Genomic DNA, 57,671 nt, shown 5'->3' with positions numbered 1-57,671 from the left:
GACGGCGGGATCGGCCGCTCTTCTGGCGCGAGCGAACGGGGCTCCGCTCAAAACCATTGATCTCTTCTCACAACCGGAATGGTCGGCGCTCGTGCGCACGCCGGAATCGCCGATTCGACGGGTTGAGGATCTGGCAGGCCGGTCCGTCGCGGCGACGCTGGGGACGGACCCCTATTTTCTGTTGGTTCAGGCCCTCAAAGCTGCCGGCATGAGCACGGATGACGTCACGATCGTGAACTTGCAGCATGCCGACGGTCGGGCCGCGCTCGATACCCATCAAGTCGATGCGTGGTCAGGGCTCGACCCGATCATGGCGACCGCAGAAGACGAAGGCGGTGACGTCTTGTTCTACCGGAACCTGGAGTTCAACACGTGGGGCTTCCTCAACGCCCGGGAAGAGTTCCTGCAACAGAATCCGGAGGGTGCCCAGCTCGTCGTCGACGTTTATGCGTACGCCAGAGAGTGGGCACTGAAGAATCCGAGCGAGGCAACACGATTATTCGCCGAAGAAGCAGCAGTTTCCGGTGGGGTCGCTGAGAGAGTCTGGCAACGCACGCATTTGGACATCGATCCTGTGCCGGGCGAAGCTCAGCTCAAAGTACTCCGGAATGTTGCACCCATCCTCGTGGATTCCGGAGACGTCTCGGACCGCAAGGACGTCGACGACGCCGTGGCCAACATCATCGACAAGCACTACGCCGAGGCAGCGGATGCGCGTTGCGCGGCCACACGGATTGAGGGGAAGTAGAGCATGAAATTCCTTCCGAGAAATCGTTGGGCCGTAGGCGCCCTGGGCTTGGTCCTGCCGTTGATCATGTTGCTGGTGTGGCATCTACTCTCCTCGACCGGTGTTTTCTCACCGATTCAGCTTCCGACGCCATCGGCCGTGGTCGATGCCGGGGTCGAGTTGGTTCAGCGCCACGAGCTGTGGCAACACGTGGGGATCTCGACGCAACGGGTAATCCTGGGGTTCCTCATCGGAAGCGCCCTCGGGCTGGTGATTGGTGCGTTGATCGGTCTCTCACACTGGACGAACGTCTTGGCCGGTCCGACCGTGGGAGCGGTGCGAGCCGTGCCGTCTCTTGCCTGGGTCCCCTTGATGCTGCTCTGGGTCGGCGTGGGCGAGAACTCAAAGGTCATTCTCGTCGCGATCGGCGCGTTCTTTCCCGTCTACACCACAGTCGCCGGTTCGCTGAAACACGTCGACCGCCAGCTGATCGAGGCCGCCCGCTCATTCGGGATCACTGGCCTACGACTTTTCACAACGGTTCAGCTTCCGGCGGTCATGCCGTCCGTGGTCTCCGGTCTCCGACTCGCCCTGGCCCAGGCATGGCTTTTCCTGGTGGCTGCAGAACTCGTAGGAGCTTCGATGGGCCTGGGCTTCCTGCTGACCGATTCGCAGAGCAACGGCCGAACCGACCGCCTGATTCTGGCGATCATTCTCTTGGCAATACTGGGCAAAATCACCGACGCCCTGGTAGGAATCTTTGAACGATGGACCCAACGCCGATGGGGCACCGCCCCGGCAGACGCGTAAAGGATCCGCAACGGATAGGAACGATCATGACTCTTCCGACAAATTTTGTCTTCTCGGACCCCCACAATCCGACTCCGAATCCCGCCACGATCTCCGACGCCGCCCGCGTTGATTTCTGGGAAAAACAGGCAGGGCGCCTGTCCTGGGCCGAACCCTGGCACACCGCACACCGGTTCGAGAAGCCGCGGCCCATAGGCACTGACCAGGACGGAGCACCGGAGTTCAGCGTGCCCGAGATCGCCTGGTTCGAAGGCGGCAGACTGAACGCGGCCTATAACTGCGTAGACCGGCACGTCGAGGCGGGACGCGGCCAGCACATTGCCCTGTACTTCGAGGGCGAGCCCGGGGACCGGGAGGTCTACACCTACGCTCGGTTGCAGACGGAAGTCTCCCGTGCCGCGAATGCTCTGCTCGATCTCGGAGTCGAGAAAGGCGATCGCGTTGTGATCTATCTTCCGGTCATTCCGGAGACCGTCATCATCACACTCGCCTGTGCTCGGATCGGGGCCGTGCATTCGCTCGTATTCGGCGGCTTCTCCGCCGAAGCACTCAAATTCCGTGTCGAAGACACCGGTGCCAAGGTTCTGGTGACCACGGACGGTCAGAACCGAAGGGGCAAGGTCGTTCCCGTGAAGCAGAACGCCGACGAGGCCTGCGCGGGAGACAACTCCATCGAACACGTCGTGGTGGTCCGTCGGACCTCGCGTCCTGGCCGCAAGACGCCCGCGGGTGTTCCGCTCTCCCCGTCCGACAAAGGCTTCCGTTCCAAGGACGAGCAAGCTGTGCCGTGGACGACGGGACGCGATGTGTGGTGGCACGACCTCATCGAGAGCGCATCCGATGTGCACGAGCCGGAATTCTTCGATGCCGAAACCCCTCTGTTCATCATCTACACCTCCGGAACAACCGGCCGCCCGAAGGGACTTGTCCACACGACGGGCGGCTACCTCACCCAGACGGCATACACTCATGCCCTGTTATTCGATCTCCTCCCCGAAACTCTGGACGAGGACGGAGAAGTCCGTCCGGATGAGCTTTCCGCGGAGAATGACGCGGGCAAAGTCGATTCCACGGTTCACTGGTGCACGGCCGATCTCGCCTGGGTCACGGCCCACACTTACGAGATCTATGGTCCGCTCCTCAACGGGGTATCCGAGGTGATCTACGAGGGGACGCCCAATACCCCGCATTTCGGTCGCCACTTCGAAATCATCGAACGATACGGCGTCACGAATTACTACACCGCCCCGACCCTCATCCGTTCCTTGATGGGCGCTTTTCCGCAGGGCCTTCCCGCGAGCTATAACCTCGCGTCCGTGCGGCTTCTGGGATCAGTCGGTGAGTCCATCAATCCGGAAGCCTGGCGATGGCTGCGCGACAACGTGGGCGCCGGTGAGGTTCCGTTCATCGATACATGGTGGCAGTCCGAGACCGGCGCGACCGTGTGTTCTCCGAGACCTCACGATCCGCAGTTCGCACCTGCCGGTTCGTTCTCGGACGATGCACCGCACACGCGGGTCAAACCAGGTTGCGCAACCCGGGCGGTTCCGGGGATTTCGACGCGGGTTGTGGACGAGTCCGGACAGGACATCGAGCCGTCGACTCAGGGATTCATCGTGGTGGACAAAATCGGTCCCTCGATGGCGCGCACCGTGTGGGGCAACCCTCAGCGGTACTTGGATTCGTACTGGAAACACTACGGCGACCGCGGTTGGTTCCTCGCCGGGGACGGCGCCAAGGTCGACGACGAAGGCGACACCTACATCCTCGGCCGGATCGACGACGTCATCAACATCTCCGGGCACAGACTCTCGACCATCGAGATCGAGTCGGCTCTGGTGACCCACGAAGCCGTCGTCGAAGCAGGTGTCTGCCCCGTCGAGGACGAGCTCACGGGGCACGCCGCCATCGCATTCGTGACCGTCGCCGGCGATCGGCCCCCGAATGAGAGTGAGCTCCGGGAGGCCCTGAGGGACCATGTGACCCGGGAGATCGGCCCCATCGCCAAGCCGAAGGACGTCATCGTGGTCAAGGACATCCCCAAGACCAGGTCGGGCAAGATCACCCGGCGCCTTCTCGGGGAGCTGTACCAGGGGCGGAAATTGGGAGATCGGTCTTCGCTTCAGAATGAGGAAGCGTTGGACCACATCGCCGAGGTGCTTACGCGACGCCAAACAGGCGAAGGGCCGCGCAGGTAGCCATCCCGAGGATCACGCAGATGAGAAGGGGAACTTTGACGATTGCGGCGATGATCCCGGCCGAAGTCCCGATGATGCGCGCCGGCCCGGCGACGTCCTGCCCCTCGAAGACCATGGTGGTCGCGGCGACTGCGCAGATCAGGACCACGGTGGCCCGGTCCATCCAGAGGCGAGCGGGCGTGGGTTCTTCGGTGTCCTCCTCCGTTCCGGACATCGAACCGATTCTCACGCCCACATAGCGCAGGATGTAGGTTCCGATGACCAGACCGGCCAAGGCGATCACAAAGGGAAGGGTGCTCATACTTCGCCTCCTTCGGCACTCGTGCGAGATGGGCGGATGTGGCCTTTGGCCCAGATGAATCCGGCCGCCGGAATCAGGATCACGAGCGACGCGACGGCTCCGAGCCCCAGGGGCAACACAGGAGTAGCCGAGATCGCGAGTATCGCTCCTCCGCCAGCGATGATTGCGACAAGCGGATTCTTGAGGTCCTGAACCACGAGGCAGAACAGAATGATGGGAAAGGCAGCGTCCAGGCCGAGGGCATCGGCGTCGACCACGGAACCGAGCAATTGGCCGAGTGCGGCGCCGCCTACCCATGCGGGAAACAGAAGTATGGCCATGACGACGAAATGCTGCCAACGGGCTTGACGGCCCCTCACCGATCGGGCAAAGGCGACGGTTTCGTCGTTGACCATGTGAGATGCCAGGAGTCGGCGCCAACCTCGGGGCACATACTCCCCCGCGCTGAGACCGAATGCGAAATTGCGGGAGTTGACCAAAAGCCCTCCCAATACCGCGAAGATCGGGGCTCCTCCCGCAGCGATCACGCCGACGAAAGTCAGCTCCGCCGCGCCACTGGTTGCCAAAGCCGCCAAGAGAACGGTTTGCCAGATCGCGAATCCCGAGGATTGCGACAGCGCACCGTAGGAAAGCCCCACCGCACCGAGGGTCAGGAAGATCGCCATCGCATTGCGACGCTGGGTCGGCGCCACGGTATCAGAGAATAACCGCGAGACCGTTCTATAAATCGAACGCATGGTTATTATGGTGCATCCTTGCCTAAACGTTCGTCAAGAAATACGAACGTCCAATATATTGATGATATGAACTTCGACGTCGAACTCCCCGACTCACGCGACACCGATGGGCCCGAGGAACCGGATGCGCAAAAACTGCGCATGGCGCAGGCACTCCAACGAGAGAGAGCCAGGCACGGTCTCAGCCTGAGCGAGGCGGCCAAGCGGGCCGGCGTCAGCAAGTCGACGCTCTCTCAGCTAGAGGCCGGATCGGGGAACCCCAGCGTCGAAACCATGTGGGCGCTGGCCACCTCGTACGGGGTGCAGCTGGCACAACTGCTCGACCCTCCCCGCGGCCGCATCTCCCTCGTGAGACTCCAGAATCTGCCTCAACTCCCCTCCTCGAATGCGAGCTATTCGGCCGCGCTTCTTTCCGCAGGCCAAGTGGGAGTGAGGCGCGATGTCTACCTCATCAGCGCCGAACCCGGCCGGGCCCGGGAATCCAGCCCCCACCCCACGGGAACCGTCGAACATATCGTGCTGGCAGCAGGAAGGGCACGGGCGGTTTGCGACGGAGAGGAAGCCGTGCTCAATCCGGGTGACTTCCTGACGTTCGCGGGCGACGTCGAACACAGTTTCGAGGCACTCGAGCCGGGCACGCGTGCGGTTTACGTCATCGACAGTTGATCGCTGTCCCTTCGCCAGTAATGACGTTCGCTACTGTTTGAGGACGGTGCCACTGCAAGCCGACGTCACCGCCGTGAACGGCCGCTGCTCACGTGCGCAACGACGCCCGCCGCACAATAAGCTCATCAACTGAGCCCTGCCCCGGCGAGCAAGTTCGAATCTTCCCGGGGCTGAATTCCCGGACAACACAAAGCCCGCATCCGAAACCGGATACGGGCCTTTGGCGGTTCGGGGAACGAATCTCAGAAATCTTCGGAATCGACGAACTGATTGCCGTCCCAATGGTGTTCCCGCTCTTGGCCGTCTTCTGAATACGTCATGGTCGGTTCCCCAGAGGGGTCGATATGCAACGATGCATTTTTGAAGGGGTTGGTCCCGCTGGGCATCGAATCATAGGAGTTGTATCCCTGATCGGTCGGGGTGAGTACCGTTACCCCGCCGTTGTAGCTGAGGTAAACGTTGCCATATTTGTCCACATTGGATCCGTTTTCGAGATTCCACACATCTGAGTTGGCCTGATCAACCGGTCTGGCGCCGAACCACAGAAGCTTTTGATTCGGATCCTCCACGTAGCCGACGGCCTTGTCATGTTGGTACAGGGCATAAGCGGCATTCCCTGCCGGCGAGCCGTTGTCGTCGGCGCGCTTGTTCCAGTACGGGATCACTGTCATCGGGCCGAACGCAGGATGTTGAACCTCAATGGTTCCGCCTTTTATGCAGGAACTCGCGCAAGGATCATCGATGACTTCCAATTGCCGGTGCTGGCCCGTGGATCCACTCGACGGGCTTGCCTCACCCGATGCGGAGCCCTCCGACGGCTCCGGCGAAGAGGTGTTCGTCTCAGCGGGCAGGCTGGCCACGCTGGAATCACTGGTTGCTCCTGTGCAGCCCGAAAGGATCGGCACGGAGAGAGAAACCAACAGCATGCCGACACCAGCGGTCCTGTATTTCGACGGAGCCACTGTCCCACATCCCTAAATCCATAACCGACCAGTGATAACGCTTATATTGAGAATTTCAAGCAGTTACCGGTAAGTCAACGGGTTTACCCCAGATTCGGCAGGAATCCACTGTCTGAGACGCCCCGGAATGGAATTCTAATAACCGAGTTTTGCGTTCTCCAGAACAGGGAGCGATTTTTCTGCTTGCTCGACCACGCCCAGATCCAGTTCGAGGACCTGCAATTCTTCTGCCTCGCCGAACGAGGCAATAACGTGACCGAAAGGGTCTGAGACGATGCTGTGTCCGACACCGGTCGGAGCCTTGGGATTGACGTTGACACCGGAGACCTTCGGGTCGGCCTGATCCACCGCGACGACGATCGTGTTGCTGTCCAGGGCGCGGGCACGAGCCAGGGTTTCCCATTGCTCCACCTTGCCGCTTCCGGCGGCCCATGACGCGGCCACCAAGGAAACCTGTGCGCCCTTGCGAGACAATTCGGCAAACAGCTTGGGGAACCGGATGTCGTAGCACAGGGACAAACCCACCGAGACTCCGCCGATGTTGACCACGAGTAAATCATTTCCAGGTGCCACGTCGTTGGACTCCGTGAAGCCGAACGCGTCGTAGAGGTGAATCTTGGCGTAATCGAGTCTCTCGCCCGAAGGCGTGTACACGGCCAGGATGTTTTGTACTTTGCCGTCCTCGGCAGGAGCGAATTCGCCAGTCACCAGGGAGATCTCTTGTTCCGCGGCGAGCCACTGCATTTCGGTCTTCCACATCTCGGCATGTTCGGTCGCTGCCGCGAAGAGGTCACTGCCGAAAGCAGTCATGGTAGCTTCCGGGAAGACGACGAGTTCCGCGCCTTCTTCGCGAGCGCGGCGCGTGCAATCCTGCACCTTGCTCAGGTTTTCGCTGACAATCTCGCTGCTGTTGATCTGCGCGATAGCAATTTTCATGCTGGCTCCTTACGGATAACGTCCTGCCTTCGAGCTTACGGCCAACGCCGACGAGGGGGCGCGCCTGGTGTAAGCAGCAATCTGTTTCTGCGCGTGCGCACAGGCGGTGACTGCTCCTTAGTCCAACAAGCTGCGCAGGATGTGCGCGGCGCCGTCGTCGTAAACCGACGAGGTGACCTCGGAGGCGACGTCGATGACTTCCTCCGGCGCCTGTCCCATGGCGACGCCGCGAGCGGCCCATTCGAGCATCTCGATGTCATTCCGGCCGTCGCCCATCGCAATGGTATGGGCAGGGTCGACGCCGAGATTCTTACGGATCTGTTCGAGGGCAGATGCCTTGGAAACTCCGTGAGCCGCAATATCCAGCCAGGGAGTCCAGCCCACCGAGTAGGTCACACCGTGCAGGCCTACTTCGTCGATGATTTCGGCGAAGGAGTCGATGTCCGTTTCGGACGAGAAAACCACCACGCGGACGGCTTCCATGTCGAGGATTTCCTCGAGGGAAACGGTCTGCGCCTCCATGCCGAAGCTCCGGTCCTGGAAGTGGGCTGTCGAGAAGAACGACCCATCAGCGGCCTCGAGAGCAAATTTTGCGCCGGGCAGTTTTTCGTGGAGAGCGGCGAGCGCCTTGGCCGGCCTGAAGGTCACGGCGTCGACGATTTTATAACCGTCCACGTGTTGCTTGCCGATTTCGAGTGTCACGCCGCCGTTGGAGCTGACCGCGTAGCCGGACTCGATGTCGGCGAGTTCCACGATCGGCAAGGTCGCACCCTTCGAACGGCCGGTCGAGACCACGATGTGGTGCCCTTCCTGGGCAACGGATCGAACGGCTTCCTTGACGTCTTCTGACATGTGACCGTCGTGGTCCACGAGGGTTCCGTCGACGTCGAGGGCCACCAGGTATTTCACCCCTGCTTCTTTGTGCCAGCGCACCTGCACCGGCGGGTGAATTGTTTCTTGAGTCATTATTTCCATACTTTCATCTGATCCACCCGTTATAACGGGTATGCACCGATTCAGCGAATTCGCGATGAATCGGCGGTTACGAATTCTCGTTAAATTGGGACGCCGCCCGACCTAGCCCAGGTTTCACCCCTGAGGAGCGACACGACGGGCAAGTTCGGACGGCGGCCGATTGCTGGACTATTTCTGCCCAACCACTGGGATGACCTCGAGCCCGCCCATATAGGGGCGCAGTGCTTCGGGGATGCGGACCGATCCGTCCTTCTGCTGGTGAGTTTCCAAGATCGCGACCAACCAACGCGTTGTAGCCAGCGTGCCATTGAGGGTAGCGACCGTCCGGGTTCCGCCCTTTTTCGTCTTGCCGTTGGCGGAGACCACGTCCGGCTTGCGCTCTCGAATGTTCAGCCGCCGGGCCTGGAACGTCGTGCAATTCGAGGTCGAGGTCAATTCACGGTATGTGCCTTGGGTGGGAATCCACGCCTCGCAATCGAACTTCCTCGCTGCCGAAGAACCCAAATCGCCGGCCGCAGTATCGATCACACGATAGGACAGGCCGCACTTGCCCAGCATTTCCTCTTCCCAGGCCAGCATTTTCTCGTGCATGCCTTCCGCTTCTTCTACGGGGCAGTACACAAACATTTCTGCTTTGTTGAACTGGTGTACGCGAATGATGCCGCGGGTATCCTTGCCGGCGGATCCGGCCTCACGTCTGTAACACGTGGACCACCCGAGATATTTCCGGGGTCCGCCGTCGAAATCGATGATCTCGTCCGCGTGGTAACCGGCGATCGCGACCTCGGATGTTCCCACGAGGTAAAGATCGTCCCGCTCGAGCCGGTAGATCTCGTCGTCGTGCTTGACGTTGAAACCAGTCCCAGCCATAGTCTCGGGACGGACGAGGGTCGGGGTAGTCAGCATCGTGAAGCCGGCCTTGGTGGCTTGGTCCAGTGCCATCCACAGCAAAGCCTGTTCGAGGCGAGCGACCGCACCTTTCAAGAAGTAAAAACGCGCACCGGAGACTTTGGCTCCTCTGGCCATATCGATGCCGTCGAGGAGCTCCCCGATCTCAAGATGATCCCGCGGTTCGAAGCCTTCGGAAGCGAAATCCCGGGGCTCGCCAACCGTTTTCAAGGTGACGAAGTCGTCCTCGCCACCGGTGGGGACGCCGTCGATGATGAGGTTCTCCATGCGGGAGAGGAGTTCGTCCTGAGCTGCCTGGGCTTCGTTCAAGGCATTTTCCGCGGCTTTGACCTTCTGTGAGAGCTCTTTGACCTCGGCCAGCAGGGCATTTTTCTCCTCGCCAGTGGCCTGGGAGACCTTTTTGCCGAAAGACTTCTGTTCCGCTCGCAGTGATTCGAAATCACTAATCGACTGCCGACGATTGGCGTCAGCTTCGAGGATGTGGTCCACGAGCTCGACGTCGGATTGGCGGGCACGCTGAGAAGCCCGAAACAGGTCTGGATTTTCGCGCAGAAGATTAATGTCGATCACGCCCCTTAACCTACCGCAACGCTCGCGAGGTTCCCACGTCGGATACATCGCTGTGGATAACGGTGACCCGAATTGGACACCCGATACGGTAGGCCCATGACGGAATTCGACACCATCCCAACGCCTCCAACCGACTTGACCGCGCCTACGCTTACGGGCACGTCGGTCCAGCTTGAACAGCTTTCCCTCGATCATTGCGAGGATCTTCAGGACGCAACCCGCGACGGCGAACTGTGGAACCTTTGGTACACCTCGGTTCCCCGACCGGAAGGCGTCGAATCAGAGATCCGCCGGCGTCTGGAGCTCCAGCGAAACTGGGCCATGATCCCTTTCGCAGCCCGTCGTCTCGCCGACGGCAAAATCACTGGCATGACAAGCTATTACGATCTTGACTGGAGCGCGCCGAGGGTCGATATCGGATACACCTGGAATGCCGCGTCGACGCAACGGACCGGGATGAACATCGAGTCGAAGAAACTCCTGCTCACCTATGCCTTCGAAACCCTCAAGTGCATCAGCGTGCGCTTCGAAACCCATAAACTGAACCGACAGTCCCGACGAGCGATCGAGGATTTGGGAGCGCAACTGGACGGCGTGCTGCGCAACGATCGGCGTATGGAGGATGGTTCGATCCGGGATACCTGCAGTTATTCGATCGTGCGCGACGAGTGGCCCGCGGTCCGTAATCAGTTGGCTCACCGGATGAATCGCGCTCAGGACCGGTAACCTGGAAATTATGCGACCTTCCGGAAAAGCCCTAGGTGTGGTGGGCTTCCTGAGCCTGGCCGCCGCCGCTGCCGCCAGCGTCGTCACGTCGTGGCGAGGGCGGCCCCCTGTACTGACCCAGCCCGTGCCGTGGCGCCCCCGTCTCGAACCGGGGAGCCCACGTCAGGTCGGTGTCGTGTACAACCCGGTGAAGTCGCTCGCACACTTCTCGTGCGATGCTCTGGCACACGCAACTCGTAAAATCGATTGGCCGGAACCGAAGTTCTACGAGACGACGACGGAAGATCCCGGCCGCGGTATGGCCGAACAGGCAGTGGCCGACGGCTGTGATCTCGTCATTGCTATGGGTGGGGACGGCACGGTCCGCCAGGTGGCTGGCGTCCTGGAGGGCACCACGACGGGGATGGGAATCGTCCCGCTGGGCACTGGCAATCTGCTCGCACGCAACCTGGAAATGAGCATCTCGGATCTGCATTCCTGCATCGATACGGCACTCCATGGCAGGCCCCGACGCATCGACATGATCGGTCTCCGAGCGACGCGGCAGGACGGGATCCATGAAGAGCTGTCGTACCTGGTCATGGGCGGGGCGGGCTTCGACGCCCAAATCATGACGGACACCAAGGACGATCTAAAGTCGAGATTGGGGTGGTTGGCCTACGTCGAGGCCGGTCTGCGCAATTTGGTTTCCGTCAGACGTCCGGTTGCCATCCAGATCGACGACGATGAACCGATCCGCAGGAGGATTCGTGCAGTACTCGTCGCCAATTGCGGGGAAATCACGGCCGGTCTTCATCTGGCCGCGGACTCCACGGCGGACGACGGTCTCCTCGAAGTCATCTTGCTGACCCCTCGCAACCTGGTCGGGTGGGTATCCTTGACCAGACAGGTCGTGACGCGGAAAAGAAACGGCCTTCCGGTCATCGAGCATCTTCACGGGAAGAAAGTCGTACTGGACTTCGGAGGCAGTCCGCAACCGGTAGAGGTCGATGGCGACCTGATCGGAACCTATGGTCGCCTGGTGGCCGAGGTCCGGCCGGCAGTCCTTGCCGTCAACACCTACCCGGAGAACATCACACCGTTCCGCAGTTTGGCGAACCTCAGGAAGACAAGCGCTCTGGGACAGTCCCGTTTGAACTGGCGGCGGTTCGTCAACCCGTCGGTGAGTTAGTCACTTTATTCTGGGCGAGACCGAACAGAAGACGCGGCTTCCGCCTCTTGCCTTCGGGCCGACAGCGCTTCGAGGAAAACATGCCTTTCCCAAAAGATGCCGGAGATGGTCATACCGAGGCCGACAACGAGGAGGGGGACGGAGGCAAGCATCATGATGGGCGAAGCAATCTTGGCTCCGCTGTCCGCGTCCGTATCCTGGCCCAGAGCGAGCGCCCAAATGCCGACCCCGTAAGCTCCCACGAAGATGCCCAGGACAAGCATGATGATGCCAGCCTGCAACCAACCGGTAACTCGCATGTGGTTTCCCCTTCTATTCTTCGACCTTAAGTGTTCAGTATCCACCGGAACGGGTCAAACGCCCACGGATTCCCTCGACAGCAACCCTGCGGGCGGCATCACGTCACCGCGGCACTTCAGAGGTTGTCCACCCACTTGTCTGCCCGGGAAAAAGCCTCGTCGGAATGATGCGAATCGAGAAGGGGTTCCTTCCGATCGGCGCGAGGATAGGAACCCAGAAACTTCACACCCGGTGATACCCGGTGCAGGCCACGCAGGGCGTTGCGCATTCTCAGGTTTTCCAAGTGACCTTCGGCATCGATGGAGAAGAAGTACGAGCCCAATGACTGCCCCGTCGGCCGTGACTCAATGCGTGAAAGATTCACCCCTCGCACCGCGAACTGTTCCAAAAGGTCCATCAGAGCGCCCGCGCGGTCCTCGGGGAGCGGGATGACCAGGGTGGTCTTGTCCGCCCCGGTGGGCTCAGGGGTCGGCAGACCGTCGTGGGCCGAGGTCACCAGAATGAATCGAGTGATCGCATTGGCGTTGTCACCAATATCTGTTGCGAGCAAGTTCAGTTCCGGATGCTGTTCGGCGACGATCGGGGAGCATACCGCCGCCTCATACCCTGGGTTGTCTTCATCGAGGAATGCGACCGCCGCCGCGGCCGTGGAGCTCGCGGGCACGTAATCCGCATTGGGCAGCGCTTCACCCATCCATTTCCGGACCTGTGCCCAAGCATGGGAATGCGTCGACACCACTCGGACCTCGTCGAGCGTCAGTCCTGGGGCACCGACGAGGATGAAACGGATGGGGACCAGCACCTCCCGAACGATGCGCAGGTCTTCCCCGTCCGCAATGGCATCAAGGGTTGCCGTGACACCGCCCTCTACGGAGTTTTCAATCGGAACCATCGCCGCATCGACCTTGCCCTCGCGGACCATGGCCAGGGCGGCCGGAACGGACGTGGCCGGTATGCGTTCGGCGGTGTCCGAACCAGGGACAGAAAGCAGTGCGGCCTCAGAGAACGTGCCCTCGGGGCCGAGATATGTGTACTTCATGTGTGAACGCCTGACTACCGAACCTGCGGTGTCTGGCCGTTCTCGGAGACCATGGGTTTCTCGGCGTCCTGCCATGCACCCATGCCACCGACCACGTTGAACGCATCGAATCCGTACTGATTAAGGTAGGCAGTCGCGCGCAGCGAACGGCCTCCGCTCCGACAGATGACGTAGACGTCCTCGTCCAGGGGAACCTCGCCATATCGTTCCGGAACTTGGTCCAGCGGAAGATGCTGAGCCCCTTGGATGTGTCCTTCTTCCCATTCATAGTCCTCGCGGACATCGAGGATCTTGGCGCCCTCGGGGATTTCCTCGACCTTCACGTTGGGAACGTTCTCGTCCATGGTTTCTCCTCACTCGAGGCGGCATCCGCCCGTATTCGCTTCTTCCTTATCTAACTTACCGTGCACGTCGGAAGGCTCACGAAGAAATCCACAACCGTCCCAGATCGCGGAAACGCGACCAGTTGTCCCAAGATTCGGGACGATATGCGGCATAAGCTTGCCAAGTTCATGACCACGGGTGTTATGTGTGGGATCAAGCTACATAAAATTTCAAAACAGAGGAATTGGTCATGGAGACAACACCTTGGATGGGACGCGACGAGGGTCCGGGAGCAATCCACACCCGTTGGCACCACATGGTGTACGCCGGGAAGGTGCAGAAGGAAGACGATCCCAAAGGTCTGGCGATCTTCGGTTTCGCCTCCCATGAGGGCACCGTACGCAACCAGGGGCGCCCGGGCGCGGCCAAAGGGCCATTCCACATTCGGCATGCGCTGGCTCAGCTGGCCTTTCATGGAGGACAAATCGTCCACGATCGCGGTGACGTCGCCGTGGACGGACACAACATGGAAGAAGCTCAGGCTGAGGCCGGGGAACAGCTCGGCCGCATCATCCCGGAGCACAGCCTGACAGTCGTCCTGGGCGGCGGACACGAGACCACCTATGCGGCATATCAGGGGCTTGTTGCGTCCGGATCTCTCGACGAGGTGAAAAAGTGGGGCGTCATGAGCCTCGATTCCCATTTCGCGATTCGCAATACCCCCCAGCCCACGGCGGTCACTGCGCTGCGCCAAATCATCACGGAGGAGAAGAAGTCCGAGCGCGAGTTCCACTACAGCGTTCTCGGAGTCAGCGAGGCGGATAACGTACGCGCGCAATTCGAGCACGCCCAGGATCTCAACGTCTCCTATCTGAAGGATGACCAGTGCGCGGAATGCCGCCTGCAGAACGTCCTCGATTTCGTCGACCAGCAGCTGGCAGACCTGGATGTGGTCTATCTCAGTGTTGATCTCGACGTTCTTCCCGGATACCAGGCGCCTGGAGTCAGCGCGCCGTCCGCCCTCGGCGTCCCGATGATCGTCGTCCAAGAAGTGGTCCAACGCGTCGCCGCGAGCGGCAAGATGGCCATGATGGACATCGTCGGTCTCAATCCTGAATACGATCTCGATGAACGCACCGCCCGCGCGGCCGCACGCCTGATCGACGGCTCGACCCGCGCTGCCTTCAATCGGCCCGCCGCAGACGCCGCCGATTCACCCGAGCAACGCGAATTCCTGGCTCAACGCCAGCGTGCGCTCCATGCCCAGGGCTTGTCCTAAGGAATCGAGATATCCGCTCGACGCCGGACGCGCATCAGCCGCAACCGGCGTCGGGCAGACGAGGACCGATCAGCTGCCCATGATTGTAGAGACGTAAGAACCAACCGAGTGTGGACGGCGAGGTGATAAGCCCGCCGTAGCCCCCGCTCAGCTTTTTCGGGATAGGTTTAAGTCATGGCTAACCGCGCAGGAACCCCCGCTCAACCACAAGACCTTGTCGATCTCAAGGAATTGACCGACGCCTACTACTCGGTGGTCCCGGACTCGGGAGACCCCGACCAGCGTGTCTCATTCGGCACGTCAGGCCATCGCGGAAGTTCTTTCAAAGCGTCGTTCAATGAGGCTCATATCGCAGCGATCACCCAGGCGATTGTCGAGTATCGAGCCGGTCAGGGCTACAAGGGTCCTCTCTACATGGGTCGTGACACCCATGCGCTGTCCGGTCCCGCCCAAGAGACTGCTTTGGAAGTTCTGGCAGGCAATGAGGTCCACGTCTTAGTGGATTCCAACGACGGCTACGTTCCCACTCCGTCCCTGTCCCACGCGATACTGACGCACAACGCCAAGCCTTCGGCGGAGCGTGCGGACGGCATCGTCATCACCCCGAGCCACAACCCACCCACAGACGGCGGTTTCAAATACAATCCACCGCACGGTGGGCCTGCGGATTCGGACGCGACCTCGTGGATTGCGGACCGCGCGAACGAGCTCCTCGAGAACGATCTCGCGGGCGTCAAGAGGCTGCCGCTGGCCCGGGCCAAAGCTGCGGACACGACCGGGCGCTTCGATTTCATGACCTCCTACGTCTCGGCACTGCCCGAGGTCATCGACCTCGAAGCGATCCGCGATTCGGGGTTGCGCATCGGTGCCGACCCCATGGGCTCGGCCGCCGTCGAGTACTGGATCACCATCTCGGAGCGATTCGGCCTCAACATGACCGTCGTGAATCCCGAGGTCGATCCCAGATGGTCGTTCATGACCTTGGATTGGGACGAGAAAATCCGCATGGACTGCTCGTCGCCCAATGCCATGGCTTCCCTGATTGCCTCGCGGGACAAGTACGACATAGCGACCGGCAACGACGCCGATTCTGACCGGCACGGAATCGTCACCCCGGATGAAGGGCTGATGAACCCCAATCACTACCTCGCGGTCGCCATCGACTATCTGTACAGCCACCGACCGGACTGGCCGGGGGCCGCAGGGGTCGGCAAGACCCTGGTTTCCTCATCCGTCATCGACAAGGTCGCCGCATCCCTGAACCGCCCCTTGGTCGAAGTTCCCGTGGGCTTCAAATTCTTCGTCGCAGGCCTCATGGACGGTTCTCTGGGCTTCGGCGGCGAGGAATCTGCCGGTGCTTCCTTCCTGAGAAAAGACGGCTCGGTCTGGACAACGGACAAGGACGGGATCATCCTGGCCCTGCTGGCGGCGGAGATGACGGCGGTTACCGGCAAGACCCCGTCTCAGCGTTACGCGGAGCTGACGGAGGATTTCGGTTCGCCCAGCTACGCGCGCATCGACGCGCCCGCGAACAGAGAGCAAAAGGCAAAGCTCAAGAAACTTTCCGCCGCGGACGTCACCGCAACCGAGCTCGCAGGAGAGGCCATCACTGCGACTTTGACCGAGGCACCTGGAAATGGAGAACCGATCGGCGGCCTGAAAGTCGTCACGGAAAACGCGTGGTTCGCTGCCCGCCCATCAGGAACCGAGGACGTCTACAAGATCTACGCGGAATCTTTCAAGGGAGACGAGCATTTGGCCGAGGTCCAAAAGGAAGCCAAGGCCCTGGTCGACGGAGCCCTCAGCTAAGGCGGAGACGGCCGGAAGATGGCCACACACCGCTTTGCTCTCGATCAGATCGGGAAAGCATATAGGCTTTCGCCAACACCGCGACCCATGGGTGAGGTCAAGGCCGTACTTTCCCGCCAATAATTCGTCGCGCGTTCCCATCCGAGCTGCCCCTTACCCCGTCCGCGAGCAGGTACCTTCTGCGGTGACTGCGGGGCGGGGCAGTCGGCAGGACCTGACCCGCGTCGATCATCCTCTTCAGGAGACGGTTGGCTGCGGACTGCGAGAGGCACAGAGCGTCCTGAATACGTTGACTCGTGATCGGTGCGCTTCGCCGGGCCATGAGTTCAATGAGCTGCTGCTCATGTGAATCGGCGTTGAGCGCTATCCGGGTGCGCCCCTGTGCTTCCGTGCGCAGCTGCGAGTGGGGTACGGAACTCGCGGAAGGAACCGGCGCCAAGCGCAGTATCACGGTCACGGAGGTTGGTGTCACGCGGAACTCCGGGGATGGCTTGCCAGCTTGTTCCATCGCAAACGCCATGCGGGCGATACCTGACCCACGATTTTCACAGACCGACGTCCCGGTTCGGGGCATCTCGACTTCTTCGAGCAATTTCGCCAGGGCCGCGTTACGCGACGACGATGTGAAAACACGCCCTAGCTCCTCGACTCGAATCCCGCCGTACAAGCCCCCGGGATTGCGGATTTCCAGACGATCCGAATAGAGCTCCATCTGGACCTGTATTCCGCGAGCATACGGGCTGTAATCCCGATGCATGAGGGCGTTGGTCATGGCTTCTCGGACGGCGACGTCGGGAAAGTCGTAAACATCCCTCCGGCCCGCCCCCGTGATGATCGCCGCTCGATTCGAATTTCGCCGCACAGCCTCTACCGAGGCGGTGATCAACGTCGGAATGGGCCCGTTGAACGACTGGTTGTCCGTGAAAGCGACGCCGCCCGCATCCACCTCCCCGAGCGATGTCCCCGGAACCGCCACGAACGTTACATTGAGCTGGGGAAAGAACTCTTGGGGATATACCCCAAGAGCCAAGAGGCCAGCGAGCGTCGGCCGGGCCCGACGTGTGGATTCGTGCGTGACGTTGAGCCTCTTGAGAGCAATCCGGGGTTCGACCCCACTGAAGGCGGCGGGGGTACGCTCGCAGGCTTTCTCGAGAAGGTTGTCGACGGCTTGGGCATTGAGCGTTTCTTGGTTCCCATTTTCCACGGCTTCCCGGTCGTAGCCGGGTTGCACGCGATTGTCGCGCAATTGCGTGACCTCGTACTCCGAGAGCTTGTGGTCGCCTTCGCCGATCCGTATATACGAGCCCCCGTACGCTCCTTTGCTGGCCACGAAACAGGGCTTGTCGAAGTACGGAAGCTCCTCGACATCGGCTCTGACGACTCTGGCGCCCTCGAATTCCTCAACCGAGAGCTCGACGGCTGGATGCGGCGTGAGCTTCGCCCTGACCGCATTGGACACCGCGTCGTGAACGCGTTGCGCGTCGAAGCCTTTGACGGGGCGGAACGTCTTGTCGGTGAGACCGAAGAGAATGGTTCCGCCGGTTCCGTTCGCGAACGAACTCATTGTCTCCACGGCAGACTTGGGAAAGCCATGGAGGCCGGATTTGACCTCGACCTCGGTCGATTCCGAGCCCGATGCCCTGAGTTCCTTGATGAGCTGTCTAGTGCTCTTCATAGTCATGATGCTAGTCACATAGTCGCTCATCGTCATCCAAAATCTTGATGACTATGAGGCAACGAAATGGCGGCGTACGGGCGCAGACGGCCCCTGATCGCCCCGACTCCGATCGGATCCAACACAGGCTCATACCAAAGCTAAGTATGCGCCGCTTCACACTTTGGGGTTAGAGTTGCGGACGGCATACTTAAAATCCTATCTACGAACGGTGCTATCCGATGTCTAGTCACGTCGCTGAAGGCACGGAGGTAGACCCTCGGAATCCGAGCGGCAAGACCTTCTTCGGCCACCCCCGAATGCTCGCCAATCTCTTCTCTGTTGAGATGTGGGAGCGTTTCTCCTTTTACGGGATGCAAGGCATCCTCGTTTACTACCTGTACTACTCGGCCGCCGATGGCGGCCTCGGCCTCGATCAGGCCGCAGCCACAGGGATCATCGGCGCATACGGCGGCATGGTTTACCTCATGGCCATTCTCGGCGGCTATTTGGGCGACCGGGTCTTCGGCCCCGAACGAACCCTGTTCTATTCCGCAATTGCCATTATGTTCGGGCACCTCGCACTGTCCCTGATCCCCAACTTCGCTGGTGTGATCATCGGCCTCGTGCTGATCGCTGTGGGCTCCGGCTGCCTCAAGACAAATGCGTCCGTCCTTGTTGCCTCCCTCTATGACACGAAGGACATGCGCCGCGAAGCAGGGTTCACGGTCTTCTACATGGGCGTCAATATCGGCGCTCTCGTGGGGCCCCTGTTCACCAATACCGGCTGGGGCATCCTCGGTTTCCACTTCGGGTTCCTGCTCGCCGCGATCGGCATGGCCCTGGGCCTTCTGCAGTACATGTTGACCCGCAAGAACCTCCCAGAAACGGTCCACCACGTCAACAATCCGGCGAACGGCCGTCAAAAGGGCATGTTCGTCGGCGGCCTCCTCGTCGCGGTTCTGATCATCCTGGTTCTGTGCCTCACGGGCCTCATCACACCAGGAAACATCTCCAACTGGGTCATCGGCATCACCTTGCTCGGGGCGATTGTTCTGGGCACGATCCTGATTCGCAGCAACAAGACCAGCGAGACCGAACATTCGAGGGTTCTGGCCTTCGTCCCGCTGTGGATCGGCAACGCGGTGTTCTGGGCCCTGTACCAGCAACAGTTCACGGTCATGGCCGTCTACTCGGACAGTCGTCTCGATTGGCACTTGTTCGGGTTGGAGTTCAAGCCGGGCATGTTCCAGTCGATCAACCCGGTCTTCATCATTCTTTTGGGAACAGTGTTCGCGACCATGTGGACCAAGCTCGGCAATCGCCAGCCCTCCACCGTCACCAAGTTCTCCTTGGGCATGATCGGCGTGGGAATCGCATTCCTGATCTTCCTGCTGCCGGCCGGACATCACATCGTGAGCCTGTGGTGGCTCGTGCTGATTCTGTTCGTCTGCACGGTTGCGGAGCTGACGCTTTCCCCCACCGGGACGTCAGCGACCACGCGCTTCGCCCCTGAGGCGCACAAGTCTCAGATGATGGCGTGGTACTGGACATCGGTCGCGATGGGTACCGCCCTTTCCGGCTGGCTCGCTCAGTTCTACTCGGAACAGGCGGAAGTGCCCTACTTCCTGACGATGGGCCTCATCAGCATCGTAGCCGGCGTGATTCTGTGGCTCGTCCGCAAACCGATCCTCAGGATGATGCGCGGCCTCAAGTAGGTTGCCCTCCGCTCACCAAAGGGTGGGACTCTCATTCGAGAGTCCCACCCTTTGCGCATTCCCGCCCGGTTCATCCGGAAGGGCTCAACAGCGCCTGCCTTCATCATTGCCTGGATACTCCACCCACGACCTCGCTCGTCGGGGCAGACGCCGGCTTCCGAGGCCTTCCGCCCGGCAACGTGATCGAGATGGCAAAAACGATCAGGGCCACCAGGGACAATCCTGCCCCTATCCATAATGCGGAGGCGTACCCCAACCCCAGAGAGATTCCGAGCCCGGAAAGCCAGGCGCCCATGGCATTGCCGATATTGAAAGCCGCAATGTTGGCTCCTGACGCGAGAGTGGGGGCGTCACCGGCATGGGAAAGAATTCGATTCTGCAGCCCTGGCACGATCGCGAAACCGAAGAGACCCATCAGCATCAGGAACAGCACCGCTGTGACCTTGAACTGTGCCGTCAGGGCAAAGAGGGACATAACGATCACCAGGGCAACGAGCACGGTCAGGATCGTCATGTGATTGTTGCGATCCGCCGCACGGCCCCCGTAGAGATTGCCGGCAAAGAGCCCCACCCCGAAAGCAACCAATAGCCACGGAACCCAGGTCGACGGGAATCCGGATACGCCGGTCAAAATGTATGAGATGTAGGTGAAGGCGCCGAACATCCCGCCGAATCCGAGAACCGTGACGAGAAGGGAAAGCAGAACCTGTATGCGCGTAAAGGCATACAGTTCTCGACGAATCCGGACGGATGCGGATTCATTGCGCTCTACCGAGTTTGCCTGAGGACTCATTGACTGCATGGCCGGAACGAGCGCCGCAATGGCAACGAATGCACCGATCCCGATCATCGTGATGACCCAAAATGTGGAACGCCACCCGAAGGCCTGCCCGATCAGGGTCCCTAACGGAACTCCGAGGACATTTGCTGTCGTCAACCCGCCGAACATGAGGGCTATTGCCCCGGACTGCTTGGATGGTGCAACCATAGATGCGGCGACCACGGAGCCGATACCGAAGAATGCACCGTGACAAAGGGCCGCCAGAATTCGACCGGTCAGCATCAGACTGTAGGTTCCGGCCAGGGCAGATATGAGATTGCCGGCAATGAACAGAATCAGCAGCCCCAGAAGAGCAACCTTCCGCGGCACCGCATTCAGGAGCAGAGTCAGCACGATCGCTCCCACAGCAACGGCAAGAGCGTAGCCGGAGATAAGGCCCCCAGCCTTTGCTTCGTTGACGCCGAAGGCCTGAGCGACCTCGGGCAGGAGACCAGCGATCACGAATTCGGTCAGGCCGATGCCAAACCCTCCGATCGCCAACGCCAGGAGGCCTAAGGGGATATTTTTCATGGAATACCTCAAGTCGGGAGCAACGAATATCGCGTTGAGTTGTACGAGCGTTTATAACGCGTATGCAAACAACGGCGTATGCAAAACTAGTTGCAGGCGCCCGATATTGCAACCTCTTGGTATCATGATTTCATGTCCATCAGTAACGATGCCCTCGAAATCCGTGCCCAAGGATGGCTCCGACTCGCGGCGCTTCACCATCTGATCGAGGGTGAGTTGGAGAAGGACCTCGACTCCAAGCACCAGCTGTCGGTGGTCGAGTACAACGTCCTGGAAGCCTTGAGCCGCCAAGACGGATGGCATATGCGCATGTCCCAGCTCAGGCGCGCCGCAGCCCTGTCTCCCAGCGCGACCACACGGCTCGTCAACCGCCTCCAAGACCGCGGACTTCTGACCCGGATCTTGTGCGAAGACGACCGACGCGGCATCTACACCGAACTCACGCCGAGCGGCAGAAAAACCCTCAACGAGGCCAAGCCCACGCACGATGCCGCACTGGAACGCGCCGCCCAAAAGGCCCGCGAAACCCCCGAACTGACGGAACTTGCCGAGGAGATCCTCGGCTAGGCCTATTTCATTTCGCCGAGGCACGGAGCGCGGACAGCCGCTCCTACCCTTACGACTACGTAGAATTGATGAAGCCCGGCGTCGCCAGATGCCTTCGCAAGGGCCCGCAAGTCGACAATCGAACCTCATCCAGGAGTCAGCGTGAGCTCTGCACCCCCATCCGACTCGACTACCCAGAAAATGGGGCTCAGATGGACGCTTCACGGCGACGGAAGACATGTCGCTCCAGGTCAGGTGGTGGCACCGCAGGAACGTCTTGTTTGGGGACGCACCATCAGCATCGGCGCCCAGCACGTCGTCGCGATGTTTGGCGCCACTTTTCTGGTGCCGTTGCTCACCGGTTTTCCGCCGGCAACCACGCTGTTCTTCTCCGGGATCGGCACAATACTGTTCCTGCTCCTCACGGCTGGTCGGGTGCCCTCATACTTGGGCTCGTCCTTTGCGTTCATCGCGCCGATCGGAGCAGCCATGAACCAATACGGCCCTGGCGGCGCGCTCGGCGGCGTCGTCATGTCTGGATTGACCCTCTTTGTCATTGGGCTCATCGTCCAAATCGCGGGCACCGGATGGCTGCAGACCTTGATGCCGCCACTCGTGACGGGATCGATCGTCGCATTGATCGGCTTCAACCTCGCGCCGTCTGCCAAAGAGAATTTCATGAAGGCACCCGTGACCGCCTTGGTGACGCTCGGATCGATCATTCTAATCTCGGTGCTTTTCCGAGGAATCCTTGGTCGCCTGTCGATTCTGCTGGGCGTGCTCATCGGATACATCACGGCAATAGTTCGCGGTGAAGTCGACTTCAGTTCTATTCAGAAGGCTTGGGATTCCGAGGGCCTGTTCGGGCTGCCGCAGTTTCATGCTCCGGAGTTCCATCTGGCCCTCGCTGGCCTATTTGTTCCCGTGGTCCTCGTTCTGGTCGCGGAGAACATCGGCCACGTCAAGTCCGTGGCTTTGATGACCGGAACCAATCTGGACCACTACGCCGGTCGCGCAATCATGGCCGACGGATTGGCAACGACCATCGCGGGCACGGGCGGAGGATCCGGCACCACAACCTATGCCGAAAATATCGGCGTCATGGCCGCCACCAAGGTCTATTCCACCGCAGCCTACTGGGTCGCCGCCATATGTGCCCTGCTGCTCTCCGTGATGCCGGTCTTCGGCGCGGCGGTAGCCACCGTGCCGGAAGGCGTACTCGGGGGCGCAGCGACGGTCTTGTACGGAATGATCGGCATGCTCGGCGTACGCATTTGGGTCCAGAACCGCGTGGATTTTTCCAATCAGGTCAACCTCACGACTGCGGCCGTAGCCCTGATCGTGGGTATTGCGGACTACACGTGGGACATCTTCGGATTGCAGTTCGCGGGAATCGCCCTCGGCACAGGAACCACGCTAGTGGTGTATCACCTCATGGCTTTCATCGCCCGACGTCGCCGGTCTGTCGGAAGCGACCCGTTGGATCCGGACGCTGCAGAAAACCCCTCGCCGCTGGGCTAGTTGTTGGTCAGGAGCACACCCGGAAGTGGATACGGTCCCTTGACAGGGTTCTAATTCCCCGAAGCGAGGGAGCGTCGCGCGATCCGGCGTGCTTCGCCTACTCCCCCAGCACGTGCTTTCGCTGCTCCTCGAAGAACTCGCGATCGGCCGGTTCGGGGCGATCCATACCGTTCATAAGTCGGTGCCACAGCGGGTAGTACGCGGGCAGTTGCGACGCCTCGGTGATACGGTCACGCGCTTCATCCGGCAGCGTCAACTCGGCCGCGTCGAGGTCCTCGGTGAATTGGCCGAAATCGCGTGCCGCAATCGCGACGCCGTCAATCCCCGGGCGGCCCATGATCCAGGCGATGACCACCTGGGGCAAGCTCCATCCCAAGTCGCCAGCGATGTCGTCGAAGAGTTCGATGAGGTCGTATGCACGTTCCCAGTCAGTGACGTGAGGTTCCGGCCAGCCGGCGCCCTGCCTCGTGTCCGACGGGGTTTCCTGTCCGCGGCGAACCTTACCGTTCAAGAGACCCTCGCCCAGAGGCGACCAACCCCACGTACCTACCCCTAGGTCGCGAGCGGCCGGGAGAATCTCGTATTCGATCTCCCGCGCTTCAGGCGTGTAATAGACCTGCTGCTCAATCGGCGGGTTCAGCCCCAAGGCCCTGGCTTCATAGACGGTCTTGGTCAGCTGCCACGCGTTGTAATTGGAGACGCCCCAGTACCTTATTTTGCCGGCACGAATCAGTTCGTTGGCGGTCTCGATGGTCTCCCGTATCGGGGTCTGCCCGTCCCACTGGTGCATGTACAGCAAATCCAGATGGTCGGTCCCGAGCCTCGTCAGACTGTCCTCGACGGCCCGAGTCAGATGGTAGCGGCTCGCGCCGGAATCGTTGGGGCCCTCGCCCATCGGGGTGCGGGCCTTGGACGTCAGGATGATGTCGTCGCGCTTCTTGCCCAGGGCCCGTCCCAGAATTTTCTCCGAATCACCGCCATTGTAAATATTCGCGGTATCGAGGAAATTGACGCCACGACCCAACGCTTCGTCCAGCTGCTTCTTGGCTTCTTCGACGCCCAAACCGGAGATCTTCTCGAATCCTCCACCCTGGCCGTAGGGAATGGTTCCAAGTGCCACGCGGGACACGTACAGGCCGGAATTGCCGAGACGAGTGTATTCCATGGCGTTACTCCTTCACGAGGCGTACATCAGAGCCATAGTGTGCACGTGCTCGGAGGAAAAGCGACAGTTTGCAACGGTCGGCGAACAAAGGAGATCTCGACGACGAGGCCGCCCGCACCCGGAAAGATCCCTTGTCGATCATTCAGCTGCCGCGGGGCAGCCCAGCCGGAACACAAGCTCCCGGCGTCAGATACCAGCCACAACGTCCATCGCCACGTCGGCTCGATTCGTGACGATCCCGTCAACCCCAAGGGTCACGAGCCTTTTCATCTCCTCCGGATCATCGATGGTCCAAACGTCCACACGCAGGCCGCAAGCGTGCGCGGCCTCGACAAATCGCGGTTCCGCGACCGGAATCCTGAAAGGGCCGATCTTCTGGGAGACCGGGATCTGCACAACCTCGAACCGGGCGACCCACGGGCTTATCGCTCTGCGCACCCAAGGCCAGAATTTCGCACATACCTTGAGCGGCATAAGGGCACTGACCAGCCGAAACACTGCGATTCCGGTATAACCTGCGCTCGAGGGGACGCCATCTGGGACGTGGCGCAGTGCCCTGCGGCGTCGCGATTCGGAGAAGGATGCGATCAGCACCCGATCCCATGCAGCCGTCCGGCTGACGACCTGGGGCAGGGCGAGCACGGAGGCTTCGTCCTTGATGTCGACATTGAATCGTAGCTCTGGAAATCTCTCAAGGGCCGAGGCCATAGTCGGAATATGTTCCCCCGCGCGCAACCGGATCTTCGCGAGATCCTCTGAGTCCATCGCCGTGACGTAATCACCGATCCCAGCGACTCGCTCGAGGTCCGGATCGTGAATAGCCATGACGACACCATCCGACGTGGTGTTGACGTCCGTTTCGATCCATTGGATCCCCAAGTCGGCGGCGGCGCGAAAAGCGCTCAAGGAATTTTCATCCGTATCCAACGCCAAGCCGCGATGAGCAAGGATCCTGACCGGTACTCCCCGCAGACGGTCAACCACGTTCGAGCAGCTCCTCGATGACCTGGGCGACACCGTCTTCTTCGAAGGCAGGGCAGGTTCGCCCGACCGTTTGGATCACTTCCGGCCACCCGGAGGCCATCGCGTAGCCCCGGCCGGCCCATTGAAGCATGGTTGTGTCATTGGGCATGTCACCGAATGCGACGACTTCGTCCGCGGCGATCCCCTCGGCCGCGCACCATCGGGCCAGCGTACGGCCCTTCGACAGCCCGGCCTGCCCGATTTCCGCGAGAGGCATATTCGCGACTGCGTGGGTTACGGATACCTGATTCTGGGCCTTGTCCTGGACCGTTTCATATAGTGTCCGCGGATCCATGGATTCGTCACGGACCAGGAATTTGATGATCTGAGAGTCCGCGGTCAACAGCTCGTCCAGAGGCCCGATGGTGCGCTGCCCGGTTTCGAGGAGATTCGTTTGCGGCCACCCCGGCTCGGACACAACCCCTGCCAAAGTCTCGACCGAGTAATGAGCACCTGGCAGCGTCTCGCGCAATGTGGCGTGAAGACCCAGAATCATTTCTGTCGGAACCGTTTCGGCATGCAGGACTTGCCCCTGGGAGACGTCGTAAATCACCGCACCATTGGAACAGATAGCCACCGATTCATATTCGAGCTGCTCTCGAACCGGCTCGATCCAGCGGTGCGGCCGCCCGGTGACGTAGACGATTTCGACACCCGCGGACCGGGCCGCACGCAACGCTTCAAGGGTGCGATCACGGAATCTGAAGTCGGGCCCGAGAACGGTCCCGTCCAGGTCCGTTGCGATCAGTTTGATCACTCGGTGACCTCGTACGTGCCGGTCAAGAACGCCCGACCGATGCCGTGGAAGAAGAGATTGAAATTGACCACGGCGGGGCTCGCGCTCTCGTCGATGTCCAGTTGCTCCGTATCCACAGCAGTCACGCAGAAAATGTAGCGGTGGGCGCCGTGTCCTGGAGGCGGTGCCGCACCCGTGAATTCGCGATTCCCGCCGTCGTTGAGATGTTTGATGGCTCCCTCGATCTCCTCCGAAGCCCAGCCGGTCTTCAACTCGGTCACGTTCGCGGGGATGTTGGACACACACAAGTGCCAGAAACCTGAAGGAGTGGGAGCGTCCGGATCGAAACAGGTCACCACGTAGCTCTTGGTACCTTCCGGGGCTCCCGACCAGGCAAGATGCGGGGCGATGTCCTTTCCGCCCTCAATGCCCATCGCGCCGGAGGCTTGAGCGAGGCCCAAGGGTTGGTTGTCGGTAACGTCGGTCGAGGTCAGATTGAATCCTGGCAGCTGCGGCAGAGCAGCGTACGGTTCACGATCCAGCATTTTCGTTCTCCTTCTCTCGCTTCTCGTACTCTTCCAAATCCTTGCGGGTGGGCAAATCCGCACCTTCTCGCGAGACGGTGATCGCGGCCGCACGGGCCGCACTGTTCAGCACGCAGCGCAAGTCATCCGCGCCAAGCTCGTCGAGTTTCGCACGGGTTCCTTTGCCGGATATTCCGCGGTCGATCAAGGCAGACAGCAAAGCCGCCATGAGGGAATCTCCTGCACCCACGGTGTCCGCGACCTCCACGCGAGGCGGAACCACCCGGACTCCCTCCGGACCGGAAGCACGGGTGATACCCCACGGGCCCCACTCGCCTCGCGTCACCACGACGAGCCCGACTCCGGCCTCGAGCCACGCCCGCGCGGTGGCTTCCACGGTTCGATTGGGGTACAGCCACAACAGGTCCTCGTCCGAGGCCTTCACGACGTCCGCGTTGGCGACCACGGACTCGGCCCAGCTTCTGGCTTGGGCGGAGTCAGGAATGATCGTGGGACGGCAGTTGGGGTCGTAGGAGATCAGGGCGTGCGGCGCTGCCAGCCGTACAGCGTCCAGGACCGTTGAAGCACCGGGTTCGAGCATGGCCCCGATTGAGCCGACATGCAAAAGGTCGGTTTCCGCCAGGAGATCTTCGATGCGGTCCCGAGCCGCTTCGAGGTTCCACTCCAGCTGGAAATCATACGAGACCGAACCTTCTTCGCCGAGGCTGGATTCCGCGACCGAGGTCGGCGCGTCGTCTGGTTCGACAGGCAGTTCGACACCGGAGTTCCGAAGGTGTTCGTCGATGACGTTGCCATGTTCGTCCCGGCCATACCTGCCGATGAATCGGGTGCGATGGTCGAGCCGGGACAGACCGACGGCGACATTGAGCGGACTGCCTCCAGGGTGGGTCCTGGGGGCGGCACCTTCTTTCTTCACGATGTCTACGAGGGCCTCGCCGATCACAGTTAACATGGGCCCAGTCTACCGAGACCCGGCACCAAACAACCATGACCGACGTCGAGTGCGGATATGTCGATGCGCCAGTGTGTCCGGCACCACGTTGCTTTCCGGTCCCAAACCCCACATTTCGCAAAAATCGATCCCCCTGATCATCTACGCTAGAGAATGCTCAGCACATGCATGCGTTCAAACATCACGCCCGGGTCAGTGAAGCTCCGGAGCGAGAAAGTGAAGGTCAAACAGTGACCAGCCCTGTCACCCCCACCGAGTGGTCCCGCCGCGAAGAACTTGCCGAAGCCATGATTCCGCTGATTGGGCGGTTGCATCGCGAAAACCGCGTGGTCGTCAATATTCATGGCCGTAGCCTGCTCAACCAATCCGTCACGGACATCATCAAAGCCCACCGTTGGGCTCGTCAGATCGATACGGTCGAGTTGAGCCTTGAAGAGACGTTCCCCCTCGTGGAGGCTCTGAGCAAACTCGAGCTCGGCCCCGCGTCGGTCGACTTGGCCCGGCTCAATAAACTCCACAAGACCCAAGGGAACGACACTGACGTGGACGGTTGGCTCCGTGAGCAACTGTCCGACGTCGTCGGTCGGCACGGTCAGGAAGAGCACCACGGTCAGGACATCGTGCTCTACGGCTTCGGGCGAATCGGGCGTCTGCTGGCTCGTATTCTCATCGAAAGAGGCCTGGGCTCGGGCTTGAACCTCCGCGCCGTGGTGGTCCGGAAGAACGGAGAGCAGGACCTCTTCAAGAGAGCCTCGCTCCTGCGCCGCGATTCGGTTCACGGTGCTTTCCGCGGGACCATTCAGGTAGATCCGGACACCAACGTCGTGACCGCCAACGGCGTTCCCATCCAGTTCATCTACTCTTCGGACCCGGCCACCGTGGACTACACGGAATACGGAATCGAGGATGCGCTCGTCATCGACAACACCGGTCGCTGGCGCGACGAAGAGGGGCTGTCTCAGCACCTCAAGTCCAAGGGGGCCGCGAAGGTCTTGTTGACGGCTCCCGGCAAGGGAAGTCTGAAGAACGTGGTCTGCGGCGTCAACGATGACATCATCTCCGCCGATGACAAGATCATTTCCGCCGCATCCTGCACCACCAACGCGATCACGCCCGTCCTCAAGGTTCTGGACGACGAGTACGGCGTTTCGCACGGTCATGTAGAGACGGTTCACTCCTTCACCAATGACCAGAACCTCATCGACAACTTCCACAAGGGCGATCGACGTGGCCGCTCGGCTGCGCTAAACATGGTTCTGACAGAGACCGGTGCGGCGAAAGCCGTTGCCAAGGCTCTTCCCCAGTTGCAGGGAAAGCTGACCGGCAACGCGATTCGGGTCCCCACCCCGGATGTTTCGATGGCGATCCTGAACCTTCAGCTCGAGAAGGCACCGGAGTCCAAGAGCTCCCTCAACGCATATCTGCGCGATATGTCCTTGAACTCGACGCTCCGCAAGCAGATCGACTACACCGATTCGCACGAAGTCGTCTCGACAGACTTCGTGGGATCACGCCGAGCCGGAATCGTGGATGGCTTGGCCACCATTGTTTCCGGCAATTCCGTGGTCGTGTACGTGTGGTATGACAACGAGTTCGGCTACTCGTGCCAGGTGATTCGCGTGGTGGAGGAAATGGCCGGGGCTCATCCGGCGAGCTTCCCCAAGGACTGACCGGCACACCTAGCTATGACGCCGTGGGGCCCCTCCTGATTTTGAGGGGATCCCCACGGCGTTCGCTTGTAGACGCTTCGCGCAGGCTTACTCGACCCGGTAGAAGCTCTCGAGCGCCTGGCCGAGGGCGGCGAGGTCGCCAACGTGGCACATTTCCCGGGCGGAGTGCATCGAAAGCAGTCCCAGACCGACGTCGATGGTCCGAATTCCCAGACGGGTGGCCGTGATCGGTCCGATGGTCGATCCACAGGGCACATCGTTGTTGGACACGAACTCCTGGTACTCAACGCCTGCGTCCGCACATGCTCGGGCCCAGATCGCGGCGCCGACGGCATCCGTTGCGTAACGCTGGTTCGCGTTGATTTTGAGGAGCGGTCCGGCTCCCGGTTGCGGCTGGTTGTTCGGATCGTGATGCCCGGGATAGTTGGGATGAACGAGATGTCCGGCATCCGAGGAAAGGCACACGGAATTCGCGAGAGCGCAACGATAGTCTTCAGCACCGCCACCCTGACTTCCGGAGATTCGAACCAAGATGTCTTCCAAGATGGGCCCGGCCGCCCCGGAGCGGGAGGTCGAGCCTATTTCCTCGTGGTCGAAGGCGGCCAGCACCAAAGTCTTGTTCCCGCCGACCTCGCCAGCGGAAGCACGGGTCAGGGCTTCGACGCCCGCATGGACCGAGGAGATGTTGTCGAGACGTCCTGACGCGAGAAATTCGCCATTCGCCCCGAAGACCCGAGGAGGCTGCGTGTCTGCGAGGACGATGTCATAACCCAGAATCGTCTCCGGGTCGATGGCCTCACCGTCGACGGCGTGGGAGGCCACATAGGCGAGCACATCGCCGGGCGCCTCCCCCGCGCCCCAAATGGGTTGGACGTGGGTCTGCCGATCCAGCTTGAGACCGTCATTGGCCCCCCGATCGAGATGAATCGCCAATTGCGGGATTCGGGCAACGGGACCGGTGGTCACGAGCCTCTCGTTGATCAGGCCCTCGTCCCGCGTGGTGAGGCGCCCGGCGAGACACAGTTCGCGATCGAGCCACGAGTTCAGCAAGGCACCGCCGTAGACCTCGACACCGATCTGATGCCATCCGAAACGGTCGATCGAGGATTTGGGTTTGAGCTTGAACGAGGGCGAATCCGTGTGCGCTCCCACGATGCGAAATCCGCTGCTCGACGTCGCAGCTTCCGGTGTGTACCAGGCGATGAGCGCGCCGTCCCGAATGATGTAGCGTCCGCCAGAGGCCGGGGTGAAGTCCGCGGTTTCTGCCTGCTCTTGGAATCCTGCCGCGTCCAGACGACGGGCAGCCTCTCGAACCGCATGATATGACGAGGGCGACGCCGCAACGAATGCCGCGAGATCTTCGGCATTTGCGGCGGGATCGAAAGTGGTCAGCGAGTTGCTGTGTTCGGTCATACTGTCCTCCTGGGGATCATTGGTGTCGAGGCGTCGGCATTTCCTGCACCGGCATTGTGCAGTGCCCAGCCTGGCCATGCCGGCCAGCTCGTGCCGGGGTCACGGCCAGTGGTGAGGTGGCGACGGCGCGATACCCAGAGCACGAGAACCGCGTAGAGTCCGTCCACCACAAGAGTCACGACGGCGTCCATCGGCCCTGGGTCGACCGCACCGAAAGGGTCTGCGAAACCGAAAAGTCCCAGCAGAACCGTGGTCATATTGTTGCTGACGTGCAGACCGATAGAGGCCTCCAAACCGCCCGTGGCGATGCACAGGATTCCGGCGATCACGGCCAGGATTCCGACGCTGAGAAGACCCCAGAGCCCGTATCCGTGGCTGAGAACGAAGAATGGCGCAGGCAGGATCACGGCCCAGATCGGATGTTTGAGCCAACGCCCCACCGCCTGCATGAGAAATCCTCGGAACGCCAATTCCTCGGCAGCACATTGCAGCGGGACCACAAGCAGGATGATGGCCAGAATCCACCAGCCCGTGGCCGGGTCGAAACTTGGGGAAACCGGTCCCGCGCCGGATGCCGCCGAGATCCAGACGCTCAGTCCTTGGAAAACGACAAAGAGAGCAATACCAAGTCCCAAACACGTCGCCAACCACTTCCATCGCAGTTTTCCAGCAACCGAGAACAGGAGCCCCAGCGGTTTGGGACCCATGATGAGCCTCGCCAAAAGGACGCAGGGCGCCATGACTGCAATGCTGAGAAACATGAACAGGAAAAGCACCGGGTGGGAAAACATCCCCTCCGGGTAACCGTTCGGGCCCAATGTGAGCGGTTCAGAACCGGTCACAAAAGGCATCAGGAACATAGGTATGGAAATCACTATCGCGAGGATGAAATAAAGAGGGCCCGATATGCAGAACTCGACCAGTGGTTTCCACCACCTGTGAAAAGGATCGGCTCGCCAGAGCCGGTGATACGGCAATGGCGAAAGAGGCACATCATTGAGACGCGGCGCGCCCGCGGCCCTGTATGCGTGAGCAGCCTCGAGGCTCCCGGCTGCGTCGGCCGACCGAGCATCAAGCCCTGCGGGATAGGGCCTCGAGCCCCGCGGCCGGCCATTCGGCACATCAGGTATCTCCGGGTTCGTCGAGGATCGCGAGGTGGATGCGGGTTCTTCCATGTTCTCTACCCTATGCGGTCCCGGCAGAGAAGTGACGCGGGGGTTGAACCGTTCGACTGACATCAATTCATGGTCTTTTCGACCGAATGGCGCGCTGCCGTCAAACAATTCCGCGTGATGCAACGAAGGCCCACGTTTCGGCGACCGAATTATCAGCAAACTTTGAAACTTCGTGTCACACTTGAATCGTCAATCACATAATTTTACTAAGGAATCGTCCTCATGGCACTTCGATTCAACCCTCCGCCCCATTGGCCGCAGCCTCCGGAAGGTTGGTCCCCGGATCCAGGATGGCGTCCGGATCCCAGTTGGGGACCGGCCCCGCAAGGATGGATTTTCTGGACCGATGAGAATGGCAACCCTGTCCCTTCGGCGCACCCCGAAGACCCATCGTTCATCCCTGACGAACCGCAGCAGGCACCACAACCGCACGAGGAGCAGCCGGGCGATGAAGCTCCCGATTCCTCGCAGAACGGCTGGGGCTCCTCGCAGGCCAGCCGCGCAGAGAATTCTCAGACTGAGGGACCGGCCCCCACACGTCAGTATCAACAGCAGCAACCCGACGGTTGGGGGCATCAGGGGCAGGAAAATCCGCCTCCGCAAGGAAGCGGATGGAACGGCAATCCGCGGAATCAGCCTCCTCGCAAAAAAAATTTCTTTGCGACCTCGGCCGGTATTCTCTCGATCATCGGCGCTATTCTTCTCATCCTGGTCATAGGTTTGGTTCTCGCGCTGACAGGGGTATTCGGTAACACGCAGGATTCGGGGGATTCGAAAGCGGCGACATCGAGTTCTGCGTCGGAATCCGGCAATGCCTCCGACAGCGCGAACAGCTCTCCGGAAGCTTCCGCTTCGGGCGACGGGCCGTCGGGAATGCGCCCCGAGCAGGCCAACATTCCGGCCAATGACGCCGACCCCGTCGTCGAGTTCACCGGGGAAGGCTCTCAGAAGGTCAAAACGGACAAGCTCGAGGATGGACAGGTCTACTACGTCGAGTACTGGTACCAGGGTGATTCGAACTTCGCCTTGTGGGGACTCGATGACAAGGGCGAGGACGCCGGGCTGTACGCCAATGACATCGACGAGACCTCCGGTTCCAGCTGGATAGATATGGATGGCCTTTACGGAAATCCCAAGGGATTCAACGTCGATGCCACGGACGGAAAATGGGAGATCAAGGTCTACGACGGCAATGCCATCAAGTCGGAAGGTGACAAGACGATGCAGAGCAACGGAACCGTCGCATTCGTGTACCAAGGACCCAAGAAGTCCGCGACCTTCGAGAACCTGGGCGATGATTCCTTCGAGGTGGAAGCATACGATCTCAAGGGGGATTCGGTATTCCACGAAAACGTCACCAAGGGCAACAAGGCCAATGTGAATTTCCCCGACGCGACCAAAGATGAGGCCAATGTTCTGGTCCAGGTCAAGGTGACGGACACGAAAGCACAATGGAAAATGTCTTTCAAATAGTCGGTGAGTAGGGCCTAAGAATTTCTCTTTTACGATCGGCCGCTCCGGATTGATTCTGGGGGGGGGGCGGCCGATCGCCTGTGGACAAGCGTCGGGAAGGTTTTCGGCTTGATTACCATGGGACGAGTGAAGGCGAAGAAACGACAGGAGCCGCGATGCCAGACCACAACCGCCGGCAGGTGCAGCGTGCAGGTCGCTCCGCGCTTTTGATCGATTGCGGTGGGATCGACGACGTCCTGGCCCTCCACACCGCGCTGACGGAGAATCCATTGCCGGATCAACTCGAATTGGTTCCGGCGGCCACGACCCTCCTTGCTCGCTTTCGTTCGCCCCTGCGCCCTGCCACGGCACGCGAGTTGGCAATCGAGTTGTCCACCATGATCGGCCGCCACGGCAGCTCTTCCCAGGCGCGTGAGGTCGAAATCCCCGTCCGCTACGACGGAGAGGATCTGGAGGACGTCGCGGCTCACCTCGGCACTTCCACCGATGAAGTCGTCGCTCGCCATACGGCGACGACGTGGACGGCGGCCTTCTCCGGTTTTTCCCCCGGCTTCGCGTACCTCGTCGGGGTCGGCCGTCAGCCAACAACCGATCTTACGGTCCCTAGGCGGGACAACCCACGGACTAAGGTTCCTGCGGGTTCCGTCGCTCTGGCCGGCGAATTTTCCGCGGTATATCCCAGCGCTTCACCCGGCGGTTGGCAACTGATCGGCACGACGAACGCTCCCGTGTGGGACCTCGATCAGGAGGTTCCCGCCTTGATTACGCCGGGAACCGTGGTCCGATTCTTGCCCGCGCGGGATTCGGTGGAATTACAAGAAAAGAAGTCGGCACCCGGGAGAACCGGCCAGCAGGCGAAAGAAGCTTCAGCGGAGAGGACGGACCCTGTTCAGGACACGGTCGAAGCGCTTCGCATCGACGCCCCAGGACTCGCGACCATGGTTCAAGATCGGGGTCGAGAGGGACATACGGACTGGGGCGTGAGCCCTTCCGGCTGGGCCGACGCCGTAGCCGCCCAATCCGCGAATCGGCTCGTGGGCAACGAACCTGAAGCAAGCGTCCTCGAGAACACCGCCGGGGGCCTGGCAGCAACTGCGCTGATGGATACCGTCCTCGCCGTCACCGGCGCAGAAGCCGAGCTGACCGTCCAGACAGACGGCACCAGTTTCCGGGTTCCTCGGAACCGGCCCTTCGCCTTGCTGTCGGGCCAACGGCTCGCCATCGGCCCGGCCGTGCGTGGGCTGCGGATCTACCTGGCTGTACGCGGAGGAATCCGCGTGGATTCAGTCCTCGGGAGTACTGCCACGGATACCCTGGCCAAGTTGGGGCCCACCCAGATGGTCAAGAACGCCGTCGTCCGCATTGGGCCCGAGCCCCGGCGTGCCGTCGAGTTGACCGGAGGCGGGGCGGAATTACCCCCTCCCCATGAGGTCACGGACATTCGGGTTTCTCCCGGCCCACGAATCGACTGGTTCACTTCTGAGTCCGTGCGCGAGACCTCACGGACCGTTTGGTCGGTCACCGAAGAAAGCAACCGGGTAGGCGTGCGCCTTGCGAGGCCCGCCGAGGAGCCCGATGAGGATCCGCTTCCCTCTCCGCTGACCCGCACGACAAAGGCCCAAGGTCGCGAATTGCCCAGCGAAGGCATCGTCGCCGGAGCCATCCAAGTGCCGCCCAGCGGAAACCCCGTGGTCTTCATGGCCGACCACCCCGTAACCGGTGGTTATCCGGTGATCGGAGTCGTTGAACCGAAATACTTGCGCCTCCTTGCACAGTCGCCGCCAGGCACACTGATCCGCCTCGTTTTCGACGCCGCCGAAGAGCCCATTGCAAACACCACACACCCCGGAGAAACCACATGCGCAAAGTCCTGATTGCCAACCGTTCGGAAATAGCGGTGCGCGTGATCCACGCGTGCGCAGAACGCGGCATCGGCACCGTTGCCGTCTACGCCGCTTCCGACGCAGAATCCCTCCACGTCCACCTCGCCGACGAGGCCTACGCGCTCGAAGGCAACGCTCCCGCAGACACCTACCTCAATATCGAAAAACTCGTCGACATAGCGCAACGTTCCGGGGCCACGGATGTCCACCCCGGGTACGGCTTTCTGGCCGAGTCTGCAGATTTCGCGCGAGCCGTGGTCAACGCGGGCTTGACGTGGATAGGCCCCACTGCCGAAACAATTGAGGCCCTCGGCGACAAGATTCAGGCCCGCTCCATCGCGACGACCGCCGGAGCACCGTTGGCTCCCGGGACAGACGGGCCGTTGGCGAACGCCCACGAAGCTCGGGACTTCGCCGAAGAGCACGGGTTGCCAATCATCATCAAAGCCGCACACGGTGGCGGCGGTCGCGGTATGCGCGTGGTCCGAGACCTCGACCAGGTCGAATCGGCCTTCGAAGCCGCCGCTCGCGAAGCCCACAGCGCATTCGGCCGGAGCGAATGCTTCGTCGAGCGCTTCCTCGAGAAGCCTCGCCACGTCGAGGCGCAGGTAATCGCCGATGCGCACGGAGGAGTCGTCGTGGTGGGAACCCGCGATTGTTCTCTGCAGCGCCGCAACCAGAAACTAGTGGAGGAAGCACCGGCGCCGTTCCTGAGCGACGAACAGCTGAAAAATATCGAGGAGGCATCCGCCGCGATCTTTCGTGAGGCCGGTTACGTCAATGCGGGGACGGTGGAGTTCCTGGTCGGCGCGGACGGACTGATCTCTTTTCTCGAGGTCAATACCCGTATCCAGGTCGAGCACCCCGTTACGGAAGAGACGTTCGGCGTCGACCTCGTAGGCATGCAGCTCGACGTCGCCGCCGGCGAACGCCTTCCTTTTGAGAGCGCCCCAAAAGCACATGGACACTCCATCGAGTTCCGCATCAATGCGGAAGATCCCGGACGGGGTTTCCTCCCTGCCGGCGGCACGATAACAGGGATCACGGTTCCCACGGGCCCCGGAATTCGATGGGATGCAGGTGTCATCACGGGTTCCGAGGTTGCCGGGGATTTCGATTCTCTTTTGGCCAAACTCATCGTGACCGGCTCGACTCGCGATGCCGCCCTGGCTCGAGCCCGTCGTGCCCTGGCCGAATTGACGCTCAGTGGAGTCTCGACCACTCTTCCATTCCACCGTGCCGTCCTCGGGCACGAGGACTTCACATCCTCTCCCTTCAGCGTCTACACGACCTGGATCGAGGACGTTCTGACTCCGCTCCTGGAATCCGACGGCGGCTACTGCGCTCCGCGCTATGCGGACAGGACGCTATTCGGTGGGTCCGTTTCCGACGCCACGGCCTCCGTCACGGCGGGGGTCGAAATCGAAGGCCGGCTGACCAAAGTTCGTTTCCCCGCCGAAGCACTCGCGAAAATCGGCGCTGGACTCGCTGATGGTCTCGGAGGCGCCCAGTTCTCAGGAGCCAGCGTCGTCCAGACGGACGCGCCGGAGTCGAGCGACGTCGAGGTCACCGCAACTCTCAGCGGCTCATTGGTTCGATGGGAGGCGGAAGATTCCGCGACCGTAGAGGAAGGGCAGACGTTGGCGATAGTGGAGGCCATGAAAACGGAGATGCCGATGGAATCTCCGGCGGCCGGTGTCTTTCGCCGGGAGCCCGTGGAACCGGGACAGAAGCTATCGGCCGGAATGATCTTGGGTCGAATCGAAACAGCAAACTGACTACCACCGGGCCACGAGGTGCGGTGGTCAGGGACGCGACGTCGCTCCGCGAAGGCCACTCGCGCGCGTGAATCGTTGGGAAGGAGCTGCCCCTCCGCGGCGATTCAAGAGCGTTGAGCACAAGTGCGGCCCTGGTTGATGCCGCATCGTAGACCCTTGGCCACCGGGAGGTTTAAACGTGCTAACCGTTCCACAAGGTTGAAAGCTGACCCACGGCGCTGGCTCCCAAGTACAAGGTCAACAGCCACACCAGCACGCCCACGACGATCAGCCACTTCGGGTATTTGTAACCGCCCAGCAAATCTCGGCGGAAAATCGCGACGATCAAGATCACGGTGAACCCCAGAGGGAGGATCAGACCGTTGATAGTACCGGCGATGACCAACAACGTTCCTGGTGCCTTGCCCAAGGAGAAGAAAACGACCGTGGAGAGCACGATCATGCCGACCGTCAGCACGTTGCGGACCCAAGTCTTGGTGTTCCGTGTGGTCATGAAGGATACGGATGTATAAGCGGCGCCAATCACCGACGAAATCGATGCGGCCCACAGGATCACCCCGAAGAGACGCAGCCCGATTTCGCCCGCTGCGTGCTGAAATGCCTCCGCCGCGAGGTTGGAACTGGTCAGCGTCACGCCGCCGGCGACAACACCGAGGATCGCGAGGAAAAGAAGGTAGCGCATCACGCCGGTGACCACGATCGAGGTGATGGACGCATTGGAGATGGATTTGACGTCGTCGACTCCGGAGACGCCGGCGTCGATCATGCGGTGTGCGCCGGCGTAGGTGATGTAGCCACCCACGGTTCCGCCGATCAAGGTCGTGATCACGGCCAGATCGACGTTGTCCGGGAAAACGGTCTGGCGCAGGGCATCGCCGATGGGCGGTCCCGACACCACCGCGACATATCCGGTAATCAGGATCATCAGGACCCCGAGTACGACCACGATCTTGTCCAAGGCCACTCCGGCTTTCTTCGACAAGAACACGAGGACCGCCAATACGGCCGTAATGATACCTCCCCAGGTGGAGTCCAGCCCCGTCATCGCGTTGATGCCGAGTCCTCCGCCGGCAACGTTGCCGACGTTGAACACGAAGCCGCCGAAAACCACGAAAACGCCCAGAAGAATGCCCACACCCGGCAGAATTCTGTTGCCGAGTTCGCTGGCCCGCAGACCGCTGACGCCGATCACACGCCACACATTCAGTTGAACGGCGATATCAACGAGAATCGACAGGAAGATCGCGAAAGCGAAGGCGGCACCCATCTTGACCGTGAAGGTCGCCGTCTGCGTGATGAATCCCGGGCCGATCGCCGAAGTCGCCATGAGAAACAACGCGCCCAGCAAGATGGAACGCTTCGACTCGGCATGGGGCAGCTTGCTTTTGACGACGGCGTCGCCTGCGGCCGTCTCCGGGCGCCCCTCTTCCGCGTGCCCTGAAGAGTTTGCCCAGGGCAGATCGGGCTTTTCCCGGGAAGGGCTGTTGTCTGTCATGTGAGCCTCTCAAGGGCGGAAACGCTGGACCGAGCTGAACCAGCGACGAAATAGTACCAGAGAGTTCGTTAGCTACAGCACATCGATCCGGCCTTGGCACCAGGGCCACGAGAAGCTCCCATGCCAGGAGATTCTACGAGGTTCCTCATGGCGATTTTCGGGTCAAGTGGCCTGCTGCGAGCGGGCCTTTCTCAGAGCGATGCGGTAGGAACGGGCAGCACGAATGGCGTCGATGATCAGGACGAGAATCGCGAGCCAGACGATGGCAAACCCGATCCATCGGCCCGTTGACATCTCCTCCCCGAGGAGCAGGTACCCGGCCAGAAACTGCATGATGGGGGTGAAATACTGCACCATTCCCACATATGACAGGGGCAAACGAGTAGCAGCACCCGCGAAAGTCAGGAGCGGGATCAGGGTGATGAATCCGGTGCCCACGAGCAATGCGGTTTTGAGGAGGCCGATCTGGCCGAAAGCAAGACCACCGCCCACCGTTCCGACCAGCGCCAGCACGATAACCGAGGGAATGAACAACCACGCCGTTTCGAAGGTCAGACCCGTCAACGAGTCGACGCGTCCACCGACGTTCTTCTTGACCAAGCCGTACAGCGCAAAACTGCCCGCGATCAACAGGGACATCCACGGAAGCGACCCGTATTCGACCGTGAGGACAACGATGGCGACCAGACTGATTCCCACCGCGATCCATTGAAGTCTGCGCAATTTCTCATGCAGTACAAATACCCCGAGCACGATCGTCGCGACCGGATTGATGAAGTATCCGAGGGAAGCTTCGAGCACGTGCCCGGTCGTCGTCGCAAAAATATAAACCAGCCAGTTGATGGAAACAATGCCCCCGGCCATGCCCAAGGTCAGGTTCACACGCCGGTCCTTGAAAGCAGCTGCCACGCGCCCCCACGATCGCGTCGCGGTTACCAGCAGTACGCACAGGCACAAGGAGAACACGATGCGCCATCCCAAGATTTCGAAGGCGCCTGTGGGCTTGATCGCGGCGAAGTACAGGGGAAGGAAGCCCCAGAGGCCGTACGAGATGAAAGCGAGAATGAAACCGGTCTTGAGGTCTTTTCGCGGGTTCCGACCCGCCGACTCTTCCGGGACGATGACCTCGGGCAAGGCACCCGTGATCGTCGGTGGCTCCTGCCTGGGCACGGCAGAGTTCACGTCCGAGCCCTCCGGACGGCTATCCGATGCTCTGCCGCTGCCGGAGGAGTCATGCGCTGGGGTCAACGATTGGTCCTTCCCAATGTGTGCCGGAGTGCCGGTTCGATTTCTGCGAATCGGAACGAGTACCCGTGGTTTTCCAGAGCCTGGGGTACCAGAGCGGCGGAACTCAGTGCGAGCTCGCGAGCCCCTTGCTTTCCAAGAAGCAGTCCCGGCGCTTGCTTGGGCGTGGGTACGATGCTCGGGCGCCGAAGAATCGAGGCCAAGGTTTTGGCGAATTCCTTCTGCCGAACCGGATGGGGAGCCGCGGCATTGACCGGGCCGGATACCTCGGGGTCGGCTACCGCGAACGCGTATACCTGAGCGAGGTCTTCCAGGCTGATCCACGGTTGCCACTGTTCTCCCCCGCCAAGGGGGCCGCCGGCGCCCGCTAGGTACAGAGGCAGCTGAGCGGCCAGAAGCCCGCCTGACGAGCTGAGCACCAGACCCGTCCGGACGAGGACGACACGCGTTCCGAAGTCTTCGGCTTTCCGCGCGGCGGCTTCCCATTGGGTGCAGACATCGGCCAAGAAATCCTGCCCTGGACCGTCGGTCTCTGTGACGACGTCGGCCTCATGCCCGTAATACCCGCTCGCCGAGGCGTTGATCAGGACCCTGGGTCCGCCGCTTTCGGCGACCTCCCGCATCGCGGCAACGATGGTCTCGGTGCTCTTGAGACGGGATTCGAGCACCGCACGACGATGCTTCTCGGTGAAAGGTCCGGCAATTCCGGTGCCGGCCAGGTTGATGACGGCATCCAGGCCCACGAGATGTTGAGGGTCCAGGGTTTGCTGTTCCGGGTCCCAAGCAATTTGTCCCTCGCCGATGGTTCCGCTGAAGCCCTGACGGCGTTTGAGGTGGATGACCTCATGTCCCGCGGCGCGCAGAAGAGCCGAAACCTGCGTTCCGACGAGCCCGGATGCACCGGCGATCGCGACTTTGAGCTTTTCGGTGCCCGAGCCCTTGCTCTCACGGTGGTCGTCGAGGTAGGAAGCGAAGTCCAAATCCGCCTGCGTCTGATCCGTACGGAATGCGAAGACGCGCTCGAGCTCTTTGTTGAAAACATGGGCGCTGAATTTGAAACGATTCTCCAGCCCACCCGGCAATTCGTAATTCACGGTGTCGGAGACCATCGTCTGGCCCTGCTCCGCGTCCGTGAATTGGTGCCGATGATTCCAGGACTTGAGCGGACCCCTCTTCATCTCGTCCGTGAAGCCCGCACCCGGCACGTACTCGGTATGTTCCGCCGTCCAGCGTGTTCCTGGCCGGATCGGTATGCTGCCGGGAAGCAGCCCTTCGGCCCATTGAACCCCCATGAGCAATTCGGTTTTCGAACCGACCTCGAGTCCGTGGGTCGGTTCGGTCAGGACCTTGGAGTTCCACGGCGGGGTGAGCCTGACTACCGCTCCCGCCCTGCCGTACCACTCGGTCACGGCGGATCGAGGATGAGTGATGTGCGCATTGTGTTCGAATGTGGTCATAGGTCATCTCTCACTTTCTCCCACGGCTCGATATCGCCGGGGATAACCCTGAACAGGGGGTGGTTCTTGAGGGTCGCATTTCGCAGGTCGGATTCGAGGCGTCCAACGAGTTTGGGGGCACGTATGCGCAATTTGAACGTCAGCAGCTCGGCCTCATAGTCAAGTTGGCCCTGTGTCACGGGGATCGTCGGAACCGTACGGGAACCGTCGGAAACCGGGGTATTTCCCGGGGCTCGCTGCAAAACCTCCGGTTCGGCCTCTCCGTCGGAATTTCCTCCGGGGCTCGCCTCGGCACTAGGTTCAGACAGCTCGACCCAGTCCGGCCCGGGCTGGGTAAGTTCGGTTTCCCCGGAAAGCAGCGGTCCCTTGACGATTTTTTCGACGTCGAACGTGTAGCCGCGCGACGTAGCCTCTCTATGGATGCCTCTGAGAAACGCGGACAACGCCGCTCGAGGGTCATCGGCCTGCCGGAAGCGGACGAGCTGGGGGTGTTGCCGGTAACCATGGGTGGCCCCCGCCAGGACTTTTTGGGCCAGCAGCGCTTCCCTCCAGGCGGCCACGAGTCCTTTGGCATCCAAGTAGGACGGGTCGAGGGACCAAAGCCTCACGCAGACCTCCTGTGGCGGTTCGAAGACCGGGACCGAAATTGCCCCGGTGTCGCCTGCCCCACATTACTCGTTCCAAGTCCGGGCGTCGCGCTTGTTTTCGGTGGTTTGACGTTATCCTTCGCGGAACTCCATCTCGATCCGCTCGAGCGACTTGTCCTTGGTCTCCGGGGCCTTGAGACGGACCCATACGAGAGCCAGAATTTGCAGGACGACGAACATCGCGATGGTCGGGCCGAATCCGAGCGCCGCGGAGAGCAACGGGAAGAGCAGGGCCACCAAGAAGTTCACGCTCCACTGGACACCCGTACTGATCCCCATCGCCACGCCTCGAACCGTCAGGGGGAAGATTTCGGACATGTACAACCAGGTCATCGTGCCGATGGCGCACTGGGAGATGCCCACGAAGACTACGATCGAGAACAATATGATCCACCGCTTCGCGGACGCATCGTCGCTCATGAGTATCGATGTCGCTGCCAGAATGGAGAGCATGACGATAGTTCCGGTCAGTCCTGAACTCAACATGAGTTTGCGCCGGACGTGCGGCATGATGACCAGAGCCACCCCGACCCCGACGACCCCGGCAAGACCGATCAGAAGGTTCACCACGAAAGCAGTGTTCCCCACGAAACCGGCGTCCGTCAGAATGGTGACGCCGTAGTACTGGACCACGTTGATCCCGGAAATCTGGTTGATGACCGCCATTCCGACGCCGATGAACAGGATCCTCCGGATCCACGGCGTTGCGAACACATCACCGAGGGTCCCCGACGCGGCCTGCTCGTCCTTTGCGGCAAGTTCTTTGACTTCCTCGAGCTCGTCCGAAGAGAACGTGTGCTCGCGAACTTCGCGAAGCACTTCCAGCATTTCGTCAATCCGCCCGCCACGAGCCAACCATCGGGGAGATTCCGGGACGGCGATCATTCCTGCCCACAGAATGATGGCCGGCACAATGCACATCGCAAGCATCCACCGCCACGTATTGGCTTGCCCGGCATCGGCGACACCCGCGATGCCCGCGTTGAACCCGAAAGCCAGGAGCTGACCGAAGACCACCATGAATTCGTTCTGGGAAATGACCCTCCCTCGCAGATGAGTGGGAGCGAGTTCCGCCAGGTAAACGGGAACGGTGACGGATGCACCGCCGACGGCCAGACCCACGACAACCCGGAAGAGGGACAGGATCCACCAGGCCGGAGCCAGGACCGAGCCAATCGCCCCGAAGGTGAAGAGAGCGGCCACCACGACCACCGTCCGGTGCCTCCCCTGGCGGTCGGAGAAGCGCCCGCCGAAAACGGCACCAAAGATCGCGCCGAATTGGAGGGCAGAGGTCACGAAGCCCTCGTACTTCTCGTCCATACCGAAATCGGCAGCCATGGATGGCAGGGCCCCGTTGATGACACCTGTGTCATAACCGAAAAGCAGCCCACCCACCGTGAGGATCATGGCCGCCACCCGCATTTTCCCTGTCAGCTTCGTCTCCGGTGCATCCGGAGCTTTGATTTCGGGGCGAACCTGCGATTCTGAACTGGGTGCCATGACGGCTTACCCTCCTCATTGAAATACGGCGGTGACTTCTCATCTCTAGCCGAAGCCACTATGTCGTGCCTCATCCACCCCGCCTATATGACAGAACAGACCTGGTCAACGCGGGGTTCTTGGATCATTCGGCCCGAAGAGCACCCGCCATGCTACGCTTAAATCCTATTGTCCTTACAAAGAACAACGGTAGGGAACCAACGACGGAGTTACCCATGACAGCCTCAATCGACGTCACGATCGACCGCTCATCACCCGTGCCGCTGTACCATCAGCTGGTCCACGGCATCGAGACGGCCATCGCCGAGGGCGTTCTTCCACCCGGGACCATGCTCGACAACGAGCTTTCCCTGGCCAAGGATCTTCACCTGTCCCGACCCACGGTGCGCAAGGCCATGGACGAGCTCGTCCGCTCGGGGCTCCTGGTTCGCAAACGAGGCGTTGGAACGCAGGTCGTGGCCTCGGAGATTCGACGCTCCGTCGGATTGACCTCGCTATACGAGGACCTGAGTGATGACCATGCCCAGCCCACCACCGAGGTCCTGGAATTCGAGGAAACCAAAGCCCCGGACGACGTCGCCGAGCGGCTCAACCTCGCGCCGGGAGATCCTGTGTATTACTTCAAGCGCGTGCGCAGCCGTTCAGGCACACCACTGGCGATCATGGAAAATTGGGTACCCCTCAAGATCGCGGACCTCAGCCGCGAAGGCCTCGAATCTCGCGGGCTGTACACGCTTCTGCGCCAACAAGGGATCAATTTCAGGCTCGCACAGCAGAAGATCGGCGCTGCGGTGGCCACCAATGAGCAGGCCAAACTGCTTAAGACGAGCACCGGATCAGCCCTGGTAACCATGTCCCGGACCGCAACCGACGATATCGGCAGACGAGCTGAAACCGGTCGGCACGTCTATCGCGCGGATTCATATTCCTTCGAGATGACCCTCTCCGCCTGATCACGAGACTTCACCTGTCCGGAAACACTTCTCCGAAAGGATGCAACGATGACAAACTGGGTTTACCCCGCAGGCAAAGCAACCGATGGCCCTTGGGATGTTTCCCTCGGTGCGTATGATTCCACACAGAAGGTCGACGGCTGGGAGCATACCGGTCTCAAGACCGCGACATTCGCAGGTGAGACCATCTCATTGGATGCCGCTCCGGAAGAACGCATCGTCATCCCGCTGACGGGTGATGTCACCGCAGTGGTCGACGGTCAGAACTATGAACTCTCGGGCCGCGAATCCGTTTTCCACGGCCCCACGGATGTCCTGTACACGGGAGCCAACAAGGCCGTAGAGCTCTCCGGGACGCAGGGCGTTCGCTTTGCCGTCGCATCCGCACCGGCCAAGAATGAGTACCCCACTCGTCTGATCACCAAGGACGAGGCCCCGCTCGAATTGCGCGGTGCCGGCAACTGCTCGCGGGAGGTACGGAATTTCGGGACCCCCGCTTCCCTCGAGGCCGACCGATTCATTGTTTGCGAAGTCCTGACCCCTGCGGGCAACTGGTCATCGTATCCTCCTCATAAGCATGACGAAGAAAAGGAGGGCGTCGAGACCCAACTCGAGGAGATCTACTACTTCGAGACGCGAGTGACTCCGGATGCCCCGAAAGAAGCCACCGACTCGATCGGATATCAGCGCGTCTACGCCTCCGATGACCGTCCCATCGACGTCAATGCCGAGGTTCGCACTGGCGACGTGGTGTTGGTCCCCTACGGCTGGCACGGTCCGGCCATGGCCCCTCCTGGCTACGACCTGTACTACCTGAACGTTATGGCCGGCCCCGGCCCGGTCCGCAAGTGGCTCATCAGCGACGACCCCCATCACGGATGGGTACGTCAGCAGTGGGAAGAGCAGGATATTGACTCGCGCTTGCCTTTCGGCGGCTAAGCCTCCGTGCTGCCCGAATTGACGTGGTTCGCTTGGATCGGGCTGGCCCTGGCGGCCGTATTGGTGGGATTCTCCAAGACCGCGCTCCCGGGGATCAACACCCTCGCGGTAGCAATCTTCGCGGCGGTGCTGCCCGCGAAGCCATCCACGGGAGCACTACTGGTCCTCTTACTCGTCGGTGACGCATTCGCTTTGTGGACCTACCGCCGACACGCCGACTGGCCGACCCTGCTCCGCATGATTCCTGCGGTTCTGATCGGTCTGGCCGTCGGTGGCGTCTTCCTGGCTTTCGCAGGCGACGCCGTGGTGCGCCGCGTGATCGGCGTACTGCTGCTGATGTTGATGGGACTGACCTTGTGGCAGCGTCAGAAAAGGGCAAGGATCACGGACGACCCCGTGCCCGCGTCCTGGGGCGCGGCCACCGGGTACGGATCCCTGGGCGGTTTCACGACCATGGTCGCCAATGCCGGCGGACCCGTCATGTCCATGTATTTCCTCGCGGCCCGCTTCCCCGTCAATGCTTTCTTGGGCACGGCCGCGTGGTTCTTTGCGACCATGAACGTGCTCAAGCTCCCGGTGTCAATCGGCTTGGGTCTCATCACCGAGCACACGCTGATCATGGATCTAATTCTGGTTCCCGGTGTGGTCGTAGGCGCCCTCTTCGGACGATGGGCTGCCCAGAAGATTCGACAGAAGACCTTCGACCTCGCTGTGATCGTGGTGACGATCCTGGGCGCCGCCTACCTCTTAATATAATTCCGCTCGCGGCATGACCTTTGGGCCATGCACCATCGAAAGATAGAGTGAGGTAAGCCTAATCAAACCGAGGATTGGAGTCCTATGCCAGCCCCCAAACGCAAACCCCAAACCGTCCTCGAGGTCCTCGAACGCCGCCAACTCACCCCCAATATGGTCCGGCTCATTCTGGGTGGCTCAGGATTCGCTTCATTCCAGAACAACGGATGCACCGATCAATACGTCAAGTTGGTCTTTGCGAAACCCGAACTGAATCTCACCGCGCCCTTCGACATGATGGAAATGCGGGAGAAGCTTCCCCCGGAGGACGTTCCCGTAACCCGCACGTACACCGTGCGGAGCGTGGACGACGAAGCCGGCACGCTGACCATCGATTTCGTGACCCACGGGACCGAAGGGCTCGCCGCCCCGTGGGCCGCTTCCGCATCCCCGGGGGACCAGTTGCTGTTGATGGGCCCGGGCGGCAAGTACAACCCGGATCCGACGGCCGATTGGTATCTCTTCGCCGGAGATGCGTCTGCTCTTCCCGCTATCGGCGCGGCCATCGAGGCCCTGCCCGAGACGGCGCGGGGCTACGCATTCATCGTTCTCGATCATGAAGAGGACCGGCAGGAGCTGGCCGCTCCCGCCGGTCTGGAAGTCGTTTGGAGCGTCAAGGAAGGAGCCGGAGCCGACCCGAACCGCCTGGCGCAATTGATGACCGAGCGACAGTGGCCCAAGGGCAAGGTTGAAGTCTTCGCCCACGGTGAGCGCGAATCGATCAAACAGGTGCGCCGTCTCCTCAAGGAACGTGAGATCCCGCGCGAGCAGATCTCGATCTCCGGTTACTGGGCCTTCGGCCGTACCGAGGACAAGTTCCAGGCCGAAAAGCGCGAACCGATCGGAAAGATCGAGGACTGAGACTTCATCAGGAGTCCAGGTCGACAGCGACCTTCCGACCGGTTTCCGCTGATTTCTGAGCGGCGTCGGCGAGGATCAACGCGGCGCGCCCGTCTTCGTACGTGGGGCTTCGCGATTCCTCGCTCTTGATCCATTTCACGAATTCTTCCACTTCAAGAAGGTACGCCGCGGCGTACCGCTCCAGGAAAAACTCCTGATAAGTGGCCTTGGACTCGACCGACACCGCGTTGGACAGGGTGGCCAGCGACGTGGACGAGTTGAGCGCCCCGCCAGATCCAAAGGGGCACGTCCACGAATACCGCGATCAGGTTCTGGAAGTGGACCTGTCCTTAACGTCCGGTCCCGATCAGACCGATGCGAATTTTCTGCGTCATCGGATTCCCCCTCTCAGATCAGTTCTTTGATGAACTGGGCGGAGTAACGGGCATCCTCGTGGGCTTTGGCGGCGTCTTCTTCAGTGTCCAGAACAGTATCTTGCTCGAGCACATACCACCCCTTGTAACTGGCCTCCTGAAGACCCTTGACGATTTCTGCGATCTTCGCGTCGCCTTTGCCCAATGCCTGGTACATTCCGCGACGGCATCCTTCTCGGTAGTCGAATTCTCCGTCGGCGACTTGCTTGGCCACAGAAAGATCCACGTCCTTCAAGTGGATGTGGGCTACCCGATGAGGGTGCTCACGAACCAGCTCCAGCGGGTCGCCGCCGGCAAGAGTGTAATGCCCGGTGTCCACGCAGAGGCCAATGGTCGACCCGGCGAGAACCCGATCGGTTTCCTCGGGAGTCTGTATCAGGGTGCCCATGTGCGGATGCAGGGTTGCGGTGACACCCGCAGCAGCGGCTACCTCATTGATGGTGTTGAGGTTGCGGAGGAGAGTCTCCCACTCGGCGTCGCTGAGGTCCGGCCGAGTGTCGTACCCGGCCTCTCCGGAGTTCGCAGACAGGACCATGACGTCGGCCCCTGCCGCCGCGTACGCTTCAAGTTCTTTGTGGATCTGCGGCAACGGATCCCGGTCTTCACGGTGTAGAACCGCAGGGAAGAAGCCTCCGACGGCCGAGAGGCCGTGCTGCCTCAAGACCCTCGCACGGCCTTCGGGATCGTCCGGGAGGAAACCTTCTGGTCCGAATTCCGTGGCCGAGAATCCGAGCCTCGTCATGTCCTGGAGGACCTGCTCGGGTTTGAGCTGAATTCCCCAGTCCGGCACCTCGATAACGCCCCAGGTGATGGGGGCAGCGGCCAATTTCGTCATGATGATTCCTCTTCCTTGAGGTACGTGTTTCAGTCGTGCGTTCCCAGGATCATCTGATCCCAGTCGATGATCGATCCCGTGACGACGCCGCTGCGTTCCGAAAGAAGGAAGACCACAGCGTCCGCAATTTCGTCGGGTTGGCCCAATTTGCCCATGGGTTGCGATGCGGAAGCCTCCTGAAGCCAAGAGTCCGAAGCATCGTGGAAGGTTTTCTGGATGACTTCTTCGCCCGGAGTCTGCGTCCACCCGATGTTCAGCCCATTGATCCGGATCCTGTCCCACCGGTGGGAGTAAGCGGCATTCTTGGTCGCCGCGGCCAATCCGGCCTTGGAGGCTACGTACGGCGCGAGGTAGGGCTGTCCGCCGTGCATCGACATCGTGAGGATGTTGAGGATGGTTCCCGGTTCCCCGCGGCCCTTCATGTCGGACACCGCGGCCTGCATCGTCATGAACGGTGCGACGAGGTTGACTGCGAGGTGCTGGCTGAGGAGCTCACGGCTCGTGTCCTCCAGCGACCCCCGCGTGGTGACCCCCGCGGCGTTGACCAGGGAATCGATCTGGCCGAACCTTTTGACGGTTTCTGCGACAACGCGCTCGGCCTCCCCAGGAACTTCCAGATCCGCGACGATCCCGAAGGTCTCGGCAGCGAATTCGCCGAGGCCTTTCTCCGCGGCGGCCAGTTTTTGCCCGTTGCGCCCGACGATTGCGACGCCACGCGCCCCTTCCCGAGCCGCGGCCTGCGCTATGGCGAGCCCCAGGCCTTGAGAACCGCCCGTGACAAGAACGACTTTGTCCTTCAAAAGATCTTGCATGACTATTTCCTCCCTTGGCCCTGCGCGCTGGTGTTCGAGACCTGGTCGATTTTCTGCCAGCTGCCGCTTTCGGCTGATTTCTCCGCCGCGGAAACCACGCGGTTGGCCGCCAGACCGTCCTTGATGTCTGCGTGCTGCGAGTCCTGTCCCAGGAAGGCGAGCAGGAATTTCTTGGCCTCGATGGTCTTGAGGTCGTCATATCCCATGGGGGTTCCGGCACCCGGTTGGAAGACCGAGAAGTCGCCGAATTCCGCGCCGGCCATGACCGTGGTGTACCCAACGTGGGGTGCGGTGTTGAGCGCGAGCTGGAGCTCATTCATGCGCTCGAAGTCCCAGCGGAAAGACCCTTCGGTTCCGTAGACCTCGATGCCATAGGAGGCACGCGGCCCGTTGGCCACTCGGGAGGCTTCCAGCGTTCCGATGACGGGCGATGCCGAACCCGAGGAATCGGGTTGGGCGTAACGGACGATCATCGAAGCGTAGTCCTCGTTCTCCACGGGCTTCATCTCGCCGTTCTCGACAATCGCGAAATGGGTTCCGCTGCCCATAGGAAGTTCGGGGCGCTCGGAGTAGACCGTCGAGGTCGCGGCCGTAACCTCTTCAACAGGCCCCACCACATAATGCGTCAGATCGATCAGATGTCCCATAAGGTCCCCGAGGACGCCCGAGCCCGCCAGATCGCGGACGAAACGCCATGACAGGGCCCCTCTGGGGTCCGCAGAGTAGTCGGCGAAGAATGCGCCGCGAATGTTGGTGATTCTCCCCAATTTGCCGTCGGCCACGAGCTGCCGCGCGTACTCGATGGCGGGCGCATTGCGGTAGTTGAACCCCACGGCGCTGACCACGCCGGCTCGATCCGCCGCGTCGGAAATGGCTTGCGTCTCCTCCGCCGATCGTCCGGCGGGCTTTTCGAGCCAGAAAGCCTTTCCTGCGGCCGCGGCGTCCTGGGCAATCTGAGCGTGCAAGAAGTTTGGGGCGCAGATCGAGACGACATCCACGTCAGGGTTGTTGAGGACCTCGTGATAGTCCGTGGTTCCCTTCTCGAAGCCTAAGACGTCTACAGCGTATTCGGCACGGTCCTCGGCGGTATCGGCGGCGATCACCAAGCGAGGTTTGATCCCCAGCTCCGGGTAGAAGACAGGAATGTTGGCATAGGCCCGGGAATGGACTTTGCCCATCCAACCAACGCTGATGAGCCCCACTCCGACGGTTTGCTGTTCTGCCATGATTTCTCCTCATTGAGATCGTCCGACCGGAGCATTGGACCGGTCCATATCGATTCAGCTTATTTTTCAAATTGTTCTAACGTCAATACAAATGATCGGAGGGGCGGCTTCCCTGTGGCTAAACACCGCCCTTCTCAGGTCTACGCCACGGCAGCGGGTTGACCGCCGTCCAGAACGGCACGGACCGCTACGGCTGCATCATGGAAGGTCGCGCTAGCGGCATTCTTGCTCAGCCCCATTACGTGCGGAGTCAGCACCGTATTGGGATGGTGATACAGCGGGTGGTCCTGGGTCGGCTCAGGGTCGAAGGCATCCAGTCCGGCACCGGAGATGCGCCCTTCTTCCAGAGCCTCCAAGAGCGCATCCTCATCCACGATCCCACCGCGACTGACGTTGATCAGCACCGCCCCGGGACGCATGATGTTCAAGGCGTCCCGGTCGAGGAGGTTTCTGGTTTGCTCGACCAACGGAAGATGCAGAGAAACGACGTCGGAACCCTTGAGGAGTTCTTCCACGGTTTCTGCGCGGATCTCGGGATCGACCGGGGCCACGGGGTCGTAGGCCAGGATCTCCATCCCGAAGGCCCGAGCGATGTGGGCCACGCGTTGGCCGATACGCCCGTAGCCCATGATGCCCAGGGTCGCGCCTTCGAGGTCACCCACCGGGACTCCGGATCGCTCGGTCCACCGGCCTTCGCGCACCAACCGGGTCAGTGGGTCCAACGACTTGACTAAGTGCAGGATGTGGGCGAAAGCCCCTTCGGCTACGGCATTGGTATTGGTTCCCGGGGTGATGGCAACCGGAATACCGCGCCTCCGGGCAGCGGGAACGTCGACGTCGTCAACGCCAACTCCCGTTCGAGCGATGACCTTGAGCTCGGGCATGCGCTCGAGTTCAGCCTCGCCGACCGTCACCGCGGCGCGGACTATCGCGCCTTCCACGACAGCGAGATCCTGCGGACCAGGCTCGGCGACAAAATCCACGTCAGCTCCGAGCACGGTCTCGACCTCCTCGGGCGGCACCGGACCCAATCCTATGACGACGTGGCGATTCCGCTGCGTGGATTCAGTCATGGCGTGCTCCTCCCAACCGAGCGGCGACGTCGCGCGCCGCATTTGCCAAGAGGGTCGAGTCCGACCCGACCGGGAGGAAGGTGAAGCCTTGCGCGGCACGCTTTTCCGCCACGTCGGTGTTGGCACTGAGAATCCCTGCGGAAATCCCGGCCTTCCGCGCGGCGTTGAGAACACGGTCCACGGCGTCCTTGAATTCCTCCGATTCGAAATTGCGCGGGGTTCCCAAAGCGTAGGAGAGGTCCAGCGGTCCGATGAACAGCACATCGACTCCGTCCAGCGCGGCTATCTCTTCCACCTCATTGAGGGCGCCGAGAGTTTCGATCTGGACGATGCACAGGGCCTCGCTGTTCGCGGTGTCCAACGCACCCGTATCAAGACCCCACCGGACGGAACGGTTGTACGTAGCAACTCCGCGCATCCCCTGGGGTGGGTATCGGAAGTAACACAACGTTTCCTCGACCTGGATGGCATCGTTGATTCGGGGCAGCATGATCCCTGCGGCACCCGCGTCCAGGGCCCGGCCGATACGAATACGCTCCAGGGATTCGACGCGCACCAGTGTCGCCGTACCGTAGCCGCCCGTGGAGGCGACGACCTGACCGATGTGGGATTCGTCCGATCCCCCGTGTTCGAGGTCCAGCAGAACCCAGTCCAGGCCGGAGACTGCCATGATTTCCGCCGACGCGGGATGTCCCATTCCACAAAAGGCACCATGCGTCAGCTCGCCCGAGCGGATGCGTCGAGCCAGCTTTCCCTGGTCCAATGGAGTCGACCTCATACGTGCCACCTCTGATCCCGCAGTCCCTCTTCGTACTCGGCCCGCAAGGGCGGGACCCACTCCTGTTCGCTGACTTCAGCCGGTGCCACGTCCCAGAAAACTTCCGATCCGGGCAGGTCTACTAGGGGAACGGTGGGCACAACGATCATGACTGGGCCCTCATGGCTTCTGGTGTCGTCCAGAGCGGTACGAACCTCCTGGGCGGAGGTCGCCCGAACCACCTTGGCGCCGAGGCCTTCACCGATGTTCTCGAGCCCCACCTGCAGGTATTCGCCCGAGAGCCGCCCTTGCTCGTCGTGGCCGCGATACCGGAAATCATTTCCGAATTGTTCGCCGAACTTCATCATCTGAAGACGGCGGATCACCTGGAAACCGTGATTTTCCGAAACCACGTAGGTCACTTTGAGACCTTCCTGGGCCGCGGTGAGGATCTCCGTGGGGTTCATGAGGAAAGTACCGTCCCCAATGAATACCGAGACGCGCTTTTCTTCCTCGGGATTCGCCAGCCGCACCCCAATACCTGCAGGAATCTCGTACCCCATGCACGAGAAACCGAATTCGAGGTGTGCATGGCGCCCTTCGGTCGCGTCCCAGACCTTGAGGAGGTCACCGGGAGGGCCGCCCGCCGCAGCGATCACGACGTCGCCGCTCTGGGAGTGCTCCTGCATTAGGCCGATCAGTTGCCCCTGGGTCAGCACGGCATCCGTGTCCGGGATGTTGAGGTCAGCGTGTTCGGGTGCGTTCTTGTTGAACATAGTGTCAGGGTCCAGCGCTGCGGCACGCTGCGGACGCCACTCGTCCTTCTGACTACGGATCTCGCTGGACCAGCCCTGGGAGACCCCGTAGCCCTCGAGGTCGGACAGCAGATCCTCGATGCCTCGCCGCGCGTCGGAGACGGCGGCGACGCCGCCCTGTTTGATGGCATCGATTTCCGCGATGTTGATTGCGGCGAACCGCACGTCGGGGTTCTTGAACATGGTCTGGGAACCCGTGGAGAAATCGGTCAGGCGAGTGCCGATCGAAAGGATCAGGTCGGCCTGGGCCGCTAGCCGGTTGGTGGCCGGATTGCCCTCCAAACCGATGCCCCCGAGGAACCAGTCCGCGTCGTGTTGGACGGCGCCCTTGCCTCCGAAAGTCTCGGCGACGGGAATGCCGGTAGCCTCCCCGAGCTGCTGCAGCTTCTCCTGCGCCAACGAGTAGTGGACCCCGCCGCCGGCAATGATCAAGGGTTTCTCCGCACCGCGGATCGCTTCTACGATCGCCTGAATCTCCTCCGGCTGAGGAACGGTGCGTCGAATGGGCCAGTCTCGCTCGCGGAAGAGCTCGACCGGGAAGTCATACGCCATGGACTGCAGGTCCTGCGAGACGGAGAGCACGACGGCGCCGGTCTCGACCGGGTTCGCGAGAACCCGGAAGGCCTGGGGCAGAGAAGTGATGAGCTGCTCGGGTCGGGTGATCCGGTCGAAGAAGCGGGACACCGGCCGGAATGCGTCATTCACGGTCAGACCCGGATCGCTGGGGTCCTCGAGCTGCTGCAAGACCGGACCCTGACGCCTCGTCGCGTAGGTATCGCCCGGCAGAAGCAACAAGGGCAACCGGTTGACGGTGGCCAAGGCTGAGGCCGTCACTAAGTTCATGGCCCCGGGACCGATCGAGGCCGTCACGGCGAGGGTCTGGCGCCGCTGGGTTGCTTTGGCGAGGCCCGAGCCGATATGCCCGAGGGACTGCTCATTGCGCCCCTGGATGAACGGGATCGAGTCCGCGTACTGGGAGAACGCCTGGCTGAAACCGGACACGTTCCCGTGTCCGAAGATCCCTCCGGCGGCCGGGATGAAACGGCGCCGTTCGCCGTCCATGATCGAATACTGATTGCTGATGAATTTGACGATGGTTTGGGCGACGGTGAGTCGAATCGTCTGGTCCTGATGAGTCATGATGCTTCCTTGCATTCAGCGAGTGGTCTGTCAGTAGGGCAGGGGCGGGTTACTGGTCCCAGGGCTGGCCGTGCAGGATCACGGCCTTTTCTTCGGTCATTTCGGCTACGGCGGCCCGGGGGCCTTCTTTGCCGACGCCGGAAGCCTTCAGCCCTCCGTATGGCATGAGGTCCGCACGCCACAAGGGTGTCCAGTTGATGTGCACGACGCCCGCGTCAATCTCACGCGCGGCACGGACCGCATTGTTGTTGTCACGGGTGAACACACCGGCTGCGAGGCCGTAATCGGTCGAGTTCGCGAGATCCAGTGCTTCGCCGATGTCCTGGGCCACGGAGACGGCCACACCGGGACCGAAGAGTTCTTGCTGAGCGATTGAGGACCGCGGGTCGACGTTGGAGAGGATCGTCGGTTGCACGATCGCGCCGTCCCGCTCGCCGCCCTGAGCCAAAGTCGCGCCTTCGTCGACGGCCAGGCGGAAAGCCTGTTCGACACGCTGGGCCTCTCGCTCATCGATGAGCGTGCCCACGGTTGTCGTGCCGTCCGATGGGTCGCCGGTGCGATGCTCTGCAACCTTGACCTTGAGGGCATCCAGGAAGTCGGTCGCGACATCGCGATGAGCCACAACACGCTGGACCGAAATACATACCTGGCCCGCGTTGATGTAGCCGCCCGCCGCAACGGCGGTGGCCGCGAGATCGATGTCGGCGTCCGGCAGAACAACCACGGGTGCGGAGGACCCCAATTCGAGGGATAGCTTTTTCACGCCGGCCGTAGCAGCTATGTGCTGCCCAACCGCCGTGGACCCGGTGAAACTGATCTTCCGAACCCTGGGGTCCGAGGTGAGCGCGTCGCCAATGGTTTTGCCTGATCCAGTCAAAACGGACAGAACGCCTTCGGGCAGACCCGCATCCACGAAGCACTCCGCGAGCGCGAGCGCCGTCAACGGGGTTGCTCCGGCAGGCTTGAGGATGACGGCGTTGCCCGCAGCCAGAGCGGGGGCAATCTTGTGATTGACCAGGAGAGCCGGGTAGTTGAAGGGACTGATCGCGGCGACCACTCCCACTGGCTGCCGGATGGTGAATCCGAGCTTCTCCAGGCCGGTGCCTCGGTTGGCGTCCAGTGGCAGGGACTGGCCGTAAAGCTGCGTACCTTCGAATGCGGCGAGACGGATGATGTCCCCGGAGCGCTTGGCTTCGCCAATGGCCTCGCCCAGCGTCTTTCCGTTTTCGGCACTCAGTATGCGGCCGATCTCCTCGGCGCGCTGGTCCGCCAGGTCAGCGGCTTTGAGGAGGATGTCCGAGCGCTCGCATGCCGGGGTCCGACGCCATTTCGCGGCACCGTGTTCCGCCACACGGATGGCCCGTTCGACGTCGCCGGGACCGGCAGACTCCACTTGCCCGAGGACTCGTCCATCGAATGGAGACGTGACGTCCCGAGGAGCGGAACCGTTACTCGCTTTCTCCCAGATGCCTCCGATCAGGAGTTCCTTGCCGAGCATGGTGTGTGCCTTTCGGTTGACGAAGACGCCGCGCGGATACGTCATTGCAGCTTTTGGACCGGTCCAAAATTTGATGCCAAGACGCCCTTGCTTATCGAGTTGAGGTTATTGTGGACCGGTCCAACACACTTTAGGGTGACCCAACCCACAGGTCAAGACGTGATTTTTCCGATCCCTGAGGCTTACCCAGTCGTCGACCGTCGGACCACCAATTCCGGCATAAGGGTTACGCCTTCGGTGATGCGACCGGGCTGGACGATCGATTCCGCAATCGTATCCGCTGCCAGGCGCCCGATGTCGCGGTTTCTGGGGTCGACCGAGGTCAACGAGATACGTGACATTGCGGCAATCGATGTGTTGTCGAACCCCGCGATGGCAAGGTCTTCTGGAACCCGCAGTCCCATTGAGTCGGCGGCAGACTGCACACCCAGGGCCACCAAATCGCTGACCGCTACGATCGCCGTCGGCCGGGAGCCAGAAGTCAACATCGCAGTCGCGGCCTCGAAACCTTCTTCTTCCGAGAAGGCCGCCTTCACGGCCCGCTCCGGCAGTCCACGCTCGCGAACGAACCTCAGATACGCGGCGTGGCGGCCCCTCGAGACTCCGCCTCCCTCACCGCCGACAAAACCGATGACCCGGTGCCCCTGTTCGACCAGGTGATCCATGACCAGACGGATACCCGCCTCGTCGTCCGCACGGACGGATGGGTGGTTCGACCCGCGCACTGCCGTGGCACTGGCAAAAACCACCGGCATCCCGACCGGCAAGCGCGCATCTTCGACCGATGTTCCAACAATCACGAGGCCGCGCGGACGGAGGTCACGAAACATATCGAGAACCTGTTCGTTGATCTCCCCGTATCTTTCACCCCGATACGCTGCACCGACATCGGTCGCGCTGGCTACCAAGCCGTATTGGCCGTGCTGATGCAACGCCACCCTAGCGGCCTCTGCAATCTCGGTCAGAACGGGATTTTCCAGATCGACAACCAGGATCCCGACAAAGGGAGATCCCTCCGTCGCGAGTGTCCGGGCCAAAAAATTCGGGCGGTAACCGAGACTTTCGGCGGCGGCTCGGATTCTGTCGAGGCGTTCGGAGCTCACGCGCGACGAGTCCTGGAAAGCCAGGGAGACCAAGGACTTGGAGACTCCCGCTTCGGCCGCCACATCGCGGATCGTCGGGCGATCATTCCGGTCAAAGGTCTTTTCCATGCTCCATATCCTGGCACAGGATCCCCCGCGCAACCGGAGCCAAGGGAGGCACCGCACGCTTTTCCGGCGCTTCGCCGAGGTACCCGCGGCGGGCAGACCGACACACGATGTGCGGCTATCGCCCCAGGAGATTCGGGTAGATTCCGCGCATGACGTTCACGATCTCATCCGCTTGCTCGGGTGAGACCGCGAAGTCGAGGATGGCGAATTCATACCACGTGATCGTCCCGTAGGATGCACCGAACATGGACTGGAAATCCGGCCTGTTCCCCGCGGACAAGTCCCCGAAGGAGCGCTTGCCGTTGACCGTCAGATGGCTGTTCGCTCCGTCGAAACTCGCGATGAGAACGACATCCCTGTCGCGCGATTCGACGTGAATTAGATCCTTGTCGCGCTGCAGAGAATAGGTCGCGGTCTTCTGAATTCGGCACGGTCCGAAGTCCGCGAGTGGCCCTGTCTGTCCGGGACATGAGAAGACGGCGATCATCGTGAAAGTCGAGGTCCGCGAGTGCAGGAATGCATACTCCCCCGATTGGTATGACCCTTTGGTGATCTGGAGTGCGTGGCCGTCCGCGCTTTCGATGACTCGTGCATCCGCGGGCTTCGTCCGGACGGCGGCCGTGCGGCTCAGCCCCATGGCATCGGGAATCCGGTTGGGGTCCTGAGGGTTCACGGTGGATGCTGCCCAGCGGGCCGCAACGGGTACTCCAAGATCCGGCAGAAGGTACTCGGCCAGGTCATTGCTGATTTTCGATTGAGTTCGAATGATGGTGGTCATGGTTTTCCTCCTAGTCAGAGACCTGGTCGAGGACCCGCCCGTTGCCCAGAACAAAGTTCCGGCCGGTGGCGCCCCCTCTGATGACCTCGCCAGAGGGTCGCTTTTCGGTCAGTGAATGGTGAGACACCGTGATCATGTTTTCGCGCGCTTCGGCCCCGAAGGCGAGTGCATGCTTCTGC

Annotated in this window: 54 protein-coding genes (2 of these 54 cut by a window edge); 20 read left to right on the top strand and 34 right to left on the bottom strand. The window is 61.2% G+C overall.

Going from position 1 to position 57,671, the window contains the following annotated elements; all coding sequences use genetic code 11:
* The 3 genes in view from sake_RS01770 to sake_RS01760 are tightly spaced (at most 26 nt apart) and all read left to right on the top strand, a layout consistent with a single transcriptional unit that may run on beyond the window.
* Positions 1-748: the 3' portion of an aliphatic sulfonate ABC transporter substrate-binding protein gene (locus sake_RS01770; protein ID WP_178945329.1), read on the top strand. Its footprint begins 296 nt before the window's first position; the window shows 748 of its 1,044 coding nt (coding positions 297-1,044); its start codon lies beyond the left edge, outside the window; it ends in the stop codon at positions 746-748.
* Between the two features lie 3 nt (positions 749-751).
* Positions 752-1,537 carry an ABC transporter permease gene (locus tag sake_RS01765; protein ID WP_178945328.1) on the top strand — a complete coding sequence of 262 codons (786 nt, stop codon included), beginning with the start codon at positions 752-754 and terminating at the stop codon, positions 1,535-1,537.
* 26 nt (positions 1,538-1,563) lie between these two features.
* Positions 1,564-3,735, top strand: coding sequence for an AMP-binding protein (locus sake_RS01760; RefSeq protein WP_178945327.1), 2,172 nt, complete (start codon positions 1,564-1,566; stop codon positions 3,733-3,735).
* On the opposite strand, the gene sake_RS01755 is transcribed toward sake_RS01760, so the two are convergent.
* Together sake_RS01755 and sake_RS01750 are read right to left on the bottom strand one after the other, a co-directional pair.
* Positions 3,698-4,036, bottom strand: a complete 339-nt coding sequence (locus sake_RS01755; protein ID WP_129358573.1) for an AzlD domain-containing protein — start codon at positions 4,034-4,036, stop codon at positions 3,698-3,700. The two genes, sake_RS01760 and sake_RS01755, sit on opposite strands and share 38 nt — an antisense overlap.
* A complete protein-coding gene (locus sake_RS01750; RefSeq protein ID WP_129358571.1) occupies positions 4,033-4,773 on the bottom strand; it encodes an AzlC family ABC transporter permease in 741 nt (246 codons plus the stop codon). Before sake_RS01750 ends, sake_RS01755 begins: the two co-directional genes overlap by 4 nt.
* Positions 4,774-4,839: 66 nt before the next feature.
* Between sake_RS01750 and sake_RS01745 the strand changes: the two genes are divergently transcribed.
* Complete coding sequence (locus sake_RS01745; protein ID WP_197964447.1) at positions 4,840-5,439, top strand: helix-turn-helix domain-containing protein; 600 nt, start codon at positions 4,840-4,842, stop codon at positions 5,437-5,439.
* A gap of 242 nt (positions 5,440-5,681) precedes the next feature.
* On the opposite strand, the gene sake_RS13340 is transcribed toward sake_RS01745, so the two are convergent.
* Complete coding sequence (locus sake_RS13340) at positions 5,682-6,110, bottom strand: hypothetical protein (protein WP_207718912.1); 429 nt, start codon at positions 6,108-6,110, stop codon at positions 5,682-5,684.
* 70 nt (positions 6,111-6,180) lie between these two features.
* Between sake_RS13340 and sake_RS13335 the strand changes: the two genes are divergently transcribed.
* Positions 6,181-6,417: a hypothetical protein gene (locus sake_RS13335; RefSeq protein WP_207718911.1), complete on the top strand. Its 237-nt coding sequence runs from the start codon at positions 6,181-6,183 to the stop codon at positions 6,415-6,417.
* Between the two features lie 119 nt (positions 6,418-6,536).
* Here the strand turns inward: sake_RS13335 and sake_RS01735 are convergent, their stop codons facing one another.
* From sake_RS01735 to serS, 3 genes are all read right to left on the bottom strand, one after another.
* Entirely contained in the window at positions 6,537-7,337 is an 801-nt protein-coding gene (locus sake_RS01735; protein WP_178945326.1) for a carbon-nitrogen hydrolase family protein, read from the bottom strand.
* Positions 7,338-7,454: 117 nt separating this feature from the next.
* Positions 7,455-8,303, bottom strand: a complete 849-nt coding sequence (locus sake_RS01730; protein WP_129358566.1) for an HAD family hydrolase — start codon at positions 8,301-8,303, stop codon at positions 7,455-7,457.
* A gap of 177 nt (positions 8,304-8,480) precedes the next feature.
* Positions 8,481-9,791, bottom strand: a complete 1,311-nt coding sequence (serS, locus tag sake_RS01725; RefSeq protein WP_129358565.1) for a serine--tRNA ligase — start codon at positions 9,789-9,791, stop codon at positions 8,481-8,483.
* A gap of 96 nt (positions 9,792-9,887) precedes the next feature.
* Between serS and sake_RS01720 the strand changes: the two genes are divergently transcribed.
* A complete protein-coding gene (locus sake_RS01720) occupies positions 9,888-10,517 on the top strand; it encodes a GNAT family N-acetyltransferase (RefSeq protein WP_129358564.1) in 630 nt (209 codons plus the stop codon).
* A 10-nt stretch (positions 10,518-10,527) separates the two neighbouring features.
* Positions 10,528-11,688 carry a diacylglycerol kinase family protein gene (locus sake_RS01715; RefSeq protein ID WP_129358563.1) on the top strand — a complete coding sequence of 387 codons (1,161 nt, stop codon included), beginning with the start codon at positions 10,528-10,530 and terminating at the stop codon, positions 11,686-11,688.
* A gap of 5 nt (positions 11,689-11,693) precedes the next feature.
* Here sake_RS01715 and sake_RS01710 read toward each other — a convergent pair whose 3' ends face one another.
* From sake_RS01710 to sake_RS01700, 3 genes are all read right to left on the bottom strand, one after another.
* Complete coding sequence (locus sake_RS01710) at positions 11,694-11,987, bottom strand: hypothetical protein (RefSeq protein ID WP_129358562.1); 294 nt, start codon at positions 11,985-11,987, stop codon at positions 11,694-11,696.
* A gap of 116 nt (positions 11,988-12,103) precedes the next feature.
* Positions 12,104-13,027 carry a prephenate dehydratase gene (gene pheA, locus sake_RS01705; RefSeq protein WP_129358561.1) on the bottom strand — a complete coding sequence of 308 codons (924 nt, stop codon included), beginning with the start codon at positions 13,025-13,027 and terminating at the stop codon, positions 12,104-12,106.
* Between the two features lie 14 nt (positions 13,028-13,041).
* Entirely contained in the window at positions 13,042-13,371 is a 330-nt protein-coding gene (locus sake_RS01700) for a rhodanese-like domain-containing protein (protein ID WP_129358560.1), read from the bottom strand.
* Between the two features lie 230 nt (positions 13,372-13,601).
* On the opposite strand from sake_RS01700, the gene hutG reads away from it, so the two are divergent.
* A complete protein-coding gene (hutG, locus tag sake_RS01695; RefSeq protein ID WP_129358559.1) occupies positions 13,602-14,630 on the top strand; it encodes a formimidoylglutamase in 1,029 nt (342 codons plus the stop codon).
* A 174-nt stretch (positions 14,631-14,804) separates the two neighbouring features.
* The gene (gene pgm / locus sake_RS01690; protein WP_129358558.1) at positions 14,805-16,439 is read left to right on the top strand and encodes a phosphoglucomutase (alpha-D-glucose-1,6-bisphosphate-dependent); all 1,635 of its coding nucleotides are present in this window, start codon (positions 14,805-14,807) and stop codon (positions 16,437-16,439) included.
* A 97-nt stretch (positions 16,440-16,536) separates the two neighbouring features.
* On the opposite strand, the gene sake_RS01685 is transcribed toward pgm, so the two are convergent.
* Positions 16,537-18,114, bottom strand: a complete 1,578-nt coding sequence (locus tag sake_RS01685; protein WP_165000928.1) for an ATP-binding protein — start codon at positions 18,112-18,114, stop codon at positions 16,537-16,539.
* Between the two features lie 221 nt (positions 18,115-18,335).
* On the opposite strand from sake_RS01685, the gene sake_RS01680 reads away from it, so the two are divergent.
* Positions 18,336-19,811, top strand: a complete 1,476-nt coding sequence (locus sake_RS01680; RefSeq protein ID WP_129358555.1) for a peptide MFS transporter — start codon at positions 18,336-18,338, stop codon at positions 19,809-19,811.
* 103 nt (positions 19,812-19,914) lie between these two features.
* On the opposite strand, the gene sake_RS01675 is transcribed toward sake_RS01680, so the two are convergent.
* On the bottom strand, positions 19,915-21,153 hold the full coding sequence (locus sake_RS01675; protein WP_129359398.1) for an MFS transporter: 1,239 nt from the start codon (positions 21,151-21,153) through the stop codon (positions 19,915-19,917).
* A 141-nt stretch (positions 21,154-21,294) separates the two neighbouring features.
* Here sake_RS01675 and sake_RS01670 point away from each other — a divergent pair, with 141 nt between their 5' ends.
* Complete coding sequence (locus sake_RS01670) at positions 21,295-21,729, top strand: MarR family winged helix-turn-helix transcriptional regulator (RefSeq protein ID WP_129358554.1); 435 nt, start codon at positions 21,295-21,297, stop codon at positions 21,727-21,729.
* A 180-nt stretch (positions 21,730-21,909) separates the two neighbouring features.
* The gene (locus sake_RS01665) at positions 21,910-23,229 is read left to right on the top strand and encodes a uracil-xanthine permease family protein (protein WP_129359397.1); all 1,320 of its coding nucleotides are present in this window, start codon (positions 21,910-21,912) and stop codon (positions 23,227-23,229) included.
* Between the two features lie 97 nt (positions 23,230-23,326).
* Here sake_RS01665 and sake_RS01660 read toward each other — a convergent pair whose 3' ends face one another.
* From sake_RS01660 to sake_RS01640, 5 genes are all read right to left on the bottom strand, one after another.
* Complete coding sequence (locus sake_RS01660; protein ID WP_129358553.1) at positions 23,327-24,394, bottom strand: aldo/keto reductase; 1,068 nt, start codon at positions 24,392-24,394, stop codon at positions 23,327-23,329.
* Between the two features lie 186 nt (positions 24,395-24,580).
* Positions 24,581-25,378 carry a glycerophosphodiester phosphodiesterase family protein gene (locus tag sake_RS01655; protein ID WP_178945325.1) on the bottom strand — a complete coding sequence of 266 codons (798 nt, stop codon included), beginning with the start codon at positions 25,376-25,378 and terminating at the stop codon, positions 24,581-24,583.
* Positions 25,371-26,174, bottom strand: coding sequence for an HAD family hydrolase (locus sake_RS01650; protein WP_129358551.1), 804 nt, complete (start codon positions 26,172-26,174; stop codon positions 25,371-25,373). Before sake_RS01650 ends, sake_RS01655 begins: the two co-directional genes overlap by 8 nt.
* A complete protein-coding gene (locus tag sake_RS01645) occupies positions 26,171-26,698 on the bottom strand; it encodes a YbhB/YbcL family Raf kinase inhibitor-like protein (RefSeq protein ID WP_129358550.1) in 528 nt (175 codons plus the stop codon). The genes sake_RS01650 and sake_RS01645 overlap by 4 nt, the downstream gene beginning before the upstream one ends.
* Positions 26,685-27,650 (bottom strand): carbohydrate kinase, encoded by a 966-nt coding sequence (locus sake_RS01640; RefSeq protein ID WP_129358549.1) that lies wholly within the window; start codon positions 27,648-27,650, stop codon positions 26,685-26,687. The genes sake_RS01645 and sake_RS01640 overlap by 14 nt, the downstream gene beginning before the upstream one ends.
* Before the next feature lie 230 nt (positions 27,651-27,880).
* On the opposite strand from sake_RS01640, the gene sake_RS01635 reads away from it, so the two are divergent.
* Positions 27,881-29,320, top strand: coding sequence for a glyceraldehyde-3-phosphate dehydrogenase (locus tag sake_RS01635; RefSeq protein WP_256394848.1), 1,440 nt, complete (start codon positions 27,881-27,883; stop codon positions 29,318-29,320).
* An 87-nt stretch (positions 29,321-29,407) separates the two neighbouring features.
* Here the strand turns inward: sake_RS01635 and sake_RS01630 are convergent, their stop codons facing one another.
* Both sake_RS01630 and sake_RS01625 read right to left on the bottom strand, forming a co-directional pair.
* The gene (locus tag sake_RS01630) at positions 29,408-30,733 is read right to left on the bottom strand and encodes a M18 family aminopeptidase (protein WP_178945323.1); all 1,326 of its coding nucleotides are present in this window, start codon (positions 30,731-30,733) and stop codon (positions 29,408-29,410) included.
* Complete coding sequence (locus sake_RS01625) at positions 30,730-31,908, bottom strand: CPBP family intramembrane glutamic endopeptidase (protein ID WP_178945322.1); 1,179 nt, start codon at positions 31,906-31,908, stop codon at positions 30,730-30,732. Before sake_RS01625 ends, sake_RS01630 begins: the two co-directional genes overlap by 4 nt.
* 222 nt (positions 31,909-32,130) lie before the next feature.
* Between sake_RS01625 and sake_RS01620 the strand changes: the two genes are divergently transcribed.
* The 3 genes from sake_RS01620 (at position 32,131) to sake_RS01610 (ending at position 37,042) form a co-directional block, all read left to right on the top strand.
* Complete coding sequence (locus tag sake_RS01620) at positions 32,131-33,381, top strand: hypothetical protein (RefSeq protein ID WP_178945321.1); 1,251 nt, start codon at positions 32,131-32,133, stop codon at positions 33,379-33,381.
* A gap of 155 nt (positions 33,382-33,536) precedes the next feature.
* Complete coding sequence (locus sake_RS01615) at positions 33,537-35,255, top strand: carboxyltransferase domain-containing protein (protein ID WP_178945320.1); 1,719 nt, start codon at positions 33,537-33,539, stop codon at positions 35,253-35,255.
* Complete coding sequence (locus sake_RS01610) at positions 35,240-37,042, top strand: biotin carboxylase N-terminal domain-containing protein (RefSeq protein ID WP_178945319.1); 1,803 nt, start codon at positions 35,240-35,242, stop codon at positions 37,040-37,042. The genes sake_RS01615 and sake_RS01610 overlap by 16 nt, the downstream gene beginning before the upstream one ends.
* A 181-nt stretch (positions 37,043-37,223) precedes the next feature.
* Here sake_RS01610 and sake_RS01605 read toward each other — a convergent pair whose 3' ends face one another.
* The 5 genes from sake_RS01605 to sake_RS01585 form a co-directional block, all read right to left on the bottom strand.
* Positions 37,224-38,537: an NRAMP family divalent metal transporter gene (locus sake_RS01605; RefSeq protein WP_178945318.1), complete on the bottom strand. Its 1,314-nt coding sequence runs from the start codon at positions 38,535-38,537 to the stop codon at positions 37,224-37,226.
* A 162-nt stretch (positions 38,538-38,699) separates the two neighbouring features.
* Positions 38,700-39,785: an EamA family transporter RarD gene (gene rarD / locus sake_RS01600; RefSeq protein ID WP_243155721.1), complete on the bottom strand. Its 1,086-nt coding sequence runs from the start codon at positions 39,783-39,785 to the stop codon at positions 38,700-38,702.
* Positions 39,782-41,239 carry a TIGR01777 family oxidoreductase gene (locus tag sake_RS01595; RefSeq protein ID WP_178945317.1) on the bottom strand — a complete coding sequence of 486 codons (1,458 nt, stop codon included), beginning with the start codon at positions 41,237-41,239 and terminating at the stop codon, positions 39,782-39,784. Before sake_RS01595 ends, rarD begins: the two co-directional genes overlap by 4 nt.
* Positions 41,236-41,847, bottom strand: a complete 612-nt coding sequence (locus sake_RS01590) for a pyrimidine dimer DNA glycosylase/endonuclease V (RefSeq protein WP_178945316.1) — start codon at positions 41,845-41,847, stop codon at positions 41,236-41,238. Before sake_RS01590 ends, sake_RS01595 begins: the two co-directional genes overlap by 4 nt.
* A gap of 111 nt (positions 41,848-41,958) precedes the next feature.
* Complete coding sequence (locus sake_RS01585) at positions 41,959-43,386, bottom strand: sugar porter family MFS transporter (protein WP_238147521.1); 1,428 nt, start codon at positions 43,384-43,386, stop codon at positions 41,959-41,961.
* Positions 43,387-43,601: 215 nt separating this feature from the next.
* On the opposite strand from sake_RS01585, the gene sake_RS01580 reads away from it, so the two are divergent.
* The 4 genes from sake_RS01580 to sake_RS01565 all read left to right on the top strand — a co-directional run bounded on the left by sake_RS01580 (position 43,602) and on the right by sake_RS01565 (position 46,934).
* Positions 43,602-44,339: a GntR family transcriptional regulator gene (locus tag sake_RS01580; protein ID WP_178945315.1), complete on the top strand. Its 738-nt coding sequence runs from the start codon at positions 43,602-43,604 to the stop codon at positions 44,337-44,339.
* A 48-nt stretch (positions 44,340-44,387) separates the two neighbouring features.
* Complete coding sequence (gene iolB, locus sake_RS01575) at positions 44,388-45,278, top strand: 5-deoxy-glucuronate isomerase (protein ID WP_129358539.1); 891 nt, start codon at positions 44,388-44,390, stop codon at positions 45,276-45,278.
* Between the two features lie 9 nt (positions 45,279-45,287).
* The gene (locus sake_RS01570) at positions 45,288-46,034 is read left to right on the top strand and encodes a sulfite exporter TauE/SafE family protein (RefSeq protein WP_238147567.1); all 747 of its coding nucleotides are present in this window, start codon (positions 45,288-45,290) and stop codon (positions 46,032-46,034) included.
* An 84-nt stretch (positions 46,035-46,118) separates the two neighbouring features.
* Positions 46,119-46,934, top strand: coding sequence for a siderophore-interacting protein (locus sake_RS01565; protein ID WP_178945314.1), 816 nt, complete (start codon positions 46,119-46,121; stop codon positions 46,932-46,934).
* A gap of 7 nt (positions 46,935-46,941) precedes the next feature.
* Here the strand turns inward: sake_RS01565 and sake_RS01560 are convergent, their stop codons facing one another.
* The 11 genes from sake_RS01560 to sake_RS01510 all read right to left on the bottom strand — a co-directional run.
* A complete protein-coding gene (locus sake_RS01560) occupies positions 46,942-47,157 on the bottom strand; it encodes a Gfo/Idh/MocA family oxidoreductase (protein WP_178945313.1) in 216 nt (71 codons plus the stop codon).
* 164 nt (positions 47,158-47,321) lie between these two features.
* Entirely contained in the window at positions 47,322-48,182 is an 861-nt protein-coding gene (locus tag sake_RS01555; RefSeq protein ID WP_238147520.1) for a TIM barrel protein, read from the bottom strand.
* Positions 48,183-48,211: 29 nt separating this feature from the next.
* Positions 48,212-48,994, bottom strand: a complete 783-nt coding sequence (locus sake_RS01550) for an SDR family oxidoreductase (protein ID WP_129358534.1) — start codon at positions 48,992-48,994, stop codon at positions 48,212-48,214.
* A 2-nt stretch (positions 48,995-48,996) separates the two neighbouring features.
* Complete coding sequence (locus sake_RS01545; protein ID WP_129358533.1) at positions 48,997-50,220, bottom strand: Gfo/Idh/MocA family protein; 1,224 nt, start codon at positions 50,218-50,220, stop codon at positions 48,997-48,999.
* Between the two features lie 140 nt (positions 50,221-50,360).
* Positions 50,361-51,293, bottom strand: coding sequence for a hydroxyacid dehydrogenase (locus tag sake_RS01540; protein WP_178945312.1), 933 nt, complete (start codon positions 51,291-51,293; stop codon positions 50,361-50,363).
* Positions 51,286-52,071 carry an HpcH/HpaI aldolase/citrate lyase family protein gene (locus tag sake_RS01535; protein WP_178945311.1) on the bottom strand — a complete coding sequence of 262 codons (786 nt, stop codon included), beginning with the start codon at positions 52,069-52,071 and terminating at the stop codon, positions 51,286-51,288. The genes sake_RS01540 and sake_RS01535 overlap by 8 nt, the downstream gene beginning before the upstream one ends.
* Positions 52,068-54,005, bottom strand: a complete 1,938-nt coding sequence (iolD, locus tag sake_RS01530) for a 3D-(3,5/4)-trihydroxycyclohexane-1,2-dione acylhydrolase (decyclizing) (RefSeq protein WP_178945310.1) — start codon at positions 54,003-54,005, stop codon at positions 52,068-52,070. The genes sake_RS01535 and iolD overlap by 4 nt, the downstream gene beginning before the upstream one ends.
* A 49-nt stretch (positions 54,006-54,054) precedes the next feature.
* Positions 54,055-55,548, bottom strand: coding sequence for an aldehyde dehydrogenase family protein (locus sake_RS01525; RefSeq protein WP_243155720.1), 1,494 nt, complete (start codon positions 55,546-55,548; stop codon positions 54,055-54,057).
* Between the two features lie 137 nt (positions 55,549-55,685).
* On the bottom strand, positions 55,686-56,714 hold the full coding sequence (locus sake_RS01520; protein ID WP_129358529.1) for a LacI family DNA-binding transcriptional regulator: 1,029 nt from the start codon (positions 56,712-56,714) through the stop codon (positions 55,686-55,688).
* A gap of 115 nt (positions 56,715-56,829) precedes the next feature.
* Positions 56,830-57,492: a hypothetical protein gene (locus tag sake_RS01515; protein WP_178945309.1), complete on the bottom strand. Its 663-nt coding sequence runs from the start codon at positions 57,490-57,492 to the stop codon at positions 56,830-56,832.
* A 10-nt stretch (positions 57,493-57,502) separates the two neighbouring features.
* Positions 57,503-57,671: the 3' portion of a hypothetical protein gene (locus sake_RS01510; protein WP_178945308.1), read on the bottom strand. The gene runs 1,442 nt beyond the window's last position; 169 of the gene's 1,611 nt are visible here — the last part of the coding sequence; the start codon falls outside the window, past its right edge; the stop codon is at positions 57,503-57,505.

This window comes from Kocuria sp. TGY1127_2 (assembly GCF_013394385.1).
GTDB lineage: Bacteria > Actinomycetota > Actinomycetes > Actinomycetales > Micrococcaceae > Rothia.
The sequence above is the reverse complement of the archived record's forward strand: the minus strand, read 5'-3'. Positions and strand labels throughout refer to the sequence as shown.

Bases quoted from the DNA above. Each gene is read 5' to 3' on its own strand.
- sake_RS01765 (WP_178945328.1), top strand. From the start codon at position 752: ATGAAATTCCTTCCGAGAAATCGTTGGGCCGTAGGCGCCCTGGGCTTG.
- sake_RS01760 (WP_178945327.1), top strand. From the start codon at position 1,564: ATGACTCTTCCGACAAATTTTGTCTTCTCGGACCCCCACAATCCGACT.
- sake_RS01755 (WP_129358573.1), bottom strand. From the start codon at position 4,036: ATGAGCACCCTTCCCTTTGTGATCGCCTTGGCCGGTCTGGTCATCGGA.
- sake_RS01750 (WP_129358571.1), bottom strand. From the start codon at position 4,773: ATGCGTTCGATTTATAGAACGGTCTCGCGGTTATTCTCTGATACCGTG.
- sake_RS01745 (WP_197964447.1), top strand. From the start codon at position 4,840: ATGAACTTCGACGTCGAACTCCCCGACTCACGCGACACCGATGGGCCC.
- sake_RS13340 (WP_207718912.1), bottom strand. From the start codon at position 6,110: ATGACAGTGATCCCGTACTGGAACAAGCGCGCCGACGACAACGGCTCG.
- sake_RS13335 (WP_207718911.1), top strand. From the start codon at position 6,181: ATGACTTCCAATTGCCGGTGCTGGCCCGTGGATCCACTCGACGGGCTT.
- sake_RS01735 (WP_178945326.1), bottom strand. From the start codon at position 7,337: ATGAAAATTGCTATCGCGCAGATCAACAGCAGCGAGATTGTCAGCGAA.
- sake_RS01730 (WP_129358566.1), bottom strand. From the start codon at position 8,303: ATGACTCAAGAAACAATTCACCCGCCGGTGCAGGTGCGCTGGCACAAA.
- sake_RS01720 (WP_129358564.1), top strand. From the start codon at position 9,888: ATGACGGAATTCGACACCATCCCAACGCCTCCAACCGACTTGACCGCG.
- sake_RS01715 (WP_129358563.1), top strand. From the start codon at position 10,528: ATGCGACCTTCCGGAAAAGCCCTAGGTGTGGTGGGCTTCCTGAGCCTG.
- sake_RS01710 (WP_129358562.1), bottom strand. From the start codon at position 11,987: ATGCGAGTTACCGGTTGGTTGCAGGCTGGCATCATCATGCTTGTCCTG.
- pheA (WP_129358561.1), bottom strand. From the start codon at position 13,027: ATGAAGTACACATATCTCGGCCCCGAGGGCACGTTCTCTGAGGCCGCA.
- sake_RS01700 (WP_129358560.1), bottom strand. From the start codon at position 13,371: ATGGACGAGAACGTTCCCAACGTGAAGGTCGAGGAAATCCCCGAGGGC.
- hutG (WP_129358559.1), top strand. From the start codon at position 13,602: ATGGAGACAACACCTTGGATGGGACGCGACGAGGGTCCGGGAGCAATC.
- pgm (WP_129358558.1), top strand. From the start codon at position 14,805: ATGGCTAACCGCGCAGGAACCCCCGCTCAACCACAAGACCTTGTCGAT.
- sake_RS01685 (WP_165000928.1), bottom strand. From the start codon at position 18,114: ATGAAGAGCACTAGACAGCTCATCAAGGAACTCAGGGCATCGGGCTCG.
- sake_RS01680 (WP_129358555.1), top strand. From the start codon at position 18,336: ATGTCTAGTCACGTCGCTGAAGGCACGGAGGTAGACCCTCGGAATCCG.
- sake_RS01670 (WP_129358554.1), top strand. From the start codon at position 21,295: ATGTCCATCAGTAACGATGCCCTCGAAATCCGTGCCCAAGGATGGCTC.
- sake_RS01665 (WP_129359397.1), top strand. From the start codon at position 21,910: ATGGGGCTCAGATGGACGCTTCACGGCGACGGAAGACATGTCGCTCCA.
- sake_RS01660 (WP_129358553.1), bottom strand. From the start codon at position 24,394: ATGGAATACACTCGTCTCGGCAATTCCGGCCTGTACGTGTCCCGCGTG.
- sake_RS01645 (WP_129358550.1), bottom strand. From the start codon at position 26,698: ATGCTGGATCGTGAACCGTACGCTGCTCTGCCGCAGCTGCCAGGATTC.
- sake_RS01640 (WP_129358549.1), bottom strand. From the start codon at position 27,650: ATGTTAACTGTGATCGGCGAGGCCCTCGTAGACATCGTGAAGAAAGAA.
- sake_RS01630 (WP_178945323.1), bottom strand. From the start codon at position 30,733: ATGACCGAACACAGCAACTCGCTGACCACTTTCGATCCCGCCGCAAAT.
- sake_RS01625 (WP_178945322.1), bottom strand. From the start codon at position 31,908: ATGGAAGAACCCGCATCCACCTCGCGATCCTCGACGAACCCGGAGATA.
- sake_RS01620 (WP_178945321.1), top strand. From the start codon at position 32,131: ATGGCACTTCGATTCAACCCTCCGCCCCATTGGCCGCAGCCTCCGGAA.
- sake_RS01615 (WP_178945320.1), top strand. From the start codon at position 33,537: ATGCCAGACCACAACCGCCGGCAGGTGCAGCGTGCAGGTCGCTCCGCG.
- sake_RS01610 (WP_178945319.1), top strand. From the start codon at position 35,240: ATGCGCAAAGTCCTGATTGCCAACCGTTCGGAAATAGCGGTGCGCGTG.
- sake_RS01605 (WP_178945318.1), bottom strand. From the start codon at position 38,537: ATGACAGACAACAGCCCTTCCCGGGAAAAGCCCGATCTGCCCTGGGCA.
- sake_RS01595 (WP_178945317.1), bottom strand. From the start codon at position 41,239: ATGACCACATTCGAACACAATGCGCACATCACTCATCCTCGATCCGCC.
- sake_RS01585 (WP_238147521.1), bottom strand. From the start codon at position 43,386: ATGGCACCCAGTTCAGAATCGCAGGTTCGCCCCGAAATCAAAGCTCCG.
- sake_RS01580 (WP_178945315.1), top strand. From the start codon at position 43,602: ATGACAGCCTCAATCGACGTCACGATCGACCGCTCATCACCCGTGCCG.
- iolB (WP_129358539.1), top strand. From the start codon at position 44,388: ATGACAAACTGGGTTTACCCCGCAGGCAAAGCAACCGATGGCCCTTGG.
- sake_RS01565 (WP_178945314.1), top strand. From the start codon at position 46,119: ATGCCAGCCCCCAAACGCAAACCCCAAACCGTCCTCGAGGTCCTCGAA.
- sake_RS01555 (WP_238147520.1), bottom strand. From the start codon at position 48,182: ATGACGAAATTGGCCGCTGCCCCCATCACCTGGGGCGTTATCGAGGTG.
- sake_RS01550 (WP_129358534.1), bottom strand. From the start codon at position 48,994: ATGCAAGATCTTTTGAAGGACAAAGTCGTTCTTGTCACGGGCGGTTCT.
- sake_RS01545 (WP_129358533.1), bottom strand. From the start codon at position 50,220: ATGGCAGAACAGCAAACCGTCGGAGTGGGGCTCATCAGCGTTGGTTGG.
- sake_RS01540 (WP_178945312.1), bottom strand. From the start codon at position 51,293: ATGACTGAATCCACGCAGCGGAATCGCCACGTCGTCATAGGATTGGGT.
- sake_RS01535 (WP_178945311.1), bottom strand. From the start codon at position 52,071: ATGAGGTCGACTCCATTGGACCAGGGAAAGCTGGCTCGACGCATCCGC.
- iolD (WP_178945310.1), bottom strand. From the start codon at position 54,005: ATGACTCATCAGGACCAGACGATTCGACTCACCGTCGCCCAAACCATC.
- sake_RS01525 (WP_243155720.1), bottom strand. From the start codon at position 55,548: ATGACGTATCCGCGCGGCGTCTTCGTCAACCGAAAGGCACACACCATG.
- sake_RS01520 (WP_129358529.1), bottom strand. From the start codon at position 56,714: ATGGAAAAGACCTTTGACCGGAATGATCGCCCGACGATCCGCGATGTG.
- sake_RS01515 (WP_178945309.1), bottom strand. From the start codon at position 57,492: ATGACCACCATCATTCGAACTCAATCGAAAATCAGCAATGACCTGGCC.